The following is a 57,671-nucleotide window of genomic DNA, read 5'->3' as shown; positions in this document are numbered from 1 at the left end:
TAGAAAACTGAATTTTGTCATATTTTATGTTATTTAAAATGATTTATTTTATTGTCTCAAAACAAGCGAATACCTTAGAATAAAAAACTAAAATTTGTTTTGCGAATTTTCGCTTACTACTTAATTTTGAATTTAAATTTGACAAACTATAGCATCATGGAACAAATCACCAACATATTTGAAAACACCAAAAATCAAACTTCACTCGGTATAAAAGATTGCCTGAGGTTAATTGGTTTAAAAGAGCTCACAGCCAACATTTATGCTGTACCAAAGGGCAAAAAGCCTAAAAACGAACTTTTGCCTGCGTAATCATTCTTAGAATACTCAAGTTAATACAGCAAAAACCTCCTAAGGGAGGTTTTTGTTTTTAATATGCTCTTACCAATTTGCCTTCCATAAAATTGATAAAGGCTTTATTTACTACTTTATTTCCTCCAGGAGTAGGATAATCGCCCGTGAAATACCAATTGCCCAAATGGTTAGGACAAGCTTTGCTAAGATTTTCTACCGTTTGATAAACCACCGCTACTTCGGCAGAAATGCCCTCTGGTCTAATAATTTGAGCAATTTTGCAAGAAATATCTTCATCAGAAAATGGCTCAAACAATGATTTTACAAGATTTTCTTTGTGCAACTGTCCATTTTTTTGCAATTCAAGACAAGCATTATACACTTCTTCTTTTTTGTACTCAATGCCACGCTCTTTGAGCAATGCCAACATTGCTCTAAACGCCACAAACTCCTTGACTTTCGACATATCTATACCGTAACAGTCTGGGTAACGAATTTGTGGGGCTGAAGAAACAATTACAATTTTTTTAGGACCCAGTTTATCCAAAAGCTTCAAAATGCTCTTCTCTAAAGTAGTTCCTCTTACTATAGAGTCGTCAATGATTACCAAAGTATCTACTTTTTTGCGTATAACACCGTGGGTCATTTCATACACATGCGATACCATTTCAGAGCGGTCGTCATCATTGGTGATGAAGGTACGGAGCTTCACATCTTTCGATACCAATTTTTCAAATCTTGGCTTGAAGTTGAGGATTTTGTCCAACTCCTCGTCATTCAGTTTGCCAGACTTTATCCTTTCCTTACGCCATTCGGCCAAATGATCTTCAATGCCTTCTACCATGCCATAAAAAGCAGGCTCAGCAGTGTTTGGGATATAAGAGAATACTGTATTTTCTAAATCATAATCTATTTCTTTCAATATCTGAGGAATCAACAAACGCCCCAGTGTTTTTCTTTCCTGATAAATATCTGGATCAGAACCTCTGGAGAAATAAATCCTTTCAAAACTACAAGCCTTTCTTTCTACCTTAGGCAAAATATTAAACTCCCCAAACTCGCCGTATTTATCTATGATGAGGGCACTTCCAGGAGAAATCTCTACTATTTGATCATATTTTGCTCCAAAAGCCGCTTTGATCGCTACTCTTTCTGATGCAACAACAATTACTTCATCATCGTACCAATAATAGGCTGGGCGAATACCTGCTGGGTCTCTCACGACAAATGAAGCTCCAAAACCTGTGATACCTGCCATGGCATATCCACCATCAAAATCACGACACGAACGGTGCAATACGCGTTGCATGTCCATGTTATCTTCTATGATGTCGCTGAGAGCAGGGTTTTCGTATATTCCTTTAAAACGCTCAAAAACTCTTTGATTTTCTTCATCCAAAAAATGTCCGATTTTTTCCAAAACCGTTATCGTATCTCCTTGATCTTTGGGATGTTGACCCAAATGAACGAGTTTCCTAAACAACTCATCGGCATTGGTCATGTTGAAGTTACCGGCACACACCAAGTTGCGGCTTCGCCAGTTACTTTGGCGGAGCATAGGGTGGCAATTTTCAATTTCGTTGCGACCGTGTGTTCCATATCTCAAATGCCCCAAAAACACTTCTCCTGAAAAAGCAATGTTCTTTTGCAGCCAAGCGGCATCCTTCATTTTGTCGGGGTTGCTTTTCTGAACTTCGAGATACTTGTCGTTGATTTTTTTGAAAATATCCACCACTGGACGGTTTTCAACTGAACGGTAACGGCTGATGTAGCGGCTACCTGGAGGAACTTCTATTTTGACATTGGCCACACCTGCACCGTCTTGACCGCGGTTGGTCTGTTTTTCCATCAAAACATACAGCCTATTGACTGCATAGAGAGGTGTGCCATATTTCTCGATGTAATATTCGAGAGGTTTTCGGAGCCGAATGAGGGCAATGCCGCATTCATGTTTGATAGCGTCGCTCATAATATTTTTGGAGGTGTGCAAACCTAAAATTTTGCACGTTTTTTTTAGACTGCAAAGGTCAAAATATTTACTATCAGGTGCAAGATAAAACTCAAAATATTTATTGAGTAAACAAGGCAATTAAGAAAACAAAAATCCCTTTGGAAACAATAGTATACTGTTTAGACAAAATATTATTTCAAAAAATTCAATCTAAAAATTTATTAAATCCGTAACTGAATCAAATTTCTACTAATAAAATGAAAAAAGGAATAAAAATTACACTTTACAGTTTCGCCGCTATTTTTCTAGGCCTGCTGGTTTACGCCAATTGGCAACCAAAACCGCTACATGCCTATGCCAAAGACGCACAGCTGAGTATTTATCAACTCAAAAAAACAGCTACTGAGCAAGATTTGGAGAAAATCAATAACAAGTTAGAAAAAGTCCATGGTATTTCTGCAGTAGCTGGTAACACACAAAGCCAGATATTGACTGTTGTCTTTCACCCAAATGAAATATCTGAAAATGATGTTAAAGCCTGGTTGGTTAAAGAGAACATTGACTTCGAAAAAGCGGATTTTACAATTGATGGTCCTCCAGCGGCAGAATGTCCTGTGCCACATGCGTATATCATGGGTTTTCAAAAAATTAAATATGCATTAAATTTTCGTTAAACATAAAACAAAACAATTATGAAATTGGTAAAAATTTCGGTGATAGCCTTGGTGCTAGGAATGATGATGACCTCATGTAAAGAGGAAGAGGAGATGGTGGCTACCCCAACACTGTATGAGCGATTGGGCGGTGTGAATGCCATTTCGGCCGTGGTAGACGAGTTTATTGGTAGAGTGGCTGCGAATCCTGACATGGTGCGGACGTTCCAACCATTGTTGACAGAAGTTGGACAAAAAGGAGCTGCCTCGCCAAAGTTAATTGCTTTGAGACAAAACCTTATAGACCAAATTGGTGAGGCATCAGGTGGGCCACAAAAATACATGGGCAAAGACATGGTTACGGCCCACAAAGGTATGATGATAACAGAAGTTGAGTTTAACTCATTGGCAGGCAATCTTTCAGGAGCATTGGACAAATTCAGCGTGCCAGCTACTGAGAAAAACGAATTATTAACGGTAATCGGTAGCTTAAAACCTTCAATTGTAGGGAAATAATTTAGATAGGGAAATAGTTAAGTGAACACCTTCAAGCATTGCTTGAGGGTGTTTTTTTTTAAAATAAATTACTCAAAATCGAAAAAGCTTCTTAAAATAATCCATAACCTATCATAAGTCATTTTTTAGGAAATACAGGAAATATACTTTTACGACAGAAACTGGTGAAGTGTAAATACACATCAGAGCCAGCCAAATTGTTGATTGATAACCAAAAAAAAATTCCTTTTCAGTTAATATGCCTTGGACTCGCAAGTCTTTGCGGCTGGGCATAATCTTAAAAAACTACAATTATGACAGCACATTCATTTCATGTACCTGTTATGGGTTTGGGCTATACTGTTGAAACCCCAGCCAAAATCGCTCATTATGGCATTTCTTCTGTAATTTCTATCGTAGAAGACAACCTCATCGAAAAAATGAGAAAGATGTACTACGAAAGCGAGCAAATGCCGTATCAAGAAATCACGCTTAAAGACGAAGACTACAGAGCTAAAAGGATTACTTCCTATTTGAATGTAATCAAGCAAGTGGTTGATGCCAATTTTGAGCGTTTAAAAAGTCAAAAATTTGAGGACGAAACTGAGCTAACACAATACTTTGAGCTATTACCTGACCATGCCGACTTGAAAATATTATATTTTGAGATGTTGGATGCCAAGGACTCTGAAAAACCGAAACTTGAGTCTGAGTTAAAAGCCAAAATGGTCAAAGGTTCAATTGATGTGAACATAATGACCAAACTTGACAAGTTTAATTATGATAAAAATGGTGAACAATTGGCCCCAGAATACTGCGATGCCATGGCTGCATTGCGTGGATTTGCTCTTTCTGATTTAAATTCAGGAATTGTTTTTTCTGCAGGAATGAACCCACGCTTGTTTAGTTATTGTACCTCATTCCCCGATTTTTTCCCAGACGAAAATAGCCATTTCAAAAAACAGATTATATTAAAAGTGAGCGACTATCGCTCTGCACTGATCCAAGGTAAATTTTTGGCAAAAAAAGGTCTTTGGGTGTCCGAATTTAGAATTGAGTCAGGCTTGAATTGTGGTGGACACGCTTTTGCCTCAGGTGGAACATTGTTGGGCCCAATCATGGAAGAGTTTAAAGACAAAAAACAAGAACTAATAGCCGAACTAAAGCAAATTTGCGAAAAAACTTGGACAGAAATGGGATTGGAGAATATCAATCCTACACTGAAAATTACCGTTCAAGGTGGTGTAGGGACAGCCAATGAACACAATTTCCTTTTGGAACATTACCAAGTAGATAGTGTAGGTTGGGGAAGTCCATTTTTGATGGTTCCTGAAGTAGTCAGCATTGACAACGAATCGCTTGACCTATTGGTAAATGCAAAAAAAGAAGACTACTACCTAAGTGATGCTTCGCCGTTAGGTGTTCCATTTAACAATGTAAAAAATACTTCTTCAGAATTGTTGATTCAGACAAGAATGGACAAAAACCGTCCAGGCTCGCCTTGTTACAAGAAGTTTTTGCAGTTTGATACCGAGTTTACTAAAATCCCGATCTGTACAGCTTCTAGAGAATATCAAAACTTGAAAGAGTTGCAAATGAAACAACCTGAAACGCCTGAATCAGTCATAAAAAAAGGTGAAGAAACACTGAAAGTAAAAGAATGTCTGTGTGAAGGTTTGGCTGCTTCGGCTTTAATGGCCAACGGTATTCAACCTGACCGCAAACTTACGGCTGTTTCGATATGCCCTGGACCAAATTTAGCCTATTTTTCAGGTATATTTTCGATGAAAAGCATGATTGGGCATATCTACGGAAGGGAAAATCTTTTGAATAGTTTAGAACGCCCTCACATGTTTGTAAACGAACTAGAATTGAATGTAAAATACCTAAAGAATCAAATTAAGAAGTTTACTACTGAGACAATAGATCAACAAAATAAGTATGTGGAGACTTTTAAAAACAATCTTTTTGAAGGTATAAATTATTACAAAGAATTGGCTGAAAGCATGAAAACTGAGACGGTATCTTTCATTGCAAAAATGAAGAACGATTTAGCCGAAATTGAAGAAGAATTGTTTGAAATTACCATCAGAGAACCAGAATTGGTTTAAAATATTCTATTCACCATGCACCTCCAAGCCTCTTTTCATTACCGGGAAGAGGTTTTTTCCTTTTGCTTGTTTGCACACGGATTAACTCAGATTGCAAACGGGTATAATTATACTTCTTGATAACTATTTCCAATGACTAACAATAAAAACCATAAAGATCTTTGTCAAATTCAAAAAAACCATGTTCTATCATCCAATATAATCACTTCAAATACCCCCCAACATTTTCCTTAGTCACCAATTCAAAAGGAATCAAAACTTCTTTTTCGAAAGGTTGTTTCTTAGCAATTTTTATGGCGGTTTCTATGGCTCCAGCTCCTTGCTGATTGGCGTTTTGGAATACCGTGGCATTTAGTTCTCCTTTTTGCACTGATTGAAGTGCATCTTTGATAGCATCCACACTTATTACCCATACTTTGTCTTTTAACCCAGCGGCTTGCAGAGCTTTTACTGCACCTAATCCCATTTCATCATTGTGGGCAAAAACAGCATTTATTTTGTCGCCATAAGACTGAATCCAGTTTTGCATCAAATCCATACTTTTGGCTCTGTCCCATTCACCTGTTTGCTGTGCAAGCATCTTGATACCTGGATATTGCTTCAAAACTTCCTTTGCTCCTTCCTCTCTTTGGAGTTGTGCAGCTTGTCCCATCAAACCATGTATCATCACCATATTTCCCTTACCGCCCAATTTGTCCGCAATATACTTCATGGCAATTCTTGCTGATTCTACATCATTTGAACCCACAAAAGCAGTTGGCGTAGCACTGGTGGCAGAATTGACATTGATAATCGGAATTTTGGCGGCCAAAGCTTTGGTCACTGCAGGTGAACTGGCCTCAAATTCTATGGGATTCATGATAATCACATCTACTTTTTGAGCAATAAAACTTTCAACTTGCTCGATTTGCTTTAAAGGAGAGCGTTCGGCATCTACAATTATCAATTCCGCTCCTAATTCATCAGCTTTCTTTTGCATTTCATCTGCAATATTCACGATGAATTCGTTTTGCATACTGAGCATGGTGGCTCCTATTTTAATCTTTTTTTCGTCTGATTTTTTGGAAGAATTGCAGGAGATAATTGAAATTGAAATTAGAACAAATAGTATTTTTTTCATTTGAATCATAAGGTTGAATTTGATTCAAATATAGTGGTTTTTGGAACACGGATTTCACGAATGAGACACAGATTTTTTTTCTGATTATTTAAAATATGGAATCGGTCCGGGCCGCCGGTGCGGTCAAATCCAAAAAATCCTTGTTCAATTAACCCTAAGAAGTAAGCCTTTTCTGATTCCAACTATCCAAAAGCACCGCACCAATGATAATAGCTCCCATAATAACTTGTTGATAATAAGAACTTACATTTAACAAATCTAGTCCATTGTTTATCACGCCAATCAACAATGCACCTATCAAAGTTCCGGCGATAGTGCCAGTTCCACCCGAGGTACTTGTACCACCTATAATGGCTGCTGCAATGGCATCCAACTCGAAGCCCGCACCTGCGTTGGGTTGACCAGTGGTTATTCTTGAAGTGAGTAATATTCCAGCCAAGCCAGCCAAAGTGCCACATAGTGCATACACGGCCATTTTGATTTTATTTACATTAATACCTGATGCCCAGGCTGCTTGCTCGTTGCCACCGATTGCGTAAACATATCTTCCGAAAACTGTATTTTTTAATAGTAAATAACTGATTATAAACACAATGACTAAAATTATTATTGGAAACGGAATACCAAAAATATCCCCTCCGCCAATAAAATTGAAAGAATCTGATAGGTTTGAAATAGGTCGGCCCTTACTCAAAATCAAAGCTAAACCACGACCGATGGTCATTATACCTAAAGTGACGATGAAAGGAGCAATTTTGCTTTTGGTGATGATGAGGCCATTGAGAAGTCCAAAAACTAAACCTGCCAAAAGCCCTCCAAAAATGGAAACAATCAAAGGTAAATCAGGCTGAGAAGCTAATAAAGCAGCCACAACACCAGCCACAGCAACGATTGACCCGACCGACAAATCAATGCCACCTGTAATGATAACAAACGTAACGCCAAAAGCCAAAAGGGCATTTATCGAAACTTGGGTAATGATAATGGTCCAATTGGATACCGTTAAGAATTGCGAACTGGTATAGCTCAAAAAGCAACAGATAAGCAAGAAAGCAAGGAAAATTCCATATTGTCGAAGGGCATTAATGAACGGCATATTGCATAATTTTTTCTTGTGAAGCTTCGGATTTTGACAAAATGGCCTTTTGTTTTCCTTTAGAAAGTACCAAAATTCGGTCGCAAAGACCTAATATCTCTGGCATTTCAGAGGAAATTAAAATTATGGCCAATCCTTTGGCTTTGAGGGTATTGATTAATTTATAAATTTCAAATTTGGCACCAACATCTATTCCTCGGGTAGGTTCATCGAAGATTATAATTTTGGGATTTGACATCAAGACTTTGCCTATCACTACTTTCTGTTGATTTCCTCCACTTAAATTAATTACTTTCTGACTAAAACCCGAGGCTTTTACTTTCAAACTATTATAAACTATTTGAGTGGAATTTATTTCCTCTTTTGTGTTTACAAAACCCATTTTTGAAAACACTTCGAGTGACGAAAGCGAGATATTGTCTTTAATGGTCATTTGGGGGATAAATCCTAAAGCTTTACGATCTTCACTAACGAAACCAATTCCAAGTTTAATGGCATCTGAAGGAGAATCTAATTGAGTTTCTACCCCTTCAATTTCTATCGTACCAGCATCAATTTTGTCGAGACCAGCAATCGCTCTCGCAATTTCTGATCGCCCTGCCCCTACCAAACCTGCAAGTCCTAAAACTTCACCCGCTTTTACTTCAAAATTGACATCTGAAAAAACGTTTTTTCTCCCTAAATTTTTTACAGAGATGATCGTTTGCCCAATTTCAATGTTGGAGGTTGGAAATAATTCAGCAATTTCCCGACCTACCATCAATTTTATCAAAATTTGGCTGTCCATTTCCTCAGCTTTCTTGGTTGAAATGAGTTTCCCATCTCTCAAAACTGTTATGGTATCCGAAATTTTAAATATTTCATCCATTTTGTGTGAAATATAAATTATCGCAACACCCTGATTTTTAAGACTTTCAATAATCCCAAAAAGTGTCACAACTTCAATTTCAGAAAGAGCCGAAGTTGGCTCGTCCATAATTATTACTTTGGCTCTATTGCTGATGGCTTTGGCTATTTCAACCATTTGGCGGTCAGCAATGCTTAAGTTTTTTACCTTTATTTTTGGAGAAATATTCAGTTTTAAATCTGCAAGTATCTGTTTTGACTTATGGTTTATTTCAGACGCATTTAACCAAGAAAACCTGTGGCTTTCTTTTCCCAAAAATATATTCTGAGCCACGCTTAATTCTGGCACCATCAATATTTCTTGGTGTATCATGGCAATGCCTTTTCCTAAAATAGCTTGAACAGAAAGTCTAGAAATAACTTCGCCTTCTAACAAAATCTCTCCTGCATCTGCCTGTAACAAACCCACCAAAATCTTCATCAAAGTAGACTTCCCAGCACCATTTTCGCCCATAAGTGCGTGTACTTTGCCTTTTTCTATCTTTAAAGACACATCTTCAAGCACTTTTATGCCTGAGAAGGATTTGGAGATATTATTTAAGGTTAGAATATTATTTTGGAGCACAGATGACACGGATTTACTTTTATTTTATATTCAAAAATTGTCCTGCCTGAACTAATTTAATTCCTTTTAAAGTACTATTCAAAAGTTTTTTGTCATTTGTGATGAAAAAATCCACCTTATTTTCTAATGCTAATTGAAATAAAATAACATCTTCAAGGTCTCCAAATTCCAAACTTAATGCTCTATCCAATATCATATTGCTACATGGTAATATTTGAATTCTCCTAGACATTTCTCCGAAAAACTCAGTCCTAAGATCTTTTGAAAGTAATTTTTGTAAAATATAATCCGTTGTTGTAACTATACTTTCTGAAAAAAAAGCCATTACTTCACCATTATCAATTAGTTTGAAAAGCAAAACGGCTTCTTTATGGCATTGTCGTTGATTATCAAGGAGATCCAAAATAATATTGGTATCTAGAAAAATCCTAGTAGCCATATTTACTCATTAAATGGTCTTCCTTTATTTTCTCCTCATCCAATATTTTACCGGAAAGAATTCCTGCGAATTTTTTACTTATATCTGAATCTTTAGTTCCAGTTTCAATTTCTTCTTTTAATAAGTTTTCAACCAATTTAGACACCGAAGTCTGCTTTTGGGCTGCATAAACTTTGATTTTAGAAACCAAAGTTTCGTCGATTGTTAAATTTAATTTTACTGTCATCTCAAGATGTTTATTCAAATATACGTATGTTTTTGAATAATACGTATAATATACCTAATACTTTTATAAAAAGGCTCATAATAAACACATAGTTCACATATCCTTAAACAATCTTTAAAAACACATAGGTACATAGAAAAGCTTACTATGCACCTATGTGACAATTCCTTATGTCTCTATGTGTTTATAAAAACTCACCACACATACTTCCCATCCACGTGCGTATCCTTCCAGCTTTTAGAATTTGCCGAATCTATCACCGCAGCACAAACTTTCTGTGTTTGAAGAGCCTCTTCAAAAGTTGGAGAGCATTTAGAGCCGTCTTCCAAGCTCTTTAAGAAATCAGCCACTTGATGCACAAAACTATGCTCCCAGCCTATTCCGCAGCCTGGTATCCACCAGTTTTTTATATATGGGTGGTCACCATCAGTGATATGTATCGACCTCCATCCTCTGAGATTACTCTCGTCACGGTGGTCAAAATATTCCAGACGGTTCATATCATGCAGGTCCCATTTCAAAGAAGCATCAGCCCCATTTACCTCAAAAGTATATAGAGCTTTGTGTCCGCGGGCATAGCGAGTAGACTCAAAAAGCCCAAGCGAACCGTTTTCAAAATGACAATGAAAAAGACAAGCATCGTCTATACCAACGGGTTCTACCTTACCAGTTAACTGATGCATACGTTGCTTCACAAAGGTCTCAGTCATGGCCGATACATCCGTTATGCCACCATTTAGCCACATAGCCGTATCAATACAGTGAGCCAAAAGATCGCCCGTAACCCCCGATCCAGCGGCTCCCACATCCATTCTCCAAAGACCCTCACCACCTTGTGGTAGATCCTCACTTATAGTCCAATCTTGCAAGAAATTCGCTCTGTAATGATAGATTTTACCCAATTTGCCAGAGTCAATAATATTTTTCGCAAGCGTTACAGCCGGTATTCTTCGATAATTGTACCAAACAGTAGTTTTTACGCCTGCCTTTTGAATTGCATCCACCATTTGTTGACCCTCTTCCAAGGTTCTAGCCAAAGGTTTTTCGCACAAAATCATCTTACCAGCAGCCGCACATGCCAGGGCGATCTCAAAATGAGAGTCATTAGGCGTGCAAATGTCCACTGCATCTATATCCTCACGTGCCACCAAAGCCTTCCAGTCAGTTTCATATGACTCAAAATTCCACTGGGCAGCAAAAGCCTTCACTTTCTCCTCATTTCTTGAGCACACCGCCACCAACTTGGGTTCATACTGCAATGCCGGAAAAAAATTATGTATCCTGTTGTAGCCATTGGCATGAGCCCTACCCATCAAACCAGTACCTACCAAACCTATTCTTAGTTGTTTTTTGTCAGCCATATCTTTAAATTTTTCAATTTTAAAATCAATTACATTTGGGCGTCCCCCGTCCCGATAGTTATCGGGAGGGTCGGGCTATCCGTTCCCGCTTTTTTTATGGGCTAAGGCCACATAAAAAAGAGCTCCACTTCTATCCGTCACGCATTCCAGACTATTCTTACTCTATCCAACCGTGTTGTTTTCTCACCTGAATCATAGCAGCCAGAATGTCGTTCCAAGTTTGTTGCTTGGTCATCACATCGTTGGCAAACATACAGCCATCCCAACAAATATGCTTGAAAGCTTTAGTCAATTCACCTGACTCATCTCTTAGCCAAAGACCAGCATCGTGTGCAATATCCAGTTTACCATTAGGATCTGTAGCCAGGCAGTGGCGACCAGTTTTATCATGCGAGCCAGTTCCGTGGACAGTTCCGTCGTTTTGTGCAACGTGAAAATCTATGGTCCAAGGACGTAGTGCTGCAGTTAATTTTTTTAGGCCTTCTAAAAATGTAGCTCTATCGCCCCACTGAAAATCATCAGGTAAAACTCTGTCTTCTGGGGCATTATAGCCCAATAAATACAGCGTGGTATGTGACATATCTGCCTGAAAACCAAGTAGTCCTGGCCTATCTACCATTTCCATGGTCTCGATTACTTTCTTCCAAGAGTGCATACCACCCCAACAGATTTCGCCTTCAGCGGCCAATCGCTCGCCATAGTCAGCTGCAACATCACAAGCTTCTCTCCAAGTCTGTGCTATCAATTTGGTATTTCCAGCAGGATCTTTCGCCCATGCTTCCGGACTAGAGGCTGAGTCAATCCTTACGATACCGTTTGGTCTAATGCCCATATTTCTGAGTTTCTGACCTATTTCGCAGGATTTTTTCACCATTTCTACGAAAGTTTTGCGTTCCTCAGCAGTTCCCATGGCTGGTCCACCCCAAATCGGAGCCACCAAACTTCCGATTTCCAATCCATGCTTTGAAACCTTGTCAGCTAATCTTTTCACGCCATCGTCTGATGTATCGAGGTCGTAATGCGGGTCAAAAAGGCCTAAATCAACACCATCGAATTTCACACCGTCCACCTCAGCAGCAGCGGTCATTTCGAGCATGGTATCAAGGGCTATGGCCGGCTCTGAATCGGGGCCTTTTCCAACTATGCCTGGCCAAGTGGCATTGTGGAGTTTAGGATAATTATTTTCCATTTATATTTTTTATTTAAGATTGTACTTTACTTTTTCTAAACCTATAAACTTGTTAAATTTGGTCTTGACACATTTTCAGGGCTGATCGTTGGCACCGACCTTACTCAAAATTTCTCCACCACCAAGTCGGGGTTTTTCGGCCCAAAATGCTTTAGAATCACAATTGGGTCAGTACTAGAAGGATTTGAAATTACAACGCCTTCTTTTGCAGTCTTTTCAGTAATGAAAAACTCATCGTTAGTTAACTGACCATATCGAATCAGTGCGGGTGTTTCGATGTCCCAAACGCCCATTTTGCCATGCCCTTGCATGACTATACAGCCATAAGCCGCTGAATCTTTTATAGTAACCGTTTGGCCAGGCAACACGGTCAATTCCTTTGCACTAAAATCTTCAGATTTGTAGCAAATCCAATTTTCTATATATCCTTCCGTTTCCATTTCTTCCAATGGTTTCACAGGCTTTGGCAACATGAAAAACTTCTCCACGATATTTGGATCAGTGTTCAGTTCCCAATCGATTACACTAACCAATTCATCATAATCACCGATTCTGTCTTCCGGCGTTCCTTTCCAAAGCAATTCTTCTGGCACAATAGCCTCATTTACAAGACTTTGATACATCGCAAATATATCAGAAGCTTTTTGTGGCTCATACGTACATAAGCTACCCGGTGCATGCAATACACCTGGTGGAACAAACCAACCAGTGCCTGGCTCAAGACGCTGTGCAGCCGAATAATTGGTGATTTTGTTATCGCCTTTGGTAAAGTTCATCAAGCACTCTTTTATCTGCTCTTTGGTAGTTCCTGGGGTTATTCCGAAAAAGGTATAAGGAAAATCTCCACCATGGTTGTTTAATTGTGGCGGAAAATAATAGGCTTCTGGTTTACCATTTTGACCAACCAATGCTGCCTTTTCGTCGTTGTGGTGAATATGGTGTGGCAGTGGCCCCATATTGTCAAAAAACTTGGAGTACATCGGCCACGCTTTGTACTCATTCCAAAGTCGCTCACCAATAATTTCGGAACCCACTTCGTCGATGGCATCTTTGAGTGATATTTTTTCATTATCGTGCACAATCATACTCAAGCCTTCATTCTCGCCAGTAAGAGGACCGTTTTCTGCAGGAGTGGTGGAAGAAAGCCAACGTTCGTCAATACCTCCTCTTACACCTCCAAGCACATAATAATCGTCAGGATGGAGTTTGATTCTTCGGCCGGGTACACAGAAAGAACGCGGTACCCATGTTGGGGCTAATCTCAATATTCCTTGGCCTTGTTCTAGGGCTTTTTTTATATTACTCATGGTTGAATTTTTGTTTAAATATATATTTTTTTAAGGATTGAATATTTGTTTTTTTTATATAATTTCTATGTTTTGTTCTTTTCTTTATATTGGGTGCTATGCCTTAGCGTACCTTCATTGTTTTTCGTCAATTGTAACTTTCAAAGACACTTCAATTTTTTTTGATTCTTTTGGTTTTAGGAAAATCAGTTCTTGGTTTTCTCTGGCCTGTTTTTGACCTATTGGCCAGTTGGTTCCTGGTTCTAAACCTGTTACATACTCACCTTCACCGAAATGCTGCCAGTTGGCAAGGGTCGGTAATTGAGTTTTGTCGAATTCCATTTCGATTCCAAAGTTCAGTTTTGGATTAAATAAACCACATCTACATTTTCCATTTTCATCGGCTTTCGGGGTTATCAAAGCCACTTCTTCCCCACCTCCACTGTGGCTTTCTAGCGGTGCCGGACAGGTTTTGAAGTCGTTTTCTTCTTTGAATATTTTGGCGTAATCTCCCCCAAATCTTGGTTTCCACTCACCTTCCCAAATGATTTTTGTGCCTTCTTGCACCAAGGGATATCCAAAGTTGAAATGATACAACAGCATTAAAGGTGTTTCGGTATTACCACGATTGATCACTTCATCTTCAATTTTTATGTCTGCCGAACCCAATTGACATGAAATCTTCCTTCTTAATTCCAGATTTGGGCCGAAAATCTTAGATTCTTTAATGACACCTGTAATGCTCATTTCTAATTGTCCACAAGCAGGATCGGGCTGAATTATAGATTCAATTTGTGCTGGTAAATTGCTGATATTTCCATGAATTCCTCTTTCGCCAAATTCATCAGATTCTGGTCCGCCAACATGTTGAAGACCGCAAGTCGTCAATAAGCCGCCACCGAAAGTTCTCAACCAATTTATGCCAATATCTGACAAAGTTTGTGGTGCTGGAATACCTCCATGACTCAGCCATGTAAGACAATGTTGGTTATAAAACGCTTCTCCAATGTCCATGCCTCTATCAAAATTCACTTTGAATCGTAAACCCGAACCTGTATTTATCCAAGCAACTCTGTTTCCTCTTCCAACGCCATTGTCTAGAATGGACGTTTCTATTCCGCCTATTTGGTGGTGGTTGTTGATATATTTGTCGTTATATTGGAACACAGATGACACTTATTTTACGGATTAACACTGATTTTCAATTATTTAATAACCAATTCCTTACCCTCATATTAAAATCTTCCAAGTGCTCAAAATGGAAAATATGACCTGCTTTTTCATATAAAAAAAGTTCGGCATTTGGTAGGGCATGAGTAACTTCTTTGGCCATCCATACAGGCGTGAAAATATCCTCTCTACCACCAATGACTAATGTTTTCTGAGTAATATTATGCAAATCTGCCAATGCATTGTGATTAATACAAGCATGTGCCTGACCCACCAAACCATGAAATGGCTGAGGATTTGGGTCAAGATGGGCATTTTTTCTTCCTTCTGCCAATTCAGCTGCCACTTTTTCATCATCCCAAGATGCTTTAGAATAAATCAAAAGCTGAATATACCTCGTAAATTCTTCTGGATTTAAATGTGCTTTGCAGGCCATAATATGCTGAAAAATCCCTTTGGCAGCATTATCACATCTAGCCCACGGACACATCAATACTAATGAATCCACTTTTTCTGAGTGTCGAATAGCCAATTTTTGGGCTATGGTGCTTCCCATCGAACAGCCAATAACTTTTACTTTTTTGATTCCTAAATTATCTAAAAGTCCAGCATAATCATCCGCCATTTGGTCAGTAGTATAAGCTCCAGCTGGTTTATCAGAAAGTCCAACTCCTCTATTGTCACCTACAATACACCTGAAATGCTTCTCAAACTCTTCCAAATGCGGCTCCCAAACTGATCCAGGGGCAGTTATACCCATTATGAGGAGTAAAGGTTCGGCTGACAAATTGCCCCGTTCCTCATAATACATTTTTATCCCGTTAGTTTCTATTAAAGGCATACTTATTTCAAAGCTGGAATTAAGTCATTTTTAATCCAATTACCGTCATGTAGTGTCACGTAGTCAGGATCTTCTAATGCCTCAGGACCTTCGTCTTCACAAATAATCCAACCGCTATAATTGATTTCCTTCAGCCATTGGGTAATACCTACCAAGTCCACTTTTCCATTGCCCATGATGGTCCACTCAGGTGTACCATTCCAATCTTTGTAATGAACATGATTGATCAGGTGTTGGTACTCTTTCATTTTGGTCAAAGGGTCCATGCCACCATTGATGATATGACCAACATCTGGCGTCCATCCGGTTACTTTTTCGTTGAGGCCTTCCAAAACGATTTTGTAGTCTTCGGCAGTACGAATAATGGAACTGTGCGGCGAGTTTGGATGATAGCTACATGCAATTCCTTTATCATGAGCTCTTTGCGAAACAGAATTTACGATATTTACTAATGATTTTTGTCTTGCTTCTAAATCATGTCTTCCAGTTGGTATTTGCACTGTGTTTAAAACAGCCTTTGGGAAATGCTCTAACAGGGCAATGGCATTGTCAGAAATTGTTCTTTCCTCGGCGGTCTCTTCTTTACCATTCCACTCTTGTGCTAAGGCCAAAGCAGCCAGTTCAATGCCGTTTTCCTGAAGTTTTGCCACCAAAAGTCCTGGGTCTACCAAATCCCCCATCCAAGTAAAAATGGGTTGAATGCCTGTAAATCCAGCTTTGGCGATGACTTCTATCATGTGGCCCAATTGGCCTTTGTGGGTTTCGCCATTGCCGGCCATATACCAAGTGTACACTTCTGAGCCGAATCGGAAGGGGATATTATTTTTCATTTTAAATTGATTTTAAATTGATTTTAAATTGGAACACAGATGACACGGATTGAACTGATTTACACTGATTTTAAAAGAAAATTATTCAAAATGAGGACTATAATTGGTGCTTTTCACACATCATTTTTATGAATTTATAACCATTTTCTGCAATATCCCACGGAGCATTGTATTCTCTCCAAACGCCTATGGCATTTGCAAAATCCGGGTCGTTTCTTGAAAATGCTTCTATAGTCAAATAGCCAGAATAGTCTATTTTTTTCAAAGTAGAAAAAGTATCATCAAATTGGATATGGCCTTCCCCAGGTGTCCCACGGTCGTTTTCACTGATATGTACATGGTGCAAAAATGGAGCGATGGTCTCAATAGCAGTGGCAAACTTTTTCTCCTCCATGTTGGCATGGTGCGTATCAAACATAGCACGAACATTTGGGTGATTGGTTTCATTTAGTAGCCTTGCCAACTGCTCCATGGTATTGCAGAGGTAGCATTCGAAGCGATTTAAGGCTTCAGGGCCTAAAACAATCCCCGCTTTTTGAGCATAATCTCCTGCCTGATAAAGCACCTCGGCTGCACGTTTATACTCTTCATCTAGAGCCGGGTGGGCTTCAAAATGATTGTGTGCAGAATGAATTGGACCACAAAGTAAAGTTCCACCCAAATCATGGGTCCTATCAATGGCAATTTTGATGGCGTCGAGAGCAGCAGCTCTGATGGAGGCGGAAGCATTGATGGGATTGGTGTCTTTCCCAACAACTGTCACCGTAGTAACATCCAATCCAAGTTCTTTGGCATGTTGACCCACTTTCATGCAGTTAATAGACGCTGCACCACCCACAAAAAACTCTACGCCATCGTAGCCTATTTTCTTTAATTTATCGAGTGTGGGAAACAATTCCTCCGTAACATTGGCCGTCCAAGCCAATACATTAAATCCAATTTTAACCATTATTTAGCTTTCAGCTCATAGCTATTAGCTTTTAGCTCATAACCAAAGCTCTTTTAAGTTCTACAAATTTTTAATTCTAATATTTCTATACTGTACTTTCATGGGTGGGCCTACATGCACTTGCACGCCCAAAAGACCTTTTGATTTGCCATTAACTGTATCATTATCCGTAACGTCGCTCATCAAAACACCGTTGACATAGTGTTGTAAGCGATTTCCTTTAGCTACCAACCTGATTTCGTTCCAATCTTCAGCTTTGATTTTGGCCTTTAGTCCTTCATTTTCGCCTAATGAGCCGGTTACTTTTAGTTCAGTCCACGCATTTTTTGCCACTTTGGCTCGTACTTGTTCAGGGGACATATGGGCACTTTGAGCATTTATTTCAGTTATTTGTCCACGATATGCCAAAGTGGTACGACCTCTTTCCTCATAATTCTGCCCAGTATATCTATTTGCTCCGTCAATGTCGGCTTGATAACCTTTCAATGCATTTGGCACATCTGGAAATATTACGCTACGATAATTTATGCCAGAATTGCCTTTCTCAGTGATATTAAACTCTGCTTTTAATTCAAAATCAGCTGGTTCGCCTCCTTGCCATGTCAAAAAAGAATTGGTTTTTAAAAGTGTTTCTGGGGTGATTTCTCCTACAATAGAGCCATTTTCGACTCTCCAATATTTGGTATCACCAGACCAGCCTTTTAGGCTTTTACCATCAAAAATAGACTTGAATCCTTTTTCAGATTCAGAAGAAGTTTGAGAAGTTTTACAACTTATTGCGAAGGTAAACAAAAGAAGTATTGCAGGAAGAAATCCTTTAAAATTGAGCATTTTTTTGTTTTTTTAAGGTTGAATAATTCAAAAAAAATAATACTTCTTTATTCCAAATTTTCAAAAGCTAAATATAAATATAGATTTTCAAAAAAGTAATTATAATATTATTTTATGTAAACTAAATTATAAAAAAAGCAATAACTGTCCTTCACTCTCCTTTATATCATAACAATAATAAATATTTAGCGATTGTGCGATTGAAATACTTTATATCAATATAATTCTTTCTCAAAGAATATTTGACAAGGAACATTTTAGGTTTAATTCGTTAATAAGAAATTATGGTTTTAGACTCTGAATATTCCCCCGTTCGATTTAATTCATCCCAAATCCTTACTTTCCAAAAAATGGTTTGCCCTTTTTTTAATGTTATATTTTCAGGCAGATTTACATTGGAAGAGGCAGACTTAATTTGCAAAGAGTTCCATATATCGCCTATGTTTTGATCTAGTTTTGACTTGGAAGAAGAGACTATTAATTGATAAGAAGTTTGGGATTTCGTTTTTTTAGAAATATCCCAGCTAAACTTACATGATTTTTCAAATTTGGATTTTAAATCCGTACATCCCCCCAAAAACGGGTCTTGAAATTTATTTATTAAATTCGCAGTCTCCTTTTTTAATTGATTCAAAACCAACCGATACTTAGGGTTTTTGGCTAAATTATATATCTCCAATGGATCAGTTTTTAAATTATACAATTCTTCCCAGGACATATCATTCACATATCTAAAATACTTCCAATCCTTAGTTCTGACACCTTCACTTGGAGGAATATTTTCAAACTCCCAAAGATGTTCTATTAAAACTGTATCTCGCCGAAGGTGGGATATTTGTTTGTCAATGAGCGGAACTAAACTTTTACCTTGATAAATGTTTGGTCGTTTTATTTGAGCCATATGCAGAATTGTGGCTGGGATATCAATATTTAATGCCATCTCATTGATTTCTTGATGGACTTTATTCCTTGGGTCGAATATAATTAAAGGTACCCTGATGGACTTATCATACAATAACCATTTGTCGGCTAATTGTCTTTCCCCTAAAAAATAGCCATTATCTCCCATTACTATAATAACCGTATTTTTTTCAAGCCCTTTCTTCTTCAATTCAGCACGAATCTTGGTAATTTCTAGGTCTACACCAGCAATCATCCTATAATAACCTTTCACCATTTGTTGATATTTGGCAGGTTCGTCAAATCGCCAAGTCCACCGAAGACGACTAAAACCATTTTTTACTTCTTTGGGTTGTGCCATAAAAAACTTATCCTCAGCCAATAAAGGGGGTTCAATTTTCTGGTTTTCAAGCCAATGAGAAGTTTGTTCATCATAAAAATATTGATCAGGAGCGTTGTCATGTGCATGAGGAGCTGAAAAACTAAGTGATAAGCAAAACGGTTTGTCCATAGGTGCATTTTCTATAAACTCTATGGCTTTTTGGCCCGTATAGCGTGTCAAATGAACAGTATCAGTACCTATTGTTTTGAAAAAATAGCCTCGCTTATCTGGATACTTTCCATTCCTATCATAGTCTTCATGTACATCGAACAATTCGTCAAGCTTTTTGTAATTTACTCCAAATTTGCCATAAAACCCAGTAAAATAGCCTGCATTTTTTAAAATTTTAGGGTAGGCGTTTTCCATGTATTCTTGCTTAATATCGCCAGTTTGAAAGGTATAACGATGGCTTCTTTCATGCATTGAACTCAAAATACTTGCTCTACTAGCAGCACAAATAGGCGTAGTAACCAACGCGTTTTTAAAGTAAGTTCCTCCTTTTGCAAGTTTATCCATTTCTGGCGTAAAGGCATATTTATTTCCCGCATAGCCAAGTGCATCGGCACGATGGTCATCTGTGAGAATAAAGATGATATTTGGCTTTAAAATATCTCCCGCTTTTTTAGCTTTGAAAGAAAAACCTAATGCTATTGAAACAAAAATAAGTAAAGGATAAAGGCCTAAGTAAAATTTAGTTTTTATCATCTATTCGACTATTGGTTTACCTTCATAATTAATTTTTAAATAAGGTACAGTTTCAGTATTGTCTACAATATATTTCCACTTTTTTATATATTCCATACCAGGTTCAAATTTATCATTTCTCTTTCGTAATTCTGATTTCAATCTTTCTTCCATATCATTTTGAAGAATTGCAAATTCAGGCTTTCCAATAAGGTTATTCATTTGAAATGGATCTTTTTCGTTATCAAAAAGCAACCAAGGACCATTTAAATCTCTTGTATAAGTATATTTTCCTGTGTAAACGCCACGGTATTCCTTACCTCCTCTTTGTCTATCCCATTGCCCAAATGGCTGATAACAAGCAATTAGCGTTTGTAAGACTTTGTCTTTTTTTGTTCCTTTCATTTCTCCAGAAAAATCTAATCCTTCAACAGAATTTGGAATTTTGATTTTGGCAAGTCCTAATAGGGTGGGCATTATATCTGGTGAATTCAGTAATGTAGAGCGGGTTTTTGGTTTTTTCCCAAACAATTTTGGATAATGAATTAGAAATGGTACGCGTAAACTTTCCTCATAAGGTTGCTGTTTGTTCCAAGCACCGTGAGCTCCTAAAAGATCTCCGTGATCAGATGAAAATACAATTATTGTGTTCTCATCGATTCCTAAATCTTTCAAAGTTTCCCACATTTTCCCTATGCTTTCATCTATGGCGGCTATATGAGAATAATATCCAATCAAATCCTTTTTTACTTTTTCTAATTTATCAGCAGGCACATTGGGGTTAATAATTAATTCTTTGTTTTGATACAACTTCCTATACTTTTCGGGTGCTGTTTGATAAGGATCATGAGGACTACCGATAGAAATGAACATCAAAAACGGATTAGGTTGATTTGCTTGACTTTTCATATAACTGATTACATCCTCTGTTTGAGCCACCACATCATATCCTTTCCAAATCATTTTTTTCTTTGAATCTCCCACATAATAAGCCGAATTGTTATAGTCATGTGAGCATTCCAATGCTTTCCAATACTGGAACCCTTGTTGGCGAGTGGGAGGAATAAAGCTATTTCTACCATGCCCGTCTAAATGCCATTTACCCACATATCCAGTATTATAGCCTGCTTTTGAAAATACTTTTGCCATAGTTATGGCATTGGTGTCTAACAAAACATCATTCATAAACATACCGTTGGATAGTGGATATTGGCCAGTCATTAATGAGGCTCGATGTGGTGTACAAACTGGTGTTCCAGAAATGGCATTTTTTAGATTTATGCTTTCCGACGCCAATTTATCTAAATTGGGCGTAATGGCATTTTTGTCGCCTGCGTACCCAGTTGCTTGAGCTCGCCATTGATCAACTAAAATGTAAAGTATATTGGGCTTTTTGGTTTCTTGACCAAAAATTTGTGATGTGTGTATTCCCAAAAAAACAAATATTATAAAAATAATTAATTTGTTCCTATGCTTCATTTTTTTGAAGATTAAAAAAGGCTATATCTATGAAATATAGATATAGCCAGATTTTATTTTAAATGATATTTATTTCTGTACTTGAGCCTTAAACATCGGATTTTTAGGATTTCCAGCTGAAATCAAATAAGCCATCAAATCTTTGAATTCCTCTTCGTTGAGGCTATTTATTAAACCTTGGAACATCATTGAAACATTGGATGTTTTGGTTGAGCTTACGTTCTTTTTCAATACTTTTTCCAATGCGTCAGGGGCATAAGGATTCTGAGAAACATAGTAAGCCAACTTATCTTCATTTACCAATCTACCAACAATCGAAGTACCATTTTTTAAAGAAAATTGCGTAGCTGCATACTGATCTGATATGGTTTTATCCGGATCAACAATGGCTTCCAAAATATCTTTTGGCGAAAAACGCGTACCAATTTGAGTCAAATCTGGTCCTGCTGCTCCACCTTCACCTCTCATAGTATGACATCCTTTACAGGTTGTTGCAGAAAACATCGCTTTACCTTGTTCAAAGTCTCTATCTGTTAATCCTTTTTCTAAAACAGGAGTGCCAGATTGAAGTGTCCATCTTCTACCAGGGCCTTTTGGATATGCAGACGAAACCAAATTGTTTCCATTTGAACTTAATAATTCGGCTCCTGAAAGTTTATCAAAATAGGCTCTTTTGTCTTCTGGAACATTCTTGAGAGCCAATTTCCTCGATCTATCAATAAATCCAACGTAACTATTTCCACCTTTAAATGTGAAGGCATTGTTAAACCATTTAAAATAGGTTTCTCTTTCCGCATTTGTCCAACCTTTTTTGGCCATAGTCAGAACGTTTGCGTAATAGGTTTGCTGCATTGGAGGCAAATTGGCTAAGGTATTTGCGATATCACCTCCATATTGTGTACTTCTACCAATCAAATCATTTGAATTTGTTGCTGTTTTGAGCATATTGTCAGTGGCACCTGGCTCATCCTTCAATTTCATTAATGCCATCGTTTTTTGAATGGCACCAGGGGCATCCAGATACAATAGGTTTTTGCTCAACATTCGGTTAAGCTCAGCCGTATTACCTGGGTAGTTTGGATTCATGTAGGCAATGATTTTTGTTTTATTGGCTTCAGTTGGCATTCCCATTCTTAAAAATGACAATTCAAAAGCTCTTAATACATCAATCTTTTGAGATTCTGATAAGGTTTTATAGTTGATTTTCAATAAAGCATTGATTATCTCATTTTGTTTGTCACCTTTACCCATTCTGATTAAAGAAATCAATGACTGCGTTGAAGCCACTGGATCTTTCTCTGCCAAAGCCAAGTCTTGCCATTGAGATACAGGCTGGTGTTCCAACGCCAATCTTGCAGCGTAACGAATAAACCTATCTGTACTTTTTAGATGAGGCCAAGCAGTTTTTACAGCATCAGCATTTGGCCCACCTGTGTGAAATTTTTCCAAGTTACGACGTAAAGCATTGGCCTCATTTATAGGTGTAACAGCTATTGGGGCTGTAGATTCGCTTCCAACATAGGTAACTCTATATAAGTCTGACTCCAACCTTCTTCCGCCGGTCATAAAATAAATAGACCCATCAGGACCCACTACTCCATCGGTTAAAGGAAGCGGTAATCCAGAAAGGAACTCAGTGCGTTCGGCTGTATAAGTTGAGCCAGAAGGTTTAAGATGAATGGCATGCATGATACCAAAACTCCAATCAAAAGCAAGTAGCGTTCTTTGGTATTTTGCAGGTACTTTTGCATTTTTCAAGTGGATTAAATTCGTAGGCGAACCTTGTCCGATATTGATAACAGGTGGAAGGTTATCGGGATATGTTTGTGACCATTTGCTATTACCAGTTCTCCAACCAAATTCAGCACCAGACGTAGAATGAGAAACTCTGGTAGGTCTATACCAAGGTGTACCAAAATCCCACTCCATGTCGGCATCATATACAAATAAATCACCTACTTCGTTGTAGTCAAAATCAAAAGCGTTTCTATATCCAGCGTTTAATAATTCCCAATGTTTACCTTCAGGGTCAAGCTGAGCAACCCAACCTCCTGGTGCCATACGGTCATTTGCATGACCGCGAGGATCCTTAATTAATGGAAAAAGCTGATCTTCTTGCCAGTTGTTAGGTAAACGGTAATGGTCCATTGGAGGTACATCGGTATGGTTACCAGAAATTACAACCAGAGATTTTCCATCAGGCGAAAGTTTGATACTATGAGGACCATGCTCACCATCTCCGTCCATTGGTTTCATGAAAGTCACTTTCTCAAATTGGTCGTCGCCATCCATATCTTGCAGGCGATATAGGCCACTTTGCCTTGTAAAAGATTTATTATTTTTGCTATTGTTTACCATCACATAAAGACTATTGAAAGCATATAATAGTCCCTGAGAATAGCCCATTCCCATGGTGTCTGCACCTATTCCTGTGCCAATTTTAAGATTCTCCACTTCTGGTGTTAAAGAAGACGAACCAATAGCAGGAATTTTTAACCTGTAAAGCTTTCCATACTGATCAGATGTAATCAATCGGCCCTTGTCATCAAAAGCCATGGCTACCCATGAGCCCTGATTATTTGCCGAAGGGCTATAGATATGTTCAGCTGCAAATCCTTCAGATAATCTCAATTTCTTGATTTTGGGATTATCTTCAATGGCGTGTTTTGAAAAAGGATTTTTAGTTATAGTAAATGAAGCAGCTCCAATGGCAGCAATAATTGCCAAGAAGAGCGTTAATTTTTTAAGGTTGAATAACATGATGTTTTTTATTTAAGCTATTAAATTAGGCATTAAAAAAGATGCTACACAAGAAATGAGAAACTTTTTCTTGTGTAGCACGAAAAATTATTAAAACTTTTTAAAAATGCGGTGATAGAGCGGCCTCATCTGCTGGTAATCCATAAAGAAGACTGATATTCGTAAATGCGTTACCTCGAGCAGTGGCACCTTCCGGATAATAATAATCTACGGGATTTGCTTTTATTCTGTTACCATAAGCTGTTATAGTCTCAATGGCTCGGCCAGTTCTTACCAAGTCAAACCAACGTTTGTTTTCAAAAGCCAACTCTGATCTTCTATCGCGATACACTATCTCGCGGAGTTGTGTTTGAGCAGTTGCTGTAGCAGCTGGTAAACCTGCCCTACTCCTAACTTGATTGAGATAGACTAAAGCATCCGCAGCCTTGTTTTGCTCCATTAAAGCCTCTGCCAAAAACAACAAAACCTCCGAGTATCTATAAATTGGCCAGTTGGTGCCCGTATTCCCATGCAATGAATGCGTTTTAGCAAATTTCTTGATATACGGAAATGTCTTATTGGCTCGCAAGCTTCCACTAAGCGTCACATAACCTATAGAAATGTCCTTGCGTTTGTCACCCGTCTCATAGGCTGCTATAACGTCTGGGGTAGGTGCGTTATTTCCTTCACCTGTTAATGGTTGCGGATTAGAGGTTCCTGCGATAGGTCTAAGTTCGTCTGGGCTCATAGGTCTTGGTAAAAAGTTATAAATAAAACTACCATTTAAACCCGCTGAGCCTTCCAGAAACTGTACCTCGAATACCGACTCTTTATTGTTTTTGTTGCCAGTATTTGTAGAAAAAGCATCATTGTAATCAGGCATTAAAGCATATTCTCCACTGTTTACAACATCTTTCAGCAAAGTTTCAGCCTCTGCCCATTTTTTCTGAACCATATAAACATTTGCCAAGAGTGTTTTAGCTGCACCTGAAGTAGCCCGTCCAGCTTCTTGCTTTGATTTTAATGGTAAAAAAGTAGTGGCAGCAGTTGCATCCTTGATAATCTGTGCATACAATTCGTCTGTAGTTGCCAATGGCAAAGCGGCTTCTTGACGAACAGTAACGGGTACTAAATGCAAAGGCACTTTTCCGAAATATCTTACCAACTCAAAATATGCATATGCTCTCAAAAAGTGAGCCTGGCCTTTAAGATTATTCTTACTGTCTGCTCCAAACTCAACATCGTCGATAAGGGCTAAAATTTGATTAGTTCGAGCGATAATCTGAAAATCAAGACGATACTGGTTGAGCACGTGGGTATTTGATGTAACTCCGTTAGCAGTTGGAACTGCAAAGTCCGCTATATCTTCCTGCTGTTCAGTTGCTCCAAAGAGAATATTTCTGTAATAATAGGTATTGTCAGAGTGCATTTCTCCCAACAAATATGCCCTATCATTTACAATAGCTCTGAGTGGTACATAAGCGGCATTAACTGCCTGTTGAAAGTCAGCTTCCTTTTTGAAAAAAGTAGCCGAACTCAAGTTAGTTTCAGGAATTACAGTAAGGAAATCTTCTTTGCAACTCGTAAAAGCAACCGCTACTAGAAATGTTGTTATTATTATCTTTTTCATTGAATTCTATGAGTTTTTATTAAAAATTGAAGTTTACACCAACTGTGTAGGTTCTTGGCACTGGATAGTTAGATAAGTCAATTCCTGGACTTAAGTTACCGCCGTCTCCGTTTCCATCCCCTTGAGCACTTGTTTCGGGATTTGGCCCTCCCCAATATTTAGTAAATACCGCCAGTTGTTGTATTGAGGTGTAAACCCTAGCTGACTTAAAGACTTTGTTTGCTTTAGGAATAGTGTAACCCAAAGTAACATTTTTGATAGTAAAAAACGAAGCATCAGCTACAAAACGGCTGTTCATCCAGTCTCTTTCAATACCTGTTACGTTACCTCCACCCACAGTTGTTCCGTACATTCCCTTTCCAGGATTTTCTGGCGAACGGAAACGGTCTTTTACTCCAGCCACCATATTGAATACACCGTCGAGGTTGGCTGTACTATAAATGTGTCTAACCAAAAGTTGGTTTCCTTGCGAACCAGAACCAATGATGTTGGCATCCCAGTTTCCGTAAGAAAAGTTATTAGTAATGCCATATGTAAACGTCGGAAATGGATTTCCCATGATTACTCTATCGTCAAAATCTCCACCATTAGTAATTATACCGTCACCGTTTTGGTCCGTTAGTTTTATACTTCCAACCGTAGACCTGCCAGGTACTTGAGGGTTGTTTTTCAAATCCTCAGCATTGAGATACATTCCTTGAGAAATGTGGCCATAAAATTGACCGAATGGTTGGCCAACCTTGGTGATGTGGAACGTTCCATACACTCTATCAATGCCTTCTGCCAGAGCTATAACCTTGTTGCGATTAAATGAAATATTGGCATTGGTGCTCCATTTCAGTTTTCCGGTAGTATTTCTGGTGTTTATTGAGAATTCATGCCCCCAGAATTTAATTTCACCGATATTGTCATTGAAGTTACCAAAGCCTGACTCTTGGGCGATTTGAACACTATAAAGGAGGTTAGTCGTCCTCTTGTTATAATAATCATAAATAAAAGTGATTCTATCATTGAATAATCCCAAGTCTAGACCAAGGTCAAATTGTTTGGTAGTCTCCCAGCCCAAGTTACTGTTTGAAAGTGTAGAAATTATTGCACCAGGAGCAACGGTATTTCCAAAAACAGCATTAACTGTATTATTCACAAGAGCATAAGAGGTATAATTACCGATGTTATTATTACCAATTACTCCAAAACTAGCTCTAACTTTAGCAAATGAAACTTGTTCGATGTCTTTCAAGAAACTTTCGTCAGACAACACCCATCCAGCAGAAAACGAGGGAAATGTACCCCATCTGTTATCTGCTCCAAATCTTGAAGATCCGTCCGTTCTAACAGCGGCAGTAAACAAATACTTACCTTTATAATTGTAGGTCAATCTCGAAAGTACAGAGGTAAGACTCCATTCCTGAACACCTGTGTTGGTACCACCTCTATTGACATTTATAGCACCCTGAACCGTTGGAAGTCTGTCATCGGCATAGGTATCTGCCTGAATTCGGGTACTTTCTAGATCAAATTTTTGATTCGAAAAACCAGCTAAAATCTCAAAACTGTGGTCATTAATAGATTTGGTATAAGTAGCCAAGTTCTCATTTAACCAACTCATACTCTCCACGTTTTGACGAATAGAAACCGCAGTAGTAGGCACAGGTGTATTGATGGCACTTGTAGCTGTAGATGGGTTAAAGAAAAAGAACTTAGAACGAGCGAGCTCAACATTAAATGTAGACTTTAACTTAAGGCCTTTGATGGGCTCATATTCCATGTAGGCATTAGAGATCAAATTGCTGTTTGTTGTTTCATTTACTAACTCCTCTGCAGCACGCACCCAGTTAGCATACGCAAATATATTACCAGTGCTTGCAGGAAATCTATTAAACAACGTAAGTTCACCGTTTGCATCTCTAATGGGCATCACTGGCCAGGTATGAAGTGCATTGAATAAAATACCAGTTCCACGGTCACCATCTGTACGTGGCGTATTATCATAAACCAACTGCGGAGCTACGTTAAAGCCCATTTTTACTTTATTCGAAATTTTATATTCCGAGTTCATCCTCAACGAATATCTTTTATAAGCGTTATTTAAAACCACACCTTGTTGGTCAAAAACACCCACTACTATAGCGGTTTTAGATCTCTCTGTGTTGTTGGTTACAGACAAATTATAACTTTGTAAAGGAGCTTTTCTTAACAATGCATCATACCAATCATTATTTTTATCTCTGTACTGAGCCGGATTCTGAAACTCCACAGGCACAGGTTGCTTGGCGTCCTCATATGAGTCCTTCTTAAACTGAGCGAACTCTTCAGCATTAAGCATTTCAATTCGGCCCTTCACTGGCACTTCTTGAATACCAGTAAATGTACTAAAACTTACATTAGTACCCGCTTTACCCCTTTTTGTAGTTATTAAAACTACACCATTGGCAGCTCTTGAACCATAAAGTGAAGTAGAAGAGGCATCCTTTAGAATAGAAATGTCTTCAATTTCATCAGGGTTTAGCGAACCAATGTTTCCTGTAATAGGGAAACCATCCACCACATACAATGGATCACTACCAGCAGAAACTGATAACTGACCTCTGATACGAATGTTCATACCTTGTCCTGGCTTGCCTGTAGTTTGGTTAATTTGTACACCAGCTAACTGTCCTTGTAATTTTTGGCCAATTTGTGAAACCGGTATGTCTTTGATCTCTCTGGCTCCGATAGTCTGAACAGCTCCAGTTACCGATTTTTTCAATTGAGAGCCATAACCAACCACCACAATCTCGTTCAAAAGTCTGTCGTCAAGACCGAGAGATATGTTGATGTCTTTTTGGCCAGAAACCACGGCTTCTTTGGTTTCATAACCAACAAAACTAAATACCAAAATTGTGTTATTGGCAGCGTCAATGCTATAGTTGCCGCTAACATCTGTTTGTGTACCTTTGGTGGTACCTTTAATAGCAACACTTACTCCGATTAGGGCATCTCCGTTGGGGTCAGTTACCTTGCCCTTGATCTGGGAATAAGAAAATGAAGTGCAAAGGAACATCATACAAGTAATCAAACTTAGTACATGAAATCCTCCACTTCGAAAAGTAGTTTTTTGGTTCATAAAAAAGTAATTTAAGGTTGAGAATAAATGATAGGTAAAAATAAACTGCTGTTATTTTTTATAAATTTTTAAATTATTCAAAGAAATAGTATCCTGCTCTGTACTGCTTTTGCAATAAAGTAATATAAAATATAAAAAATAGAAGAAAAATTAATTCAAGTCAAGAGACTGTGTGAAACCAGGACTGAATAAATAGGGAATAAATAGAGGCCGAAAAAAAACCCAGAATCTATGGATGGATCCTGGGACTTAAAACTAGGAATAAAATTTCTAAATTTCTGTGGCAAAATCATTACTTAAACTCAAATAGCTGTCCCCATTCTCAATTTTTGTAACAAGGTCGGCTATTTTCAAATTTTCGAAAGTCTTGAAAATTGCACTTCGGCAACCGTCAAATTCATCGTGCAAAGGGCAAGGATTTATTGAGGAACACTCCTCTCTGCCCAAAAAGCATTTTTTAAAAATCCCAAGTCCATCAATCGCCTCTACTACTTCTATTAATGGCGTGTCTTTGGTCTTGGCATTCACAAAAAAACCCCCGTGCGGGCCTTTAATAGAACTGATGATTCCTCTACGAACCAAGTCTTGCAGTATTTTACCCAAAAAATGTTGTGGTATTTGCAAATCCTCGGCGATTTCCAAGATTCCGTGCTTTGTACTTTTGTTTTGTTCTAATGATAAAAAAACTATTCCCCTGATGGCATAACCGCATGTCTTCGAAATCATAATTATTGTGCTAGGTATTTTTCCTCTAAATTAATCACTTTCGAGAAAAGTATGTTGTTTTCGAGATGAATATGTTGAATTAAATCACTGTCCAACTCTTTCAGCTTATCGAGCATCACCAAGTGGGAATTGCAGGCCTCTTCGGGTGCAGTGTAATTATTGGTTATTTCTCTCAGTCGGTGCAAAATCGTTCCAGCTTCTTCATGCTCGTTATGCATAATATGTATGGGATTGTTCACCGTTCCGAAAAAAGGCGAACTTGGGGCCTTATTGGTTTTTAAATCTTGGACCATTTGTTTTACAAAAGGAAATAATACATTTTCCTCTTTTGGCAAATGACCCATTAAATCGGCCTCAAGAGCATTATAAAGTTCATGCAATTCGGGTAAATAATCGAACTTTTCTCCATGCTTGTGAAATACCTTGTCTACAAAAAATCTTATTTCGGGTAGATTCTTGTATAGATATTGATGATGAACATTCACGATATAATCTGCCAGAAAATCCAAATCAAAACTATCAAAATCCAAGCTAGCCGTGTTAACTGTCAATGATTTAGTTTTAATTTCTTCCCAAACCTTGTCAGCATTTAGGCCCTTTTTATCACAAACTTGTGTGAAAGCAACATTGCCACCACAGCAAAAATCAACACCCAATGCTGTAAAAACTTCTGCAGCTTTGGGATTTTTACGTACAATTTCACCCACTTTCAATCCTTCGTATTCTTCAATAATTTCCATTTGTATCGTTTTTAAATTTTAAATAAAGATAAAAGACTCTTTTTTTCTATTTTATGATATTTATCATCCAAAAGCCTGCGGTTTAATCATTAAATTATAAAAAGTCCCCAAATACATTTGTAGCAGATAAAAACCTCTTTTATTATTTAAATCAATATTTCTAGTATGAAAAAAATTATTCAAATGTTGACGCTACTTCCTTTCTTCTTGTGGAGCTGTGGCGGGGCTGAACAAAGAGCAGATAAACCCAAAACCGACGACTCGGTTTTAGAAAAACAAGAAGAAGTTCATGGTCAGGAGGTTAAAGAACTGGCTCTTAGCACTCCTTTAGACCAAGCCATGGTAAAAGAAGGCTTAGCTATTTACGAGCTAAAATGTTCTGCATGTCACAAACTCACCGACGAAAAACTGGTTGGACCGGGTTGGACTGGAGTAACAAAGCGTAGAAAACCTACTTGGATTGTGAACATGATTACCAATGTGGACATGATGTTGGCCGAAGATGCCGAAGCCCAAAAAATGTTGGAGGAGTGTTTGGTGAGAATGCCCAATCAGAACATTACCGCTACCGAAGCACGAAGCTTGATAGAATTTATGAGACAAAATGATGGTGAAAAATAATTACTAAAAATTTATAAAGTTTATGAAAATGAAATATTTAAAAATTGCTGCCTCCGCATTGGCTATAATAGGTATGAATGCCTGCAAGCCTTCGGCAGATAAGACCTCAAGCGGTTCTTTTTTGGCAGGTGATGCAGCCGAAAAAGTGTATGTAAAACCCGGGACACACGATGAGTTTTACAACATTGTTTCGGGAGGATTTAATGGACAACTTTCGGTAGTTGGCTTGCCTTCGGGAAGAATGCTCAAGATTATTCCAGTGTTTTCACAGTTTGCAGAGAGTGGATGGGGATACAGTGAAGAAACCAAACCGATGCTGAACACTTCGCATGGCTTTGTGCCTTGGGACGACTCTCACCATGTGGCTCTATCCACTACCAAAAGCGAGCATGACGGCCGTTGGGCATTTATTAATGGCAACAATACGCCAAGAATTGCCCGTGTAAGTCTTTCGACTTTCAGAACTGAAGAAATTATTGAGATTCCAAACTCTGGCGGGAACCACTCTTCCCCATTTATTACTGCCAATACAGAGTATGCGGTGGCTGGAACACGTTTCTCAGTTCCGCCAGATAACAATGCCGATGTGCCTATCAGTTCTTTTAAACAAAATTTCAAGGGTTATATCAGTTTTGTAAGTATCGATAAAGTCACCGGTAGAATGGGCATCAAGTTTCAATTAAAAACTCCTGGAGTAAGTTTTGACTTGGCCCGTGCCGGAAAAGGCAAATCAGCCGACTGGTTTTTCTTCTCTACCTACAACACCGAACAAGCCAACACTTTGTTGGAGGTCAATGCCTCACAAAAAGACAAAGACTTTATATTGGCTGTAAACTGGAAAAAGGCTGAGGAATATTTGGCAAAAGGAAAAGGAAAAAAAGAAGCTGCCAAATATGCACATAATGTTTACAGTGAAGAAACGCACTCAGCAACATCGACTATTCTAAATGAAGTGATGACTTTGGACCCAAAAGAATGTCCAGATATGCTATATTTTATGCCATGCCCAAAATCTCCTCACGGTTGTGATGTAGACCCAACTGGTCAATTTATAGTAGGCTCAGGGAAATTGGCTGCTGTGATTCCGGTGTTTTCATTCGACAAAATGTTAAAAGCGATTGCTAACAAAACTTATGATGGTAATTTTGATGGTATTCCTGTTTTGAAATATGACGCCGTACTACACGGTGAAGTAAAAAAGCCTGGCTTGGGACCATTGCACACAGAATTTGACGGACAAGGGAATGCCATCACTTCATTCTTTGTGTCTTCAGAGTTAGTAAAATGGAACATAGCCAAACTAGAAGTAATAGACAGAGTACCTACCTTCTATTCTGTTGGACACTTAAGTATTCCTGGTGGACCAACAGCCAAACCATACGGCAAATATGTGGTGGCTTACAATAAAATCACAAAAGACAGATACTTACCCACTGGCCCAGAGCTAGCACAATCGGCTCAGTTGTATGATATTTCTGGCGAAAAAATGAAACTGCTTCTTGATTTTCCTACTGTGGGCGAGCCACATTATGCTGAGTCTATTCCAGCCAGTTTGATAGAAAAAAACACGAAGAAGATTTTCAAACTTGAAGAAAACAAACACCCTTATGTAGCTAAAGGCGAAAAAGAGACCAAAGTGGTAAGAAAAGGCAACGAAGTACATGTATACATGACAGCTATAAGGTCGCACTTCAGCCCAGATAACATTGAGGGCATAAAATTAGGCGACGTGGTTTACTTCCACCTCACCAACCTTGAGCAAGACTGGGACGTACCACACGGATTTGCTGTCAGAGGAGCTTTAAATGCCGAAATATTGGTAATGCCCGGGGAGACCAGCACGCTTAAATGGATCCCTACCAAAGTGGGGGTAACACCGATGTACTGTACAGACTTCTGTTCTGCATTGCACCAAGAAATGCAAGGATACATCAGAGTATCACCTGCTGGAAGCAAAGTGCCACTTTCGTGGGGAACTGGCAAAAACCCAGTGGCTGACGCAGAGAAAAAAGTTGCTAAACGATAGCTAAAAATATAAATGGGGCAGATTATTTGTTCTGCCCCATTAAAAAAAAACAAAATCCGAGTCTTAAGATACAAAATGTAATGGTCGTTACTTAGCGTTACTGCGGCTTTGCAAGAAACTAAAATTTATGAAACCGTTAAAGAAAATATCTCAAATCGCCATAATTGCCAGTTCATTACTGCTAATTATCGCCTATTTTGTACCCATTTGGAGAATAGACTTATGGGCCCCACAATATCCCGAGGGGCTTTCGATGAGCATTTGGCTAAGTAAACTGAGCGGCCAAGTAGACATTATCAATGGCCTAAACCACTACATAGGCATGTCTCAGATAAAAGAAGAGATGTTTCCTGAATTCAAAATTTTACCGTATGCTGTGGCTGCAATTATCGCTTTAGGTATTTTGACTGGTTTGTCAAAAAACAGAAGAATGCTTATTGGTTTCTTGGTCATTCTGATGCTATCTGGGGTAGTAGCCATGTATGATTTTTGGAGCTGGGGATACGAATATGGCCACAATCTCGACGATTCAGCGGCTATCAAAGTACCTGGCATGGCTTATCAACCGCCATTAATCGGTTACAAAGAACTACTCAACTTTGGGGCATATTCAATTCCGGACATAGGCGGTTGGTTGTTTGTTTTGCTAGGTGCTATAACCATTTCGACGCTGATATTTGAGATAAAAACCAACAAATGAGTCTTTTATGAAAACTTACATTTTAAATACAATTTTGGTTCTTACTGCTATAATGATCTTTTCAGCTTGCACTATCGAAACTGAACCAATCAATTATGGCAAAGAAAATTGTGCTTTTTGCAAAATGACCATCATGGATAAGCAATTTGGAACTGAACTCGTAACCCTGAAAGGCAAAGTGTTTAAATTTGATGACCTCAGTTGCATGTCCAAATATATGAAAACTGCTGAATTGCATGAAGCAGACTGCAAACATGTAGTGGTAGGAAACTATGAGAAACCTGGAGAATTCATAGATTTCAACAAAGCATTCTTTATTCAATCAGAAAATTTTCAAAGTCCAATGTTAGGAAATATAGCTGCATTTGATAGAGAAACCTCCTTTCAAGAATTATTAACAATGGACAGCACCGCTAAAAACATTACTTGGACAGAAATAAAAGAACTATTTAAATGAAAACAATACTCATTTGCTGTCTTTTTATTTTAAGCTTGGAAGCATTTTCCAAAAATTGGTCTGTAAAAACAGTCCAGGAATTACAAAAGGCCTTGCATGAATCAAAAGCCAATGATACCATTTTGGTAGCTAAAGGAAACTACAAAGTATTGAACCTAGAAATCACCAAACCTTTGGTGATGATCGGACAAAACCAACCAGTTTTTGATGCACAGTTTAAAGGCGAAATCTTTATTGTAAAATCAGACGATGTCTCTATTTCCGGGTTCAGATTTAAAAATGTTGGCGAAACCAGTATGATAGATTGGGCAGGCGTAAAAATACTGGAATCAGAAAATGTAAAGGTTTTCAAAAATGAATTCGTCAACTGTTATTTCGGCGTCTATTTGTCTGCATCTAACAAATGTTGGATAGAAAACAACCGTATAATAGGCACACCCAAAGAAGAACAAACCACAGGAAATGGCATACATGCATGGAAATGCGACAGTATAAATGTCTTCAATAACTACGTGGAAGGACACCGCGACGGCATTTATTTCGAGTTCGTTACTAATTCATTGATTAAAAACAACCTATCAACAAAAAACATACGCTACGGATTACATTTTATGTTTTCACATTACGATACTTACACACATAATATTTTTAAGAAAAATGGTGCTGGTGTGGCCGTGATGTACACCAAACATGTAACCATGAAAGATAATTTTTTTGATAGCAACTGGGGTGGCTCAGCCTATGGGATATTGCTAAAAGATATTTCTGACAGCGATATTGAGCACAACTTGTTTAATTCAAATACGGTGGGAGTGTATATGGAAGGCTGTAGTAGATTAAAAATGGGAAAAAATATTTTTCAAAAAAACGGAGTTGGACTTAGAATCCAAGCCAACTGTGACGAAAACAACATTCATCACAACAATTTTATGGCCAATACTTTTGATATCGCCACCAATGGCTCGGTAACATTTAACTACCTTAATGACAACTATTGGGACAAATATGAAGGTTATGACCTCAATCGTGATGGCAAAGGTGATATTCTTTATCGACCAGTAAGCCTGTTTTCGACTTTGATAGAACGTATGCCACAAGCCATGATTTTGTTGAGAAGTTTTACGGCAACGCTTTTAGACAAAATAGAAAAAATTATTCCCAGCTTAACGCCCGAAAACATGAAAGACGATAGCCCAAGAATGAAACCAAATGCCATAGAGGCCTTCAATTTTAAAGTATAACTGATGATAAAGTTCGAAAACATAAACAAGTCCTTTGGTAAATTGGAAGTACTTCAGAATATTTCATTGAACTTAGAAATGGGGCATTCTGTGGCTATTTTAGGACCCAATGGCTCAGGAAAAACTACCCTGATAAAGTCTCTTTTGGGTATGGTCATTCCTGATTCGGGACAGATACTTTTTGATGGGAAAAATATAAAAAATGAGTTTGCGTACCGAAGCGAAATTGGATATATGCCTCAAATAGGCAACTACCCGCCCAATCTGAAAATAGCCCAGCTGATAGACATGATGAAAGACATCAGAAAAGGAAAAAAAGAGGGTATTATCATAGACGAAGAAATAATAGAACTCTTCAAACTCAAGGAAATGTACCAAAAACCCCTTGGAACACTATCTGGCGGTACAAAACAAAAGGTAAGTGCAGCTTTAGCATTTTTGTTTGACCCAAAAGTTTTGATTTTGGATGAACCCACAGCGGGACTTGACCCACTGGCAAGTGAGCTATTGAAAGGTAAGATTTTGGAAGAAAAAAGAAAAGGAAAATTGATCATTATCACCTCACATATCATGGCAGACTTGGAGGAACTATCCACACATGTGGTGTATATGCAAGAAGGTAAACTTAAAATATTCAAAGAGTTAGAAGATTTGAGAATTGAATATGGAGAAGAACGATTGGGTAAAATAATAGCAATTTTTATGAAAAACAATTTTGAAAAAACAATAGCATGAAGAAGACCATAAAATATGTAGTTTATGATATTATTCGCAACAGGTTTGTGATTGGCTATACGATATTATTGCTCTTGTTAAGCATAAGCTTTTTCTGGTTTGAATCAGACCCAAACAAAGGACTTTTAAGCCTTTTGAACATTATATTGATGGTAATTCCATTGGTCAGTGTCATATTTTCAACCATCCATTTTTATAATTCTTACGAATTTATTGAGCTGCTTTCTGCTCAACCGATGAGCCGCCGCACCATTTATTTTAGTCAGTTTCTCGGACTTTGTTTTTCGCTAGGGATGGCCTTTTTGATTGGTGTTGGACTTCCAACTTTAATTTTTGATGGCTCCATGAGAGGCTTAACTTTGGTTTCAGGAGGCCTTTTGATTACACTTACATTCGTTGCCATAGCCTTCTTGGCATCGGTTATAACCAAAGACAAAGCCAAAGCCATTGGTGTGGCTTTAGCAGTTTGGTTTTATCTCTGCATTCTCTACGACGGCATGGTGCTAATGGTGTTGGTCAACATGGCGGACTATCCCATGGAAAAAGCTTCGCTCCTATTTTCAGCACTCAATCCCATGGATTTGGCGAGAATTTTAGTACTCATGCAGCTAGATGTATCCGCACTTATGGGTATTACGGGAGCTGTATTTCAGAACTTTTTCAGCTCCACTTGGGGCGTATTTATATCTTTTGTTTTATTGTTATTGTGGGTTCTTACACCTGTATTTTTTGGATACCGAATTTTTAGCAAAAAAGACTTATAATCAAACCTTTAAAATTTATTTATCATGAAATCAGTACTTTATGTTTTGTTCTTTGTTATCATCATGGCATCTTGTACGTCTGGCGAAACCGCCAATACAGCATCAACTGATGAGGTGGTTTTATCTGGCCAAGAAGGCGTAAAAGATGATGAATCCCAGAAGGACGTGGTAAAAGTGGCCATCGCGTCGCCTGATCACACCACTTTAGTAGCAGCTGTTACGGCAGCCGATTTGGTAACCTCACTCTCCAATGCTGGGCCATTCACGGTTTTCGCTCCTACCAATGCAGCCTTTGAAAAACTTCCAAAGGGCACAGTTGAAGATCTATTGAAACCCGAAAATAAAAGCAAATTGGAGACCATTCTTCAACACCATGTAATGACCTCGGCTTTAGCTGCAGACTTTTTCCAAGATGGGCAATCGATGGGAATGGTAGATGGTAGCAATGTGACTTTCACTGTAAAAGACGGTTCAACTTATGTAGATGGCAACAAGATTCTTGGCTCAGTAAAAGCCTCAAATGGCTGGGTACATGTGATAGACACAGTTATTCTACCTAAATAAATACAATCAGCCAAAGGTGCGTTTTTCACCTTTGGCTGAATTACTTTTAAGACGATTTGCAATTTTATGATATTCGTCAATGCAATTTCTAAAAACTCGGTATACATTTGCGTCATATATGGACTTGACTAAAAAAATAATCGGAGCAATGCTTTTTGTTTCCATGGCATTTAAGATGCTCATGGCTCCTATATTTTTTGTCAATTATGAACTTCGCAAAGACTATATCATCAAGAATTATTGTGTGAACAAAAATCGCCCTGAAATGCATTGCGATGGTAAATGTTATTTGGCCAAACAAATACAAAAAGCCGAGCAAGAGGACGAGAAACAAGCTACCAATAGTTTTATTTCGAAGTTGTTGTCGCTCGAAGTAGTTCAGAAGAATCCTCTATTCTCAAATTATTTTCCAGCAAAAAGTTTTAGAGAAAAGTCTATTCAAAACTTTCATTATAAAAACCGCATTTCACACTTACACGCCTTTTCATTTTTTCACCCTCCGCAGGTATAATTTTTTAAGATAAATTTTTACTAAAATCAATCATCGTGGAATTATCAATAGCATAGTCCATTGATGATTAATGACTTTGCTTTTCTATCAAAGTCGTTGCATATTCTTATTTCTTAAAAAAATATATTTGAATAAAAATGAAAAAAATAGCATTTGCTTTGGTTCTAGGTATTTCTGTGTTTTTTGCTGCTTGTGAAACTTCTGATATAAATCCGAACGATAAAAATAGTGTAAGTCTTTACTTCGAAAACTTGGTGGGTACTGACCCTATAGTACTAAATACCAAGACTTACACCAATGCATCGGGTGAAGATTTTACCATTTCTACTTTCAACTACTTTGTAAGTAACATCAGCCTTAAGGCAACTGATGGAACTGAGTTAAAGTTTGCCGATAAGTATTTTTTGGTTAAAGAATCTGTTGAAGCCAGCAAGACCATCACCTTGCCAGATGTGCCAGCTGGTGATTATACATCTGTATCATTTATGGTAGGTGTAGATAGTGCCAAATCAGTATCTGATGTTTCGCAAAGAACGGGTGTTCTTGACCCAGCTTCTTACGGAACCGACAACATGTATTGGTCATGGAACTCGGGTTATATTTTCTTCAAAATGGAGGGAACTTCGTCAAAATCAGCCGCCGCAAATAAAGGTTACAAATTTCACATTGGTGGATTTGGTGGAATGTCGGCCAAAACAGCCAATAACCTTCGTTCGGTTACTTTAACAATGGCTGACTTAGCCAAAGTTAGAAAAAACATAGCTCCAGAGATTCACCTGGCTATAGATGCTCAGAAAGTTTTCAAAAGCACTTTGAAAATTGCCGACAAAAACGAAATCATGAACCCAACATTGGGCACAGCCGTGGCTAACAACTACAAAGACATGTTTGCGGTAGAACACGTTCATAACGACAAAATGTAAGCCGAAATGAAGTTGAAATTAGGAATTGTACTTGTTGTTTCCTTATTACTTTGGGGTTGTTCGAAAGAAAAAGCTACCGAACCTGATCCTCTTTTGGTATTGTTCGAAAAGCCGAGTACTTTTCCTAATACTTCTTACAAAATGGAATCCAACCCCATCACGGAGGATGGATTCTTGTTGGGAAAAAAGATATTTTTCGACGGTAAACTCTCGCGAGACGGGACCATTTCTTGTGCCGAATGTCATAATCAACCGTATGCATTTACCCACCATGGGCATGCACAAAGCCACGGTATCGATGGTCAGGTAGGTCCAAGAAATGCACCTGCATTGCAGAATTTGGCTTGGGGGAAGACTTTCTTTTGGGACGGCGGAGTATTTGACCTAGACCTTTTTTCTTTGGCTCCAATAGAAAATCCAGTGGAAATGGACGAGCGAATTGGTAATGTTCTGCAGAAACTCAGGAAAGATGCTAGCTATCCGCCAATGTTCAAAAAAGCCTTCGGGACAGAAGAGGTTACTACGGAAAGATTTCTGAAATCGCTCTCACAGTTTATGCTCACCTTGGTTTCGGCCAACGCTAAGTACGACCAATACAAAGCAGGAAAAGCCAGTTTCAATACTGATGAGAAGGCCGGACTAACACTTTTCAATGAAAAAGGTTGTGCCAGCTGCCACCCTGAGCCACTATTTACCGATGAGTCTTTTAGGTCAAACGGACTACCGACAGACTTTTTTAGGAATTTTGTGGATACGGGTAGATACAGAATTACCGAACTCAAAGAAGACAAATACAAGTTCAAAGTACCGAGTCTGAGAAATATTGAATATACTTTCCCTTACATGCACGATGGGCGTTTTATAAGCTTAGAAGACGTTCTGGACCACTATACCGATGGCAATATGGCCAATTTAGAGACGCTTGACCCTATTTTCAAGCAAAATACAAAAAGAGGAATTGCTCTTACTTCAAAAGAGAAAAGCCAAATTATTGCCTTTCTAAAAACACTCACCGATGATTCGTTTCTGAAAGACAAAAGGTTTGCACCATAACAAATTTTAAATCAAATAAATATGAAAAATATTTCAATAATTATCGTTCTTTTTCTGTTCACATTGACCGTCAATGCACAAAAACCAAAATGGCCAAAACTTGAAGATTATCATAGCGTAATGGCCAAAACATTCCATCCTTCCGAAGAAGGCAATTATAAACCTATCGTGGAAAACGCAGGAGAATTGGCTATGCTTGCAACTGCTCTCAAAAAATCGAAAATACCAGCAGAATACCAAAAACCTGGAGTTAAAGAATCTATAAGTGCTTTAGAAAAAGAATCAAAAGCAATAGCAAAATTGGTAAAGAAAAAAGCCAATGAAGAAGAATTGAAAAAAGCGATTTTTGCTTTGCATGATAGATTCCATGAAGTAATGGAGAAATGTAATCATTGATAACTATTTTAGCTTAAAAATCACAAATAAAAATTTTAGAATGAAAAAGACATTTTTGATCATCAGCCTTTTGGTAAGCATCTCAGCGATAGCTTTTCAACAAGACCCCAAAAAAGAGAAATCTGAAACTTTAGCCAAAAATGGCATGGATCCAGTTTGCAAAATGACTGTAAAAAAAGGCACAAAACTGGTTTCGACCCATAAAGAAAAACAATATGGCTTTTGCAGCAAAATGTGCAAAGAATCTTTTGATAAACACCCAGAGAAATTTGTAAAAAATTGAGAAAGAATCAATTATTAAGACTGATTTATAGCCTCCACAAATGGTTTGGCCTTGTCACAGGATTTTTCCTGCTGATTTATGGGCTTAGTGGCTCCATTTTGGTGTATAAGGACCAACTGGAAGAGTTTTTTTACCAAAAACCGATAGTTTCAGATAAAAATCCGCTTTCGTTGGACAGTATTTACAAAATCATAACAGATAAATATACCCATCTTGACGGTCTCGCTTGGGTAAATCCGAATGCCGACAAAAATCTGCCGTATCATTTTAGATTATACCTCAACGACGCCCGTCTGATTTCCTATGATTTAGGTGCCTTAACTATTAACCAGTTCACTGGAGAAATCCTGCGGCACGGTAGAGGCGATGATCTTGAAGTAGGCTGGATAGAATGGATTTTCCAACTGCATTTTTCCTTGCATTTGGGTATGCCAGGAGCTGCACTTTCGGCCATTTTTGGGCTGACTATGCTCATTTCTATCATCACGGGTTTTATAGTATACCGAAAATCCATTTGGAAAGTCCTGACTTTCAAAATAAAACTCAAAAGTAAAAACTGGAGGACCTTCTCATCTGATTTGCATAGAATTGTGGGCGTGTGGTCTTTGTTTTTCAATGCCATCATATTTTTTACAGGTTTCTGGATGAATATTTTTGCGTTTGAAAAAGAAACTTGGGACAAAGAAACGATTCCTACACCTAAGAATACCTTAGCCAAAATGTCATTTGACAAAATGTTTGCCCAAGCTTGTCAGATTCATCCCGATTTGGAGCCAGGCTATGTATATTTTCCAACGCAACCTGAGCGGAAATTTAGCATCAGAGGCAACATAAAAGGCCAAAACGAAATGTTTGCTGCCGGAAATTCGATTGTTTTTGATGCACAAAATGGCGAATTGCTTAAGATTGGTTCTTTCGAGCAGCTTGCTTTTACCGACAAACTTGAGGCTTTTGCTTTTCCACTGCACGTGGGAAATTTCGGCGGACATTTACTTAAAATATTTTACATCATCTTAGGTCTTACCCCTGGTTTATTGGCCATTACTGGCTTTTTGCTTTGGTATAGACGATTTACAAAACAAAAATGAGAAACATTATTATTTCAATTTTCATTCTCTTACTCCCTCTAAATGCCTCAGCTTGTGATGTTTGCGGCTGTGGAAATGGCTCATCTTTTTTTGGAATCTTACCGCAATCGCACTTTAAATTTGGTGGTCTCAGATATCAAACCAAAACCTTTGATTCGCATTTTACCAGTAATTTGCTAAGAACCGAAGAAAATTTTCAGTCCATTGAACCTTGGCTCAGGCTATATCCAATCAAAAAAACGCAACTGATTTTGATGGGTTCTGTACAATCTAACACGCAAACCATCATGGCCTCTGGCGAGAGAAAAACACTTTCGGGAATTGGTGACGTATCTGCTTTGGCACATTACAATGTGGTCAATACTTTTTTTGATAGTACGGCACACACGTTCGACCACATTTGGCTTTTAGGGGGTGGCATAAAACTGCCAACCGGAAAATACGACTACGCCATGACTGAGGACGAAGTAGCAAATCCCAATTTTCAGTTGGGTACTGGTTCGGTTGATTATCTTGTGAATAGTATTTACACCGTACGAAAGAACAACATAGGGCTAAATGTGGACTTGAGTTACAAAATAAATGGCACCAACAAGAACCATTATAAGTTTGCCAACAAAAGCAGAGCCATATTGAATGGTTTTGCTCAAATTTCTCTTGGAGATTTTATGTTTTTGCCCAACATCGGAGTGTTGGGAGAATATGCCAAAAACGACAAACAAAATGGCATCGACAATAGGTTTTCTGGCGGATATATGACTACTGCCATGCTTGGTAGCGAAATTTACTATAAAAAAATTACTGCTGGATTTTTAGTCCAAAAACCTTTAATTCAAGACCTTTCAGGATCAGAATTGAAGCTCAGAAATAGCTTTATGTGCCATTTGACTTTGTTGTTCTAAGAATTATTAAATCGCATCTGTGTTCCATTTCAATTCTTTAAATGTAGTCCTTTGCTTTTCCGAATGAATTCAAAGCAATTATTTAGTTTTTCATAGTTTAGTTTAAGCATCATTTATTTCCTTTTTTTGTTTTTTGGAAAGACGCAAAAGCCTATTTTTGGTTTTTATATCAAAGCACGCATATGTTTCAATAGGTGCTTAAAAAAATAATACGCTTACATGAAAAAAATACTGTTGGTAGAAGATGAAGCCCATGTAGTTTCTTTCATAAAAAAAGGACTTTGCGAAGAAGGTTTTGAGGTGACTGTAGCTTTTGATGGTAAATCAGGTCTGAATTTGGTCCTTGAAAACAACTACGACCTTATCATATTAGACATCATGCTGCCCGAAATAAACGGTTATGATGTTTGTAAAGAAATCCGTAAAAAAGACCTTTCTATTCCAATTATTTTTCTTTCAGCATTAGGTACATCCGAAAACATAGTGATGGGACTTGAACAACGTGCTGATGATTATATCGTAAAACCGTTTAAGTTTATTGAACTTCTTGCCAGAATCAGAAACCTATTGAGAAGAACGGAGAATACCTCATTGCCAAAACCAGACGCTCAAGAAGAGTTCATTTACAGAATCGATGATTTGGTGGTGAATGACTATACCAAAACGGTGATCCGAAACTATCAGGATATTTCTCTGACCACCACTGAGTATCGGTTACTTTTATTTTTTATTAAAAACAAAGAAAGGGTTTTATCTAGACTTGATATTTTGGAGGAAGTTTGGGGTGTAAACTATGACCTTGGTACCAATGTGGTGGACGTTTACGTTAATTATCTAAGAAAAAAAATTGAAGTCAATAGCGAAACCAAGCTCATTCAGACTATCATAGGTATGGGATATGTGTTGAAAACCTAAGCTGAAGTTCTCATTAGATTCTTATATAAAAATCTAATAAGCCCAGATTTCTTGGTGCTTAAAATCCATATTCAGAATTTTGTATTTGATAGTTTAAAATATCTAATAGGCTGATGAAAATTCAATTGAAGGCTAATCTTTTGTTATTGACCTCCTACTTCTTAATCATCTTGGTTTTTGGGGGATTTGTATACTTTTTTGAAAACACCTACTCAAAAGACGATTTCCATAAACTATTAGAAGCGAGAATTGACACTTTTTTAAAAGAAAAAATAAAAGTCAACCCAAATTTGGAGGAAGGCCTTTTACAAAATATCGAGGAGGAATTTCCTAACGAAAAAAATTACATTTTCCTTCTAGACAAATCAGACGATTTTAAAACTGAGAAAGATTTAACGCACTTACCCATTGCGTTTTTTAAAAATACACTTGCGAATGGTCAATCCGAACATTTCAACAAAAAAGTCTATTCAAAAAGCAAGGTCATTGATATATATAACAAAAACTATTTGGTTATTAGCTCCGCAGAAAACTACTTACTCTTACATCAGAAAAAATACCTAAATAAAACGATGTGGGTTTCACTCATTGTTGCCACTTTTTTAGCTATTCTAACTTCCTATTTTTTGATGCGATTTATTTTTCGACCAATTACTGAGATTACACAAAAGGTTAAAGAAATAAATCTGAAAAACCTGCACTTGAGGCTGGAACAAAAAGGCGACAAAGACGAGCTTGATGAATTAGCCAAGACTTTCAACAATATGCTGAATCGCATGGAAACTTCCTTCAATACCCAGAATAATTTCATAAGCAATGCTTCGCATGAACTTAGAACTCCTCTGACAGCCATCATAGGCGAAGCTGATGTGGCTTTAACAAAAGTCAGAAATGTAGAAGAGTATATAGAAACTATAAAAGTGATATTGGAAGAGGCCGAAAACCTAGATAAAAAAACGCAGGCTCTCCTTTTTTTAGCCCAAACAGGCTTCAACGGTAAAACGATTAAGTTTGATAAAGTAAGAATGGATCAGTTGCTTTGGGATGTAAAAGTGACTACCGAAAAGATAAATCCAAAAAGCAAAATAGTAATAGACATGAGTCTTTTGCCTGAAAACCCAATGAAACTCAAGGTAAATGGAAACAACCAGTTATTACATTTGGCTGTAAGTAACATCATATTAAATGCTTGTAAATACTCAAAATTTGAAACTGTCAATGTTTCACTTGGGTCAATAGACACGTACATCTTGCTGGTTGTGAAAGATTCAGGCATTGGCATCCCTGAAAACGAAATGGAATATATCTATGACCCATTTTTTAGAGCCTCCAACACACAACTTTTCGAAGGTTACGGCATTGGTTTGCCCCTAACTCGAAACATTATTCGTATGCATGGGGGCGAACTTTTGGTGAATTCAATTCAAAACATCGGGACTACTGTTCAAATAAAACTTCCGATTGGACAGTTTTAAATGCCAAATCTCGACTTCCTTTCTTGAAATTCTCTTCCAGTCAAAATTACTTTCATAGATTTTTTGTGTCTTAATTTCAATGTATTTGCAAGTCTAAACAAAGAAACATTCATTCCACTAGGTTCAAATAACAATCTTTAATTCTCAGTTTCTTAGAAAATGGGGATTCTTCATTTCTAATTTTCAAAAAAATTATCTTAAACACTTAAGAATAATGAAATAATATTTCGAATTAAATCGCTTTATACATTTTAATAGCCTATTAATTTATCTCCTTAATAAGTCTAATATTTAAAATTAAGTTTGTTTCAATATAACAGATAAGAACTAAAACTTTCTAGCAACAACAGATTTTACTTGCTCTTCCTTGAATCTTTTAAAATATACTTTGAAATCAAACTGGGAGGAGATAAACACAATGTAATAATGGAGGAGAAATTTCATTGATATTCAGATTATGAACCTTCCAAGTCCCAATTTTTGGGACTTTATGTATTAAAATTGCTTCTAAATTATTTAAATTATATACCTATTCAGCAATTATGGATTGAGCAAATTTATTCAACTTTGGATTAATTAAGCTAAAAAAAGTCTACCGATTTTCAGACTAAAATTAAAACTAAGTCAAAAAAAAATCTTTAATTTTTGTTTTATATTCATAAAAAATATTAATTTTCGGAGAATTTCTATTTAACCCTAACCTAAACATCACTAAATTATGGAGCAAATAATCGGTCCATTGACCAAACTCGGCCGTTTCTTATTAGCCGTCCCTATGGCAATTTTCGGAATACTACATTTTATGGCTGCTGACGCTATGGCTGGTATGGTACCATTGCCTGGCGGAGTAATATGGGTGTATGTCACAGGTATAGCTCTCATAGGAGCTGGAGTGAGTATCATCATTCAGAAAAAAGCCAGATTAGCATCAACTCTTTTAGCCATTTTATTACTCATTTTTGTTTTTGCCATACACCTACCTGGGGCTTTGGCAGGTGGAGATAGTGGACAAATGTCAATGATGAGTTTATTAAAAGATTTAGCAATAGCAGGTGGAGCTTTAGTTTATGCAAGTACTCAACCCATAGAGTAAAATTTACAAGTCCTTCATGAATTTGAAGGATTTTTTGTTAGTTTTTTACCCCTAAACCTATATAAATATATAATACGCCTTGAGTTTTTGAGGTGTATTTTTTTTGCCAAAAAACTAAGCTCATTTCTTTAAAACTGATGCTCAAATCTACTATATTTGATTTCAAAAATTTCAACCCTCATAAAATATGAAGCCTTCTAGAAGAAAATTTATCAGAAACATGGGTAGTTTGGCTGTGTTATCTGGTGTTAGTACGATTGCAAAACCATTCAATATTATCAAGAGTTTGTCTGTAAGCCCCAACGATAAAATCAGATTGGCAACAATCGGAATGGGGATTCAGGGACATTATGATACCAAATCAGCTCTAAAAACAGCAGGAGTAGAATTTGTGGCTGCGGCGGATTTATATACTGGCAGACTAGACAGAGTGAAACAAACATTCGGCAATGACATGTTTGTCACCCGCGACTACAGAGAAATCCTTCGTAGAAAAGATATAGATGCTGTAATAATAGCCACGCCTGACCATTGGCATGATAAAATTACGATTGATGCCCTTAATGCTGGCAAAAATGTGTATTGTGAAAAACCAATGGTACAAGCCATAAATGAAGGGAAACCTGTAATAGACGCTTGGAGAAAATCTGGTAAAACCATGCAAGTGGGCAGCCAGAGGATCAGTGGAAGTGTATTTCAAGAAGCCAAAAGAATCATAGCCGCAGGTGATATAGGAGCTATAAATTATGTGGAATCCAACTCTGACCGCTTCAGTGCAATAGGTGCTTGGAACTACTCCATTCCTACCGACGCATCACCTTCTACAGTAGATTGGGATACATTTTTGAAAGATACTGCCAAAATGCCTTTTGATGCCAACAGATTTTTCCGTTGGAGAAATTACAAAAACTATGGAACAGGCGTAGCTGGTGATTTGTTTGTGCACTTAATCACAGGAGTGCATTACGTGGTTGATTCCAAAGGACCAAACAGAATCTTCGCTTCAGGCGGACTTAGATATTGGAAAGAAGGAAGAGATGTGCCTGATGTGATGGTGGCTATTTTGGATTATCCAAAAGCAGCAACACATGAGGAATTTCAGATGGTATTAAGAGTGAACTTTGCCAATGCTGGAACGATTAACAACAACACCAGAATAATCGGTACCGAAGGCCAGATAGATTTTTCAGGCAATGGATTAACTTTAAGTAAGAAAAAACTTCCAAAAGCACCTGGATTTGGAAACTATGACAGTTATTTTACTTTTTCAGATGCTCAGCAAAAAGAATTCGAGAAAGAATATAATGCCAAATTCAATGAAGCAGACCGCAAGGGCGAGCCTGTAAAGGAAGTTAAATTTACCCCTGAAGCCGGTTCTGACGAGCATGCGAATCATTTCGGTAATTTCTTCGAAAATATCAGAAAGGGAAGCCAAGCTACCATAGAAGACCCCATATTTGGTTTCAGAGCAGCAGCCCCAGTTTTAGCCTGCAACGAGAGCTATTTCCAGAAAAAAGCCATCAATTGGGATCCATTGAATATGCGGAAGTTGTAATCTAAATCTTTATAAAAAACCCAATATCTCTATCATGGATATTGGGTTTAATCAAATATTCAACCTACCCAAACAAAAATGAAATCTAATAGAAGGAAATTTCTCCAAAATCTAGGCACAAGTGCAGCTGTCATCAGCCTACCTAGCATTTCTAATGCCACCTTGAAATCTGAAAATAGCGAAATAGCTAAATCAAAAACCAAACAAGCATTTAACATGTGTGGTTTTGCGGCTCCCAAGCTTGACAAAGTCAGGATTGGTTTCATTGGTTTAGGAAATCGTGGGCCGGGAGCTGTAAAACGTATGAGCCAAATAGCTGCTGTTGAAATTGTGGCACTTTGCGACAAAGACCCAGCTAGAGTTGAAAAACAACAAGCTGTTTTATCGAAATCTAACCTACCAAAAGCAAGAGAATATAGCGGGGTAGATGGCTGGAAAGGACTCTGTGAAAGCAATGACATCGACTTGGTTTATATATGTACTCCCTGGAGTTTGCACACACCCATGGCTGTTTATGCCATGAACAACGGCAAACATGCGGCCATTGAAGTCCCAGCCGCCAAAACTATTGACGAATGTTGGCAATTGGTAGAAACCTCCGAAAAAACCAAAAAACATTGCATGATGTTGGAGAATACTTGCTATGACTTTTTCGAGCAAATGACCCTAAATATGGCCAGAAATGGCCTTTTCGGCGAATTAATTCATGCAGAAGGTGCTTATATTCACAATCTCTTGAATGCCAATTTCGGAAAAACTTCTTATTCAGACATGTGGCGACTCAACGAAAACGCCAACCGAAACGGCAACCTCTACCCTACCCATGGTTTGGGGCCTATTTCACAATGTCTCAACATCAACCGAGGCGATAGATTTGACCATTTGGTGGCAATTTCTTCCAATGATTTCCAAATGGGCGAAATGGCTAAATCTTTGGCCGCCAACGACCCTTTCTATGAAGATTATGTGGGAAAACCTTTCAGAGGTAATATGAATACGACCATCATAAAAACCGAAAAAGGCAAAACCATTATGCTCCAACATGATGTAACTTCTACCAGACCATACTCACGAATACATCTTTTGAGCGGCACAAAAGGTGTAGCACAAAAATGGCCTGAACCGAGTAAAATAGCCCTTGGCGAAGACTGGATGAGCGAAAAAGAGCTGAAAGAAATTGAGGAAAAATATACCACACCACTCGTTAAACACATCGGTGAAATAGCCAAAAAAGTAGGTGGACATGGCGGCATGGACTTTATAATGGATTGGCGATTGATAGATTGCCTAAGAAACGGCTTACCGCTTGATCAAGATGTGTATGATGCTGCCGCATGGAGCTCCGTTGCTCATGCTAGCGAACTTTCGGTGATGAAAAAAGGAAAAACCGTCGATATTCCAGACTTTACCCGAGGTGCTTGGAAGAACAACCAACCTGTAAGTTTGACTTTAAATGGTGGTGGAAATACGGAAGTGAGAAAAGTTTGATTCAGAAAAACCTCTGAATCAAACCCATTTCGTCCATCATCAATGGCCTAATATATTGCTCTTTGCACACTTAACACTATATTTGTATTATTCTAGCTTTGGCTAATAAAATAAATAGTAAACAATTGCAATTCAACGAACTCAATATACACGAAGACGTACTGGCTGGTATAGATGCCATGAACTACCTTCAGGCCTCGCCCATACAAGAAATGGCCATCCCGATTATTCTCGACGGTAAAGACCTAATAGCTTCGGCTCAAACGGGTACTGGCAAAACAGCTGCTTATTTAATTCCACTTTTGGATTTGATTATTAGAAGCGGAAACGAGCACATTACAGCTTTAATTTTGGTGCCAACACGTGAGCTGGCCAAACAGATAGACGAACAAATAGAAGGGTTTAGTTATTTCATAAGAGCCACATCACTAGCAATTTATGGTGGAGGAAAAGGTGAGAACTGGGACCAGCAACGCAAAGCCTTGGTGGATGGAGCAGACATAATCATTGCCACCCCAGGTCGACTACTCGCACACATGAAGTCAGGCGATGTTAAGTTTGATGACCTCAAATGCTTGGTACTCGACGAAGCCGACAAAATGTTAGACATGGGATTCTCAGATGACATTCTATATGTTATCAAACACTTACCTGTCAACCGCCAAAATTTGATGTTTTCGGCTACAATGCCGCAGAAAATCAGAGATTTCGCTAACAAAATTCTAAGAAATCCAGAAGAAATCAAACTGGCAGTTTCTAAGCCAGCAGTGGGTATTGACCAACAGTTTTTCTTAGCAGCTGATCACCAAAAACTCCCACTTTTAATTCATTTATTGAAAGACAAAAAAGACCTAACTATAATTATTTTCTCTTCTCAAAAATCAATGATCAATCAGATTATTAGAGCCTTGGGAAAAGTAAAAATAATGGCCAGAGGTATATCTTCTGACAATAGCCAAGAAGAACGTGAGGAGTATTTGAGAGGATTTAAAAACAAAAATTTCAATATTTTAGTAGCTACAGATGTACTTTCTAGGGGAATTGACATCAATAATCTAAATTTGGTGATAAACTATGACGTCCCACGCGATGCCGAAGATTACATTCACCGAATAGGTAGAACTGCTCGTGCTGAAACTACCGGAACTTCCTTCACTTTTATCAACGAAAAAGATCAACGAAAAATAGCGAGTATAGAGAAACTACTTGAAAGAGAAGTGGAAAAACAAAATATCACAGAAAGTTTAGGACTTGGGCCTGCTCCTGCATATTCTGTCGAAAAACGTAGCTTCAATAAACCATTCAAAAAGAAGTTTTTTGGCAAGAAAAAACCCCCGACTGTATAATTGCTAAAAAGTTTTTTGGTGATTCCTCTTGAATTTAAAACCCAATTTTTCATACATTTATGCAAACTTAAACGCCTAAACTATGAACAACGAAAAATTTAATCGGAGAAACTTTCTAGAAACTTCATTCGGAATAACTGCCATGGGTGCAGGAGCCTTGGTACTTCCTCGCAATGGTTACGGCAAGACGCTTCCTGCCGACAGAAATATCAACTTAATTGGACCTATTGAAGGTTACACGCCTCAAATAGGTACACTTATCACAATGTTAGATTGGTTGAGTAACTCCGTGATTAGTTACAACAAAAAACTAAGCATTGAACAGTTGGACTACATCCATGACAAGGATTCCAACTCTATTGGTTCTTTAATGATGCATTTGGCTGCCACTGAAGTTATTTATCAAGACATTACCTTCTTTAATCTCGAAGACTTCACGAAAGAAAATAAAGAAAAGTGGAATGTGGCCATGAATCTGGAAGAGGATGCTCGGAAACAAATAAAGGGCAATCCGCTCAGTTTTTACAAAGACGCCATGAATGAAGTGAGGGAAAAATCCAAAGCCGAATTTAAAAAAAGAGATGATAAATGGTTCCTTTCTGGTGAAACCAAAGACTGGGACTGGAATAATTACTGCAAATGGTTTCATGTAGCCGAACATTTTGCCAACCACCGTGGACAAATGACTTGGTACGCCAAAAGAATGCCGAAATAAAATTTTAATGCAAGATAAAAAAGCGTTTTTCTCTTTACCTGAAAACATACATTATCTCAATTGTGCCACCATGTCGCCACTACCGAAAATAGTGGAAGAAGCTGGTATAAAGGGTTTATTAAGAAAATCACAACCATATGAAATAAGCCAAGAGCATTTTTTTGACACTGCCATTCATGTCAAGAAAAAGTTCGCCAAGCTTATTAACTGCCCTGACTATGAGCAGATTGCAATAATGCCTTCCGTCTCGTATGGTATGGCAACGGTGGTAAAAAACATTTTGAAAAAGGGAATTCCAAATCAAAAAACCAAAGTTGTACTGGTGGGCGAGGAATTCCCAAGCGATGTTTATGCTTGGGGAGAACTTATTTCCGAAAACCCGAAAGTAAGCATTGAAACCATCCAAGCACCCCTAAACCTAGAAAATAGAGGCAAAAACTGGAATGAAGCCCTTTTAAAAGCTTTGAATTCTGAAGCTTTGGCTGTTTGTATTTCACCTACACATTGGGCAGATGGCACACTCTTTAATCTCGAAAAAATCAAAGAGAAATGTCTGCAGAATGGTATCTTATTGATAATAGATGCCACCCAACACTTGGGAGCTTATGCGTTTGATATTCAGGAAATACGACCAGATTTTCTAGTTGCTGCCACTTATAAATGGCTTCTAGGACCTTATGGTACAACTCTAGCTTATTTTGGCAAATACTTTGATGATGGTTTTCCGCTTGAACAAACCTGGATTGGACGAAAAAATAGTCAAGATTTCAAAAACCTCATCAACTATCAGACTGACTATCAAGAAGGTGCTTTCAGGTACAACATGGGTGAATTTAGTAATTTCATCAACCTACCCATGGTAGAAAAAGCCCTTGATTTATTAATAGAATGGCAGCCAGAGGAGGTTCAAAACTACGCCAAAAACCTAGCAAAACCTTTCATAGAAAGACTAAGAAAAGCAGGCTATTGGATTGAAAATGAAGATTTTCGATCTGCACATTTGTTTGGAATAAGGTTACCTAAAGACCTCAAAATCGAAACTATCCAAAAGGCTCTTTCTGACGAAAAAGTGTTTGTATCCTACCGTGGAAACGCTATCCGATTATCCATAAATGTTTGGAACGATGAAAATGACATGGAGCTTTTTACCAAAACATTAGAAAAAAACAGCCTATATCCAACAAAAATTATAATACTAAAAAACAAAACCCCTTAAAAACAGACCATGGACAAAATGTATTTTATTCTGCTCGGAATCGTAATTCTTGCTTTCATTTTAAACATACTTATCATTACCAAAAGCAGCTATCCGGGCAGCGAAGTTGGTGTAGGGCCAATTATACAACTGATTGTCGCCATTCCTCTTTTACTCATCTCTGCCTTGGTATACTATTTCACCAAAAACCTGGAAATCAACTTCTGGATATTACTACTACCTTTATTTCTTGAAATAGCCTACTTTGCTTTTACCAAAGACCTCTTCAATATCTTCGGTAAAGACAACGGTGCATTTCTTATTCGGAGCTATATTTATGCCATAGCATTAAGTACTGCAGTGGGTGTTTTAGCAGCATGGATGCTCGGCGTTTTAACAAAAAAATAAAACATGAATTACTTATCCCCTTCTTTCGGTTTGGTTTTTTGGCAAATCATGGTGTTTTCCTTTTGGCTATTCATGATTTTTGCGATTATAGATATCGTAAGAAGTAAATTTGAAGGAAACCACAAACTTATTTGGGTGTTGGTGACCATCTTTGTGCCCTTTGGTGGTCTGATATATTTTATTTTTGGGAGAAAAAATAAAGTAAAAGAATAGGTTTATACAAATCATTCATGCTTTAATGGCAAAAAAATAAGCCAAATAGCTCCAAGGAATTTAGCATTTTTTTCTAATTCAACTCTAGCTTCTTACTTTTAGAAAATGAAAGGACAAGGAGCTGTAAACAATGTAAAAAATCGGTTTGACAAAACGGAAACCGTAGCGTTTTGGGAAAACGACTACGACTATGAAGAAACAAAAACCAAGACAGAATTCATAAAAGTACATGCCAAAACCATTGTAAATCAGGTCAAAAGCATAGACTTGCCCTTTGTACAATCTCTAAACCCTTACCAAGGCTGCGAACATGGCTGTTCATATTGTTATGCACGACCCACGCATGAGTATTGGTCGCTGAATGCAGGTGTAGATTTTGAGCGAAAAATCCTTTACAAACCCGACGCTCCCGCTCTCCTCGAAAAGCATTTTCAAAAACGCAATTACGTACCAAATCCCATTTCATTTTCAGGAAATACCGATTGTTATCAACCTGCTGAACGAAAATTCAAACTTACTCGACAATTACTGGAAGTTTGCTTAAAACATAAACATCCACTTACTATTATTACTAAAAATGCCCTTTTGCTAAGAGATTTGGATATTTTATTGGAGCTCAGAAAAGATAATTTGGTGGCTGTGGCTTTATCCATCACTACTTTGAATGAAGAAACACGAAGAGTTCTTGAACCTCGCACCTCTTCTGCTGCCAACAAACTCAAGGCCATGAAAGTGCTTGCAGAAAATGACATTCCTGTTTTTGGCATGATTGCTCCCATCATTCCGGCTGTTAACAGCCACGAAATTTTTACATTGGCTGAGCAATTTTATTTGAATGGAGCCTTTGGGTTTTCGTCTACAATGGTCAGGCTTAATGATGTAGTAGAACCTATTTTTATGCAATGGGCAAAAACACATTATCCCGACCGAGCAGATAAAATCTTAAACCAGATTCGTAGTCTTCACGGAGGAAATCTCGGCAGTAAAATACCCAAAGAAAGAATGAAAGGAAGCGGAATATTAGCTGATTCTTTTCATCAATCTTTAAAAATAGCCAAAGAGAAATTCTTTCCTAATTTTACTTTCCCTGAATTGAACAAAAGCTCGTTCAGAACTTTAAAAGACATACAATTGACTTTATTTTAAACAACTATGCAAAGGTTTTATTCTAAAAAATATCAATTTACCAATATTTAATTTGGAATAAATAACATTTTACTTCCTTTTAGGCAACAAATCACCACAATTTCCTTCTATTTTTTGTGTTTTATTATCTTTGTTTTGAATTATTATCATTTGGAAAAACAAAACCATGTCTAAACAAAATCTTGAGACCTTATTTACCCAAGAGGTACATAACAAATATTTGGTATTCAACACCCTTTTTTCGAGGTTGCCGTATGATAAGATGACCAATATTGGCACACTTATGCCATTTTTGCATGACAAAGCCAAACAAGGATTTGAAGGTGGCCTTACGCCAAAAGAAATAATCAATTCTTTTTTTGATCGGTATACAAACATCAAGACAGAGAAAGAGAAAATAGACTTGCTTTTTAGATTTATCACCTATATCGAACGTCAAGTTGTACTTTTTGACTCTGTTGAGGACGCAGCTTTCGAGAAACTCAATGCTACCAACACAAAAGGAACTTTAGCCTCTATCATTGCCTTGGCCTCCCAGCATGGCAAAATAGAAGAAGTTAAAGAAAAACTAAAAAACTTTAAGGTAAGAGTAGTTTTCACCGCCCACCCAACCCAATTTTATCCCAATTCAGTACTCAGAATCATACAAGACTTAGAAGCTTGCATTGCTGTAAACGATATAAATGCCATAGATGCTTTACTGCAGCAATTGGGCAAAACACCGTTTATCAATGACGAACAACCCACTCCGGTCCAAGAAGCCCAAAGTATAATTTTCTATCTCAGACATGTTTATTACGAGGCAATTGGTCAACTTCATGACCTCATATACAATGATATCTTAGACGAAGAAGAAGCCTTTAGGTCTATTATTGACCTTGGTTTTTGGCCAGGAGGCGACAGAGACGGTAACCCATTTGTCACCGCCGAAATCAGTAAGAAAGTTGCTCAAGAACTCAGAACAAATATTTTGAAATGCTATTACAATCATTTCAAAGACATCAGACGTAGGTTTACTTTCAAAGGTGTGATTCCACTTTTGGATAAAATAAACAATCGTATTTATACCAACATGTTTGGTCTTAACAATGACCTTACGGCCCCGGAACTTTTGGGAGCCTTGGCAGAGGTTAGAGACAAAATGGTAAGCAACCACAACTCGATGTTTTTGGATGAGTTGGACAGGTTTATCAGAAGAGTAAAATTGTTCGGTATGCACTTCGCTAGCCTTGACATCAGACAAGACAGTAGTATCCACGAAGCTGTTTTTCAAGCTGTTGTGGCCAAATACAATGTTTCTGACCAACCTTATGCGGCTTGGTCTCATGAAGAAAAAGTTGCTTTCTTGACCAATAATGACATTATAGTTAATGAAGACGAATTTGAAGACCCTCTAGTAAAAGACACCTTCAAAACTATCAGGGCAATCAAAGAAATACAAACCAAGAATGGCGAAAAAGCATGCCACAGATACATCATTTCTAACTCTACTTCATCGTGTTCTGTATTGGAAGTATTGGCTATGTTTAAGTTTTGTGGAATAGAAGAAATAAACGTTGATATAGTACCCCTTTTCGAAACCATCGAAGGTTTGGATACTGCCAGACAATCTATGGGTGAGCTTTATAATTTAGAATATTACAAAAAACAACTCAAGTACCGTTCTGATTTCCAAACGATTATGCTTGGTTTTTCGGATGGAACCAAAGATGGTGGATATATAAAAGCCAACTGGGAGATTTACAAAGCAAAGGAAAACCTAACAGCCGTATCAATGGAAAACGGCATAAATGTCGTCTTTTTTGACGGCAGAGGCGGCCCTCCAGCTCGTGGTGGTGGCAAAACGCATCAGTTTTATGCTTCACAGGGTCCAAGTATTGCGAATAATGAAATCCAGATAACCATACAAGGACAAACCATCTCTTCAATGTATGGCTCAAAACCTCAGGCGATTTTCAACTTCGAACAGTTGCTATCAGCAGGAGTAATAAACGACATCTTTACAGACGACAAATCACTGATAAGTAGTCAAGAACGTGACCTTATAGAAGAATTGGCTGAAGTGGGTGGCAAGAAGTATTTAGAATTAAAAAATCATCCGCTATTTGTATCATATCTGGAACATAAAAGCCCGCTCAAATATTACGGAAAAACCAAAATCGGAAGCCGACCAAGTAAAAGAAGCACTTCTAGTCAGCTTAAATTGAGCGACTTACGGGCTATCCCTTTTGTGGGATCATGGAGTCAATTAAAACAAAATGTTCCGGGCTTCTTTGGATTTGGTACTGCTCTTCAGTCTAAAATAGATGAAGGAAAATTGGAGGATTTGAAAGACCTTTTTGAGAATTCATTATACTTCAAAACCTTGATGCAAAATAGCATGATGGCTCTTTCGAAAACATATTTTCCATTGACTTCATATATGAAAAACGACCCCATTTATGGTGAATTTTGGAATATTTTGTATGAAGAACAACAGAGAAGTATAAACAATATGCTCTTAGTTTCAGGTCAAAAATTATTGATGGAAACTGACCCTATCAGCATGATGTCAGTAGAATATCGTGAAAATATTGTATTGCCATTGTTGGCTATTCAGCAATATGCCTTGCAAGAAGTGGAAGAAAATCTAGACGAAAATGCCAAAACTGTTTTTGAGAAAATGGTTACAAGGTCGCTTTTCGGAAATATTAATGCGAGTAGAAACTCCGCTTAATAGATATTAGAAATATTTAAAAAGGATTAAGAGAACTCGACCTTCTTAATCCTTTTTTTTGCAAAAAACCTTCATTTACTTAATCGCTTCATTTTAAAAACTAAACACGTGTGATTTTTCTAAATTTGAGAAAGTGAAGAATTTAAGAGGCATTAAGACCAACCGAAATCTTCATTAACTTCATTTCTTAATCACTTCATGTTAAAAACCAAAACGTGTGATTTTTCTAACATTGAGAAAGTGAAGAATTTAAGATACATTAAGGCATAGCAGAATCATCATTTACTTCATTTCTTAATAACTTCATGTTAAAATCAAAACGTGTGATTTTTCTAACATTGAGAAAGTGAAGAATTTAAGATACATTAAGGCATAGCAGAATCATCATTTACTTCATTTCTTAATAACTTCATGTTAAAATCAAAACGTGTGATTTTTCTAAC

General features: G+C 37.7%; 53 protein-coding genes (1 of these 53 running past the window's edge). 31 read left to right on the top strand and 22 right to left on the bottom strand.

What is annotated here, in order from left to right; translation table 11 throughout:
• A protein-coding gene (locus EGI24_RS12155) for a hypothetical protein (protein ID WP_255048688.1) crosses the window boundary here: on the bottom strand, nucleotides 1–21 show its 5' end (the start). It extends 711 nt beyond the left edge of the window; 21 of the gene's 732 nt are visible here — the first part of the coding sequence; its start codon is at nucleotides 19–21; its stop codon lies beyond the left edge, outside the window.
• 135 nt (nucleotides 22–156) lie between these two features.
• On the opposite strand from EGI24_RS12155, the gene EGI24_RS12150 reads away from it, so the two are divergent.
• The gene (locus EGI24_RS12150; protein WP_255048687.1) at nucleotides 157–312 is read left to right on the top strand and encodes a hypothetical protein; all 156 of its coding nucleotides are present in this window, start codon (nucleotides 157–159) and stop codon (nucleotides 310–312) included.
• Nucleotides 313–370: 58 nt separating this feature from the next.
• Here the strand turns inward: EGI24_RS12150 and EGI24_RS12145 are convergent, their stop codons facing one another.
• A complete protein-coding gene (locus EGI24_RS12145; protein ID WP_255048686.1) occupies nucleotides 371–2,263 on the bottom strand; it encodes an amidophosphoribosyltransferase in 1,893 nt (630 codons plus the stop codon).
• Between the two features lie 239 nt (nucleotides 2,264–2,502).
• Here EGI24_RS12145 and EGI24_RS12140 point away from each other — a divergent pair, with 239 nt between their 5' ends.
• The 3 genes from EGI24_RS12140 (at nucleotide 2,503) to EGI24_RS12130 (ending at nucleotide 5,504) form a co-directional block, all read left to right on the top strand.
• Entirely contained in the window at nucleotides 2,503–2,919 is a 417-nt protein-coding gene (locus EGI24_RS12140) for a hypothetical protein (protein ID WP_255048684.1), read from the top strand.
• An 18-nt stretch (nucleotides 2,920–2,937) separates the two neighbouring features.
• Nucleotides 2,938–3,414 (top strand): group 1 truncated hemoglobin, encoded by a 477-nt coding sequence (locus tag EGI24_RS12135; RefSeq protein ID WP_255048683.1) that lies wholly within the window; start codon nucleotides 2,938–2,940, stop codon nucleotides 3,412–3,414.
• A gap of 293 nt (nucleotides 3,415–3,707) precedes the next feature.
• Complete coding sequence (locus tag EGI24_RS12130; protein WP_255048682.1) at nucleotides 3,708–5,504, top strand: hypothetical protein; 1,797 nt, start codon at nucleotides 3,708–3,710, stop codon at nucleotides 5,502–5,504.
• Nucleotides 5,505–5,706: 202 nt separating this feature from the next.
• Here the strand turns inward: EGI24_RS12130 and EGI24_RS12125 are convergent, their stop codons facing one another.
• The 20 genes from EGI24_RS12125 to ric form a co-directional block, all read right to left on the bottom strand.
• Nucleotides 5,707–6,624, bottom strand: coding sequence for a sugar ABC transporter substrate-binding protein (locus EGI24_RS12125; RefSeq protein WP_255048681.1), 918 nt, complete (start codon nucleotides 6,622–6,624; stop codon nucleotides 5,707–5,709).
• A 154-nt stretch (nucleotides 6,625–6,778) separates the two neighbouring features.
• Entirely contained in the window at nucleotides 6,779–7,720 is a 942-nt protein-coding gene (locus EGI24_RS12120; RefSeq protein WP_255048680.1) for an ABC transporter permease, read from the bottom strand.
• Nucleotides 7,707–9,200, bottom strand: coding sequence for a sugar ABC transporter ATP-binding protein (locus EGI24_RS12115; protein ID WP_255048679.1), 1,494 nt, complete (start codon nucleotides 9,198–9,200; stop codon nucleotides 7,707–7,709). The genes EGI24_RS12120 and EGI24_RS12115 overlap by 14 nt, the downstream gene beginning before the upstream one ends.
• A 10-nt stretch (nucleotides 9,201–9,210) precedes the next feature.
• Nucleotides 9,211–9,630, bottom strand: a complete 420-nt coding sequence (locus tag EGI24_RS12110; RefSeq protein WP_255048678.1) for a PIN domain-containing protein — start codon at nucleotides 9,628–9,630, stop codon at nucleotides 9,211–9,213.
• Nucleotides 9,620–9,856 carry a DUF6364 family protein gene (locus tag EGI24_RS12105; RefSeq protein WP_255048677.1) on the bottom strand — a complete coding sequence of 79 codons (237 nt, stop codon included), beginning with the start codon at nucleotides 9,854–9,856 and terminating at the stop codon, nucleotides 9,620–9,622. The genes EGI24_RS12110 and EGI24_RS12105 overlap by 11 nt, the downstream gene beginning before the upstream one ends.
• Before the next feature lie 194 nt (nucleotides 9,857–10,050).
• Entirely contained in the window at nucleotides 10,051–11,217 is a 1,167-nt protein-coding gene (locus EGI24_RS12100) for a Gfo/Idh/MocA family protein (RefSeq protein ID WP_255048676.1), read from the bottom strand.
• 157 nt (nucleotides 11,218–11,374) lie between these two features.
• Nucleotides 11,375–12,406, bottom strand: coding sequence for a sugar phosphate isomerase/epimerase (locus EGI24_RS12095; protein ID WP_255048675.1), 1,032 nt, complete (start codon nucleotides 12,404–12,406; stop codon nucleotides 11,375–11,377).
• A 104-nt stretch (nucleotides 12,407–12,510) separates the two neighbouring features.
• A complete protein-coding gene (locus EGI24_RS12090) occupies nucleotides 12,511–13,713 on the bottom strand; it encodes a hypothetical protein (RefSeq protein ID WP_255048674.1) in 1,203 nt (400 codons plus the stop codon).
• 114 nt (nucleotides 13,714–13,827) lie between these two features.
• Nucleotides 13,828–14,868 (bottom strand): aldose 1-epimerase family protein, encoded by a 1,041-nt coding sequence (locus tag EGI24_RS12085; RefSeq protein ID WP_255048673.1) that lies wholly within the window; start codon nucleotides 14,866–14,868, stop codon nucleotides 13,828–13,830.
• A 25-nt stretch (nucleotides 14,869–14,893) separates the two neighbouring features.
• Nucleotides 14,894–15,703, bottom strand: coding sequence for an alpha/beta fold hydrolase (locus EGI24_RS12080; protein ID WP_255048672.1), 810 nt, complete (start codon nucleotides 15,701–15,703; stop codon nucleotides 14,894–14,896).
• A gap of 2 nt (nucleotides 15,704–15,705) precedes the next feature.
• Nucleotides 15,706–16,533 carry a sugar phosphate isomerase/epimerase gene (locus EGI24_RS12075; protein WP_255048670.1) on the bottom strand — a complete coding sequence of 276 codons (828 nt, stop codon included), beginning with the start codon at nucleotides 16,531–16,533 and terminating at the stop codon, nucleotides 15,706–15,708.
• Between the two features lie 97 nt (nucleotides 16,534–16,630).
• On the bottom strand, nucleotides 16,631–17,482 hold the full coding sequence (locus EGI24_RS12070) for a sugar phosphate isomerase/epimerase (RefSeq protein ID WP_255048669.1): 852 nt from the start codon (nucleotides 17,480–17,482) through the stop codon (nucleotides 16,631–16,633).
• Between the two features lie 60 nt (nucleotides 17,483–17,542).
• Nucleotides 17,543–18,313, bottom strand: coding sequence for a DUF1080 domain-containing protein (locus tag EGI24_RS12065; RefSeq protein WP_255048668.1), 771 nt, complete (start codon nucleotides 18,311–18,313; stop codon nucleotides 17,543–17,545).
• 271 nt (nucleotides 18,314–18,584) lie between these two features.
• Nucleotides 18,585–20,300: a sulfatase gene (locus tag EGI24_RS12060; RefSeq protein WP_255048666.1), complete on the bottom strand. Its 1,716-nt coding sequence runs from the start codon at nucleotides 20,298–20,300 to the stop codon at nucleotides 18,585–18,587.
• Complete coding sequence (locus EGI24_RS12055) at nucleotides 20,301–21,758, bottom strand: sulfatase (protein WP_255048665.1); 1,458 nt, start codon at nucleotides 21,756–21,758, stop codon at nucleotides 20,301–20,303. It lies immediately after the preceding gene.
• Between the two features lie 69 nt (nucleotides 21,759–21,827).
• Nucleotides 21,828–24,518, bottom strand: coding sequence for a c-type cytochrome (locus EGI24_RS12050; RefSeq protein ID WP_255048664.1), 2,691 nt, complete (start codon nucleotides 24,516–24,518; stop codon nucleotides 21,828–21,830).
• A gap of 100 nt (nucleotides 24,519–24,618) precedes the next feature.
• On the bottom strand, nucleotides 24,619–26,127 hold the full coding sequence (locus tag EGI24_RS12045; RefSeq protein WP_255048663.1) for a RagB/SusD family nutrient uptake outer membrane protein: 1,509 nt from the start codon (nucleotides 26,125–26,127) through the stop codon (nucleotides 24,619–24,621).
• A gap of 19 nt (nucleotides 26,128–26,146) precedes the next feature.
• Nucleotides 26,147–29,173 carry a TonB-dependent receptor gene (locus tag EGI24_RS12040; protein WP_255048697.1) on the bottom strand — a complete coding sequence of 1,009 codons (3,027 nt, stop codon included), beginning with the start codon at nucleotides 29,171–29,173 and terminating at the stop codon, nucleotides 26,147–26,149.
• A 330-nt stretch (nucleotides 29,174–29,503) separates the two neighbouring features.
• Nucleotides 29,504–29,959 (bottom strand): Rrf2 family transcriptional regulator, encoded by a 456-nt coding sequence (locus EGI24_RS12035; protein ID WP_255048662.1) that lies wholly within the window; start codon nucleotides 29,957–29,959, stop codon nucleotides 29,504–29,506.
• A gap of 2 nt (nucleotides 29,960–29,961) precedes the next feature.
• The gene (gene ric, locus EGI24_RS12030) at nucleotides 29,962–30,699 is read right to left on the bottom strand and encodes an iron-sulfur cluster repair di-iron protein (RefSeq protein ID WP_255048661.1); all 738 of its coding nucleotides are present in this window, start codon (nucleotides 30,697–30,699) and stop codon (nucleotides 29,962–29,964) included.
• 165 nt (nucleotides 30,700–30,864) lie between these two features.
• Between ric and EGI24_RS12025 the strand changes: the two genes are divergently transcribed.
• The 27 genes from EGI24_RS12025 (at nucleotide 30,865) to EGI24_RS11895 (ending at nucleotide 57,228) form a co-directional block, all read left to right on the top strand.
• The gene (locus EGI24_RS12025) at nucleotides 30,865–31,320 is read left to right on the top strand and encodes a c-type cytochrome (protein WP_255048660.1); all 456 of its coding nucleotides are present in this window, start codon (nucleotides 30,865–30,867) and stop codon (nucleotides 31,318–31,320) included.
• A gap of 22 nt (nucleotides 31,321–31,342) precedes the next feature.
• Nucleotides 31,343–33,346: a Sec-dependent nitrous-oxide reductase gene (nosZ, locus tag EGI24_RS12020; RefSeq protein ID WP_255048659.1), complete on the top strand. Its 2,004-nt coding sequence runs from the start codon at nucleotides 31,343–31,345 to the stop codon at nucleotides 33,344–33,346.
• 127 nt (nucleotides 33,347–33,473) lie between these two features.
• Complete coding sequence (locus EGI24_RS12015; protein WP_255048658.1) at nucleotides 33,474–34,046, top strand: hypothetical protein; 573 nt, start codon at nucleotides 33,474–33,476, stop codon at nucleotides 34,044–34,046.
• 7 nt (nucleotides 34,047–34,053) lie between these two features.
• Complete coding sequence (locus tag EGI24_RS12010) at nucleotides 34,054–34,503, top strand: nitrous oxide reductase accessory protein NosL (protein WP_255048657.1); 450 nt, start codon at nucleotides 34,054–34,056, stop codon at nucleotides 34,501–34,503.
• Nucleotides 34,500–35,744: a nitrous oxide reductase family maturation protein NosD gene (gene nosD, locus EGI24_RS12005; protein WP_255048656.1), complete on the top strand. Its 1,245-nt coding sequence runs from the start codon at nucleotides 34,500–34,502 to the stop codon at nucleotides 35,742–35,744. Before EGI24_RS12010 ends, nosD begins: the two co-directional genes overlap by 4 nt.
• A gap of 3 nt (nucleotides 35,745–35,747) precedes the next feature.
• The gene (locus tag EGI24_RS12000; protein WP_255048655.1) at nucleotides 35,748–36,479 is read left to right on the top strand and encodes an ABC transporter ATP-binding protein; all 732 of its coding nucleotides are present in this window, start codon (nucleotides 35,748–35,750) and stop codon (nucleotides 36,477–36,479) included.
• Nucleotides 36,476–37,243, top strand: a complete 768-nt coding sequence (locus EGI24_RS11995; RefSeq protein WP_255048654.1) for an ABC transporter permease subunit — start codon at nucleotides 36,476–36,478, stop codon at nucleotides 37,241–37,243. The genes EGI24_RS12000 and EGI24_RS11995 overlap by 4 nt, the downstream gene beginning before the upstream one ends.
• Nucleotides 37,244–37,267: 24 nt before the next feature.
• Complete coding sequence (locus tag EGI24_RS11990) at nucleotides 37,268–37,807, top strand: fasciclin domain-containing protein (RefSeq protein WP_255048653.1); 540 nt, start codon at nucleotides 37,268–37,270, stop codon at nucleotides 37,805–37,807.
• Nucleotides 37,808–37,955: 148 nt separating this feature from the next.
• Nucleotides 37,956–38,318 (top strand): hypothetical protein, encoded by a 363-nt coding sequence (locus EGI24_RS11985; RefSeq protein ID WP_255048651.1) that lies wholly within the window; start codon nucleotides 37,956–37,958, stop codon nucleotides 38,316–38,318.
• A gap of 137 nt (nucleotides 38,319–38,455) precedes the next feature.
• Nucleotides 38,456–39,241 carry an MbnP family protein gene (locus EGI24_RS11980; RefSeq protein WP_255048650.1) on the top strand — a complete coding sequence of 262 codons (786 nt, stop codon included), beginning with the start codon at nucleotides 38,456–38,458 and terminating at the stop codon, nucleotides 39,239–39,241.
• Between the two features lie 6 nt (nucleotides 39,242–39,247).
• Entirely contained in the window at nucleotides 39,248–40,294 is a 1,047-nt protein-coding gene (locus EGI24_RS11975; protein ID WP_255048649.1) for a cytochrome-c peroxidase, read from the top strand.
• Between the two features lie 21 nt (nucleotides 40,295–40,315).
• Nucleotides 40,316–40,690, top strand: coding sequence for a hypothetical protein (locus EGI24_RS11970; protein WP_255048648.1), 375 nt, complete (start codon nucleotides 40,316–40,318; stop codon nucleotides 40,688–40,690).
• Between the two features lie 40 nt (nucleotides 40,691–40,730).
• Entirely contained in the window at nucleotides 40,731–40,973 is a 243-nt protein-coding gene (locus tag EGI24_RS11965) for a YHS domain-containing protein (protein WP_255048647.1), read from the top strand.
• Nucleotides 40,970–42,061: a PepSY domain-containing protein gene (locus EGI24_RS11960; protein ID WP_255048646.1), complete on the top strand. Its 1,092-nt coding sequence runs from the start codon at nucleotides 40,970–40,972 to the stop codon at nucleotides 42,059–42,061. The genes EGI24_RS11965 and EGI24_RS11960 overlap by 4 nt, the downstream gene beginning before the upstream one ends.
• Nucleotides 42,058–42,963: a hypothetical protein gene (locus EGI24_RS11955; protein WP_255048645.1), complete on the top strand. Its 906-nt coding sequence runs from the start codon at nucleotides 42,058–42,060 to the stop codon at nucleotides 42,961–42,963. Before EGI24_RS11960 ends, EGI24_RS11955 begins: the two co-directional genes overlap by 4 nt.
• A gap of 219 nt (nucleotides 42,964–43,182) precedes the next feature.
• Complete coding sequence (locus EGI24_RS11950; RefSeq protein ID WP_255048644.1) at nucleotides 43,183–43,878, top strand: response regulator transcription factor; 696 nt, start codon at nucleotides 43,183–43,185, stop codon at nucleotides 43,876–43,878.
• Between the two features lie 113 nt (nucleotides 43,879–43,991).
• Entirely contained in the window at nucleotides 43,992–45,353 is a 1,362-nt protein-coding gene (locus EGI24_RS11945; protein WP_255048643.1) for a HAMP domain-containing sensor histidine kinase, read from the top strand.
• A 718-nt stretch (nucleotides 45,354–46,071) separates the two neighbouring features.
• A complete protein-coding gene (locus EGI24_RS11940) occupies nucleotides 46,072–46,446 on the top strand; it encodes a DoxX family protein (RefSeq protein ID WP_255048642.1) in 375 nt (124 codons plus the stop codon).
• A gap of 187 nt (nucleotides 46,447–46,633) precedes the next feature.
• On the top strand, nucleotides 46,634–48,001 hold the full coding sequence (locus tag EGI24_RS11935) for a Gfo/Idh/MocA family protein (RefSeq protein WP_255048641.1): 1,368 nt from the start codon (nucleotides 46,634–46,636) through the stop codon (nucleotides 47,999–48,001).
• 78 nt (nucleotides 48,002–48,079) lie between these two features.
• The gene (locus tag EGI24_RS11930) at nucleotides 48,080–49,489 is read left to right on the top strand and encodes a Gfo/Idh/MocA family protein (protein WP_255048640.1); all 1,410 of its coding nucleotides are present in this window, start codon (nucleotides 48,080–48,082) and stop codon (nucleotides 49,487–49,489) included.
• A gap of 125 nt (nucleotides 49,490–49,614) precedes the next feature.
• Entirely contained in the window at nucleotides 49,615–50,835 is a 1,221-nt protein-coding gene (locus EGI24_RS11925) for a DEAD/DEAH box helicase (protein WP_255048639.1), read from the top strand.
• Between the two features lie 82 nt (nucleotides 50,836–50,917).
• Nucleotides 50,918–51,550: a DUF664 domain-containing protein gene (locus EGI24_RS11920; protein ID WP_255048638.1), complete on the top strand. Its 633-nt coding sequence runs from the start codon at nucleotides 50,918–50,920 to the stop codon at nucleotides 51,548–51,550.
• A 7-nt stretch (nucleotides 51,551–51,557) separates the two neighbouring features.
• Entirely contained in the window at nucleotides 51,558–52,766 is a 1,209-nt protein-coding gene (locus tag EGI24_RS11915) for an aminotransferase class V-fold PLP-dependent enzyme (protein ID WP_255048637.1), read from the top strand.
• 9 nt (nucleotides 52,767–52,775) lie between these two features.
• Nucleotides 52,776–53,153 (top strand): hypothetical protein, encoded by a 378-nt coding sequence (locus EGI24_RS11910; RefSeq protein ID WP_255048636.1) that lies wholly within the window; start codon nucleotides 52,776–52,778, stop codon nucleotides 53,151–53,153.
• 3 nt (nucleotides 53,154–53,156) lie between these two features.
• Entirely contained in the window at nucleotides 53,157–53,366 is a 210-nt protein-coding gene (locus EGI24_RS11905; protein WP_255048635.1) for a PLDc N-terminal domain-containing protein, read from the top strand.
• 105 nt (nucleotides 53,367–53,471) lie between these two features.
• The gene (locus tag EGI24_RS11900; RefSeq protein ID WP_255048634.1) at nucleotides 53,472–54,512 is read left to right on the top strand and encodes a PA0069 family radical SAM protein; all 1,041 of its coding nucleotides are present in this window, start codon (nucleotides 53,472–53,474) and stop codon (nucleotides 54,510–54,512) included.
• Between the two features lie 166 nt (nucleotides 54,513–54,678).
• Nucleotides 54,679–57,228 (top strand): phosphoenolpyruvate carboxylase, encoded by a 2,550-nt coding sequence (locus EGI24_RS11895; RefSeq protein ID WP_255048633.1) that lies wholly within the window; start codon nucleotides 54,679–54,681, stop codon nucleotides 57,226–57,228.
• The last annotated feature ends 443 nt before the right edge of the window (nucleotides 57,229–57,671 follow it).

Origin of the sequence: Lacihabitans sp. CS3-21 (assembly GCF_024343675.1) — a bacterium.
Classification (GTDB): domain Bacteria; phylum Bacteroidota; class Bacteroidia; order Cytophagales; family Spirosomataceae; genus Leadbetterella.
The sequence above is the reverse complement of the archived record's forward strand: the minus strand, read 5'-3'. Positions and strand labels throughout refer to the sequence as shown.

What these genes read in the sequence shown, in the direction of transcription:
- EGI24_RS12150 (WP_255048687.1), top strand. Translation starts at nt 157, where the DNA reads ATGGAACAAATCACCAACATATTTGAAAACACCAAAAATCAAACTTCA.
- EGI24_RS12145 (WP_255048686.1), bottom strand. Translation starts at nt 2,263, where the DNA reads ATGAGCGACGCTATCAAACATGAATGCGGCATTGCCCTCATTCGGCTC.
- EGI24_RS12140 (WP_255048684.1), top strand. Translation starts at nt 2,503, where the DNA reads ATGAAAAAAGGAATAAAAATTACACTTTACAGTTTCGCCGCTATTTTT.
- EGI24_RS12135 (WP_255048683.1), top strand. Translation starts at nt 2,938, where the DNA reads ATGAAATTGGTAAAAATTTCGGTGATAGCCTTGGTGCTAGGAATGATG.
- EGI24_RS12130 (WP_255048682.1), top strand. Translation starts at nt 3,708, where the DNA reads ATGACAGCACATTCATTTCATGTACCTGTTATGGGTTTGGGCTATACT.
- EGI24_RS12125 (WP_255048681.1), bottom strand. Translation starts at nt 6,624, where the DNA reads ATGAAAAAAATACTATTTGTTCTAATTTCAATTTCAATTATCTCCTGC.
- EGI24_RS12120 (WP_255048680.1), bottom strand. Translation starts at nt 7,720, where the DNA reads ATGCCGTTCATTAATGCCCTTCGACAATATGGAATTTTCCTTGCTTTC.
- EGI24_RS12110 (WP_255048678.1), bottom strand. Translation starts at nt 9,630, where the DNA reads ATGGCTACTAGGATTTTTCTAGATACCAATATTATTTTGGATCTCCTT.
- EGI24_RS12105 (WP_255048677.1), bottom strand. Translation starts at nt 9,856, where the DNA reads ATGACAGTAAAATTAAATTTAACAATCGACGAAACTTTGGTTTCTAAA.
- EGI24_RS12100 (WP_255048676.1), bottom strand. Translation starts at nt 11,217, where the DNA reads ATGGCTGACAAAAAACAACTAAGAATAGGTTTGGTAGGTACTGGTTTG.
- EGI24_RS12095 (WP_255048675.1), bottom strand. Translation starts at nt 12,406, where the DNA reads ATGGAAAATAATTATCCTAAACTCCACAATGCCACTTGGCCAGGCATA.
- EGI24_RS12090 (WP_255048674.1), bottom strand. Translation starts at nt 13,713, where the DNA reads ATGAGTAATATAAAAAAAGCCCTAGAACAAGGCCAAGGAATATTGAGA.
- EGI24_RS12080 (WP_255048672.1), bottom strand. Translation starts at nt 15,703, where the DNA reads ATGCCTTTAATAGAAACTAACGGGATAAAAATGTATTATGAGGAACGG.
- EGI24_RS12075 (WP_255048670.1), bottom strand. Translation starts at nt 16,533, where the DNA reads ATGAAAAATAATATCCCCTTCCGATTCGGCTCAGAAGTGTACACTTGG.
- EGI24_RS12070 (WP_255048669.1), bottom strand. Translation starts at nt 17,482, where the DNA reads ATGGTTAAAATTGGATTTAATGTATTGGCTTGGACGGCCAATGTTACG.
- EGI24_RS12065 (WP_255048668.1), bottom strand. Translation starts at nt 18,313, where the DNA reads ATGCTCAATTTTAAAGGATTTCTTCCTGCAATACTTCTTTTGTTTACC.
- EGI24_RS12060 (WP_255048666.1), bottom strand. Translation starts at nt 20,300, where the DNA reads ATGATAAAAACTAAATTTTACTTAGGCCTTTATCCTTTACTTATTTTT.
- EGI24_RS12055 (WP_255048665.1), bottom strand. Translation starts at nt 21,758, where the DNA reads ATGAAGCATAGGAACAAATTAATTATTTTTATAATATTTGTTTTTTTG.
- EGI24_RS12050 (WP_255048664.1), bottom strand. Translation starts at nt 24,518, where the DNA reads ATGTTATTCAACCTTAAAAAATTAACGCTCTTCTTGGCAATTATTGCT.
- EGI24_RS12045 (WP_255048663.1), bottom strand. Translation starts at nt 26,127, where the DNA reads ATGAAAAAGATAATAATAACAACATTTCTAGTAGCGGTTGCTTTTACG.
- EGI24_RS12040 (WP_255048697.1), bottom strand. Translation starts at nt 29,173, where the DNA reads ATGATGTTCCTTTGCACTTCATTTTCTTATTCCCAGATCAAGGGCAAG.
- EGI24_RS12035 (WP_255048662.1), bottom strand. Translation starts at nt 29,959, where the DNA reads ATGATTTCGAAGACATGCGGTTATGCCATCAGGGGAATAGTTTTTTTA.
- ric (WP_255048661.1), bottom strand. Translation starts at nt 30,699, where the DNA reads ATGGAAATTATTGAAGAATACGAAGGATTGAAAGTGGGTGAAATTGTA.
- EGI24_RS12025 (WP_255048660.1), top strand. Translation starts at nt 30,865, where the DNA reads ATGAAAAAAATTATTCAAATGTTGACGCTACTTCCTTTCTTCTTGTGG.
- nosZ (WP_255048659.1), top strand. Translation starts at nt 31,343, where the DNA reads ATGAAAATGAAATATTTAAAAATTGCTGCCTCCGCATTGGCTATAATA.
- EGI24_RS12015 (WP_255048658.1), top strand. Translation starts at nt 33,474, where the DNA reads ATGAAACCGTTAAAGAAAATATCTCAAATCGCCATAATTGCCAGTTCA.
- EGI24_RS12010 (WP_255048657.1), top strand. Translation starts at nt 34,054, where the DNA reads ATGAAAACTTACATTTTAAATACAATTTTGGTTCTTACTGCTATAATG.
- nosD (WP_255048656.1), top strand. Translation starts at nt 34,500, where the DNA reads ATGAAAACAATACTCATTTGCTGTCTTTTTATTTTAAGCTTGGAAGCA.
- EGI24_RS12000 (WP_255048655.1), top strand. Translation starts at nt 35,748, where the DNA reads ATGATAAAGTTCGAAAACATAAACAAGTCCTTTGGTAAATTGGAAGTA.
- EGI24_RS11995 (WP_255048654.1), top strand. Translation starts at nt 36,476, where the DNA reads ATGAAGAAGACCATAAAATATGTAGTTTATGATATTATTCGCAACAGG.
- EGI24_RS11990 (WP_255048653.1), top strand. Translation starts at nt 37,268, where the DNA reads ATGAAATCAGTACTTTATGTTTTGTTCTTTGTTATCATCATGGCATCT.
- EGI24_RS11985 (WP_255048651.1), top strand. Translation starts at nt 37,956, where the DNA reads ATGCTTTTTGTTTCCATGGCATTTAAGATGCTCATGGCTCCTATATTT.
- EGI24_RS11980 (WP_255048650.1), top strand. Translation starts at nt 38,456, where the DNA reads ATGAAAAAAATAGCATTTGCTTTGGTTCTAGGTATTTCTGTGTTTTTT.
- EGI24_RS11975 (WP_255048649.1), top strand. Translation starts at nt 39,248, where the DNA reads ATGAAGTTGAAATTAGGAATTGTACTTGTTGTTTCCTTATTACTTTGG.
- EGI24_RS11970 (WP_255048648.1), top strand. Translation starts at nt 40,316, where the DNA reads ATGAAAAATATTTCAATAATTATCGTTCTTTTTCTGTTCACATTGACC.
- EGI24_RS11965 (WP_255048647.1), top strand. Translation starts at nt 40,731, where the DNA reads ATGAAAAAGACATTTTTGATCATCAGCCTTTTGGTAAGCATCTCAGCG.
- EGI24_RS11955 (WP_255048645.1), top strand. Translation starts at nt 42,058, where the DNA reads ATGAGAAACATTATTATTTCAATTTTCATTCTCTTACTCCCTCTAAAT.
- EGI24_RS11950 (WP_255048644.1), top strand. Translation starts at nt 43,183, where the DNA reads ATGAAAAAAATACTGTTGGTAGAAGATGAAGCCCATGTAGTTTCTTTC.
- EGI24_RS11945 (WP_255048643.1), top strand. Translation starts at nt 43,992, where the DNA reads ATGAAAATTCAATTGAAGGCTAATCTTTTGTTATTGACCTCCTACTTC.
- EGI24_RS11940 (WP_255048642.1), top strand. Translation starts at nt 46,072, where the DNA reads ATGGAGCAAATAATCGGTCCATTGACCAAACTCGGCCGTTTCTTATTA.
- EGI24_RS11935 (WP_255048641.1), top strand. Translation starts at nt 46,634, where the DNA reads ATGAAGCCTTCTAGAAGAAAATTTATCAGAAACATGGGTAGTTTGGCT.
- EGI24_RS11930 (WP_255048640.1), top strand. Translation starts at nt 48,080, where the DNA reads ATGAAATCTAATAGAAGGAAATTTCTCCAAAATCTAGGCACAAGTGCA.
- EGI24_RS11920 (WP_255048638.1), top strand. Translation starts at nt 50,918, where the DNA reads ATGAACAACGAAAAATTTAATCGGAGAAACTTTCTAGAAACTTCATTC.
- EGI24_RS11915 (WP_255048637.1), top strand. Translation starts at nt 51,558, where the DNA reads ATGCAAGATAAAAAAGCGTTTTTCTCTTTACCTGAAAACATACATTAT.
- EGI24_RS11910 (WP_255048636.1), top strand. Translation starts at nt 52,776, where the DNA reads ATGGACAAAATGTATTTTATTCTGCTCGGAATCGTAATTCTTGCTTTC.
- EGI24_RS11905 (WP_255048635.1), top strand. Translation starts at nt 53,157, where the DNA reads ATGAATTACTTATCCCCTTCTTTCGGTTTGGTTTTTTGGCAAATCATG.
- EGI24_RS11900 (WP_255048634.1), top strand. Translation starts at nt 53,472, where the DNA reads ATGAAAGGACAAGGAGCTGTAAACAATGTAAAAAATCGGTTTGACAAA.
- EGI24_RS11895 (WP_255048633.1), top strand. Translation starts at nt 54,679, where the DNA reads ATGTCTAAACAAAATCTTGAGACCTTATTTACCCAAGAGGTACATAAC.